Consider the following 52,990-nt stretch of genomic DNA (forward strand, 5'->3'; position numbering starts at 1 on the left):
TCCGCGGCTACCACCGGGGACGGGGCGACGAGGGTCGCAACGTCTGTCTGATCCCGTCGTCGGCCCACGGCACCAACGCCGCCTCGGCCGTGATGGCCGGGATGAAGGTGGTGGTCGTCAAGGCCGCCGACGACGGCACCGTCGACCTCGACGACCTGCGCGCGCAGTGCGACGCGCACGCCGATGACCTGGCCGCGATCATGGTCACCTACCCGTCGACGCACGGCGCCTACGAGGACACCATCAGCGAGCTCTGCGAGATCGTGCACGGCCACGGGGGCCAGGTCTACGTCGACGGCGCCAACCTCAACGCGCTGCTCGGCCACGCCAAGCCGGGGGAGTTCGGCGGCGACGTCTCGCACCTCAACCTGCACAAGACCTTCTGCATCCCCCACGGTGGTGGCGGCCCGGGCGTCGGGCCAGTGGCCGTGCGCGAGCACCTCGCGCCGTACCTCCCCTCCCACCCGATGCACCCGGAGGAGGCCAAGCGGTCCGGGATCGGCGCGATCAGCGCGGCGCCCTACGGCTCCGCCGGGATCCTGCCGATCTCGTGGGCCTACATCCGGCTCATGGGCGGCCCCGGCCTCACCCGCGCGACGGCCGCCGCGGTGCTCAGCGCCAACTACGTCGCGCACCGCCTCGGCGAGCACTACCCGGTGCTCTACCGCGGCCACGGCGGGCTGGTCGCCCACGAGTGCATCCTCGACGTGCGCGGGCTGACCAAGGAGTCGGGCGTGAGCGTCGACGACGTCGCCAAGCGTCTCGTCGACCACGGGTTCCACGCCCCGACGATGTCGTTCCCGGTGGCCGGCACCCTGATGGTCGAGCCGACCGAGTCCGAGGACCTCGCCGAGATCGACCGGTTCTGTGACGCGATGATCGCCATCCGCGAGGAGATCGCGCAGGTGGAGGCCGGCACCTGGAGCCCGGAGGACTCGCCGCTGCGGCACGCCCCGCACACCGCGCGCGCCCTCGTCGGCGACTGGGACCGCGCCTACTCCCGCGAGGTCGGGGTCTTCCCGGCCGGGGTCGACCCGGACAAGTACTGGCCGCCGGTGGCACGGATCGACCAGGCCTACGGCGACCGCAACCTGGTCTGCGCGTGCCCGCCGCCCGAGGCGTTCGCCGAATGAGCGCACCCGTCGACCGGGTCACCGACCACACCGCCCGGCGACTTCGCTGGCGGCTGGCCACGGCCCAGGCCGATGGGCAGGTGCCCTCGCTCGTCGCCGGCATCGTGCGCGACGGCGGCCTGGCCTGGGCGGACGGCATCGGCGACGTCCCCGGGTCGGTGACCGACACGCAGTACAAGGTCGGCTCGATCACCAAGACCTTCACCGCGGTGCTGGTCCTCCAGCTCGTCGAGGAGGGCCTGCTGTCGCTGGACGCACCGGCCTCCGAGGTGCTGGGGGACGTCGGGTACGCCGACCGGTCGGTGCGGCAGCTGCTCGCGCACACCGGCGGTCTCCAGGCGGAGCCGGCCGGGTCGTGGTGGGAGCGCACCGAGGGCGGGAGCTTCGACGAGCTGGTCGCGGCCAACGACGGGTCGACCCCCGCGTTCGACCCCGACCGGCGGTTCCACTACTCCAACCTCGCCTACGGTCTGCTCGGCGAGGTCGTCGCGCGGCTGCGCGGGCAGACGTGGTGGGAGGCGGTGGAGCAGCGGATCCTGGTCCCGCTCGGGATGACCCGCACGTCCTACCAGGCGTCCGGCACGCACGCGCTCGGCTGGTCGGTGCACCCCTACGCGCAGACGCTCATCCCCGAGCCGCTGCCCGACACGGCTGCCATGGCCCCGGCCGGCCAGGTGTGGAGCACGGTCGCCGACCTCGCGACCTACTGCTCCTTCCTGCTCGAGGGGCACGAGGACGTGCTGACCGCTGACGTGCTCGCGCGGGCCTTCACGCCGCAGTCGGGGGAGGAGGCAACCGGGCTGCGGTACGCCCACGGCCTCGGTTTCCAGGTGTTCCCCGGTGGCGCCGGCACGCTGGTCGGGCACAGCGGCTCGATGCCCGGCTTCCACGCGATCTGCCTGGTCGACCGCACCCGGCGCACCGGCGTCGTGGGCCTCGTCAACGCCACGGCGGGCATCGCCGTCGCGGCGCTCGGGGCGACCCTGCTCGACGAGCTCGAGGCGTGCGAGCCGACGCTGCCACGGGTGTGGCGGCCCAACGACGCGGTCCCGGACGCGTTCGTCGACGTGCTCGGGGTCTGGCACTGGGGGGCGACGCCCTACGTCCTGGCCTGCGAGGCCGGCGACCTGGTGGCGCGGCGGCGGGGCGTGGAGATGTGGCGCTTCACGGCCGACGACTGGCGCATCATCGGCACGAAGGGATACCACGCGGGGGAGGAGCTGCACGTCGTACGCCGTGACGACGGCTCGGTCTCGCACCTCGACGTGGGCACGTTCGTCCTCACGCGTGAACCCTACGAGCCAGGGGCGCCGATCCCCGGCGGGCACCCGACCGCCTGACCGGCCTCAGTCCTCGAGGGCGCGCAAGCGGAGTCCGTTGGCCTGCCGGAGGGGCGCGAGGCGCGCCGCGAGGTCCGTGACGTCGGCGTCGCTGTTGCTCTCGAGCTGGTGCGGGTCGGTCACGAGGTCGTAGAGCTCCCACTCGCCCGCCTCGTGGTGCTCGATGTAGGCCGTGGAGCCCTCGCGGAGCATCGACCACCCCAGGTTGGTGTTCTCGACGAGCAGCCGGCGGCGCCAGCCCGACCAGTCCCCGGTGCGCAGCGGCCGGAGCATCGAGCGCCCGGACAGCTCGCGGCCCGCGTCGGGGTCCCGGCCGGCGATGTTGAGGGTCGTGGGCATCAGGTCGACCTGGGACACCAGGGCGTCGGAGGTGCCGGGCTCGACCCCGGGACCGCGCACCACGAACGGGATCCCGGCCGACTCCTCGTAGGGCTGCTCCTTGCGCACCAGCCGGTGCTCGCCGAGGAGGTAGCCGTTGTCGGAGACGAAGAAGATCCAGGTCCGGTCGAGCTGCCCGGTCCGCCACAGCACGGTGAGCAGCCGGCCCACCTGGTCGTCGAGGTCCTGCAGCTCCTCCAGCTTGCCCTCGTACGCCGCCCGCATCCGGGCCCGGTCCTGGCGCGGCAGGTCACGCAGCCAGGTGGGCTTGTCGGACATGTCGGCCTCGTTGAACGCCGGGGGGTCCCACTCGACGCCGTCGAAGTCGTGCCGGTGCCGGTCGCTGGGACGGTAGGGGTCGTGCGGGATCGACGGCGACCACACCGCGAACCACGCGGTGTCCCGCTGCTGCTCGACGAACCTGCGCAGGCGCTCCGCCGCCGCACCGTCACCGGCCGCCTGGCCCTCGAGCTGGCGCAGGGTGCCGTCGACGTTGACCTGACCGCGCTTGCCGACGGTGGTGACCCACCGTCCCCAGCCGGGCGCGACGTACGTCGGGTCGCTGGCAAGGCCGTTCATGTACTTGCCGAAGTAGCCGGTGTCGTAGCCGGCGTCCCGCATGCGGGTCGCCACGGTGTCCTGGTCGTGCCCCTGGGCGACGAAGGGCGGGTGCGTCATGTTGGTGTGGCAGCCGTGGTCGTGGGGGTACCTGCTGGTCAGCATGGAGGCCCGGGCGGGGCCGCACCACGGCATCGCCGCGTAGCCGCGGCGGAAGCGCAGGCCCTTGCGCACCAGGCGCTCCCACGTCCGGTCCATCGACCGGAGCGTGGAGCGCATCTGGTCGTCGGTGATGATCCACAGGACGTTGTCGGCCATGGCTCAGAGCGCCTGCGAGACGCTCGACATGTTGAAGTCGGGGATGCGCAGGGCCGGGGTGGCGGTGCGGGAGAAGTAGTCGTCGCCCCACTCCCGGCTGAAGCTCGGCACCGTCGTGCTGGCCGCGGTGAAGCGGTTGAGCAGGTCCACGGGGCTCTCGTTCCAGCGGAAGTTGTTGACGGCGCCGGTGATCTCGCCGCCCTCGACGAGGTAGACGCCGTCGCGGGTCAGGCCGGTGAGCAGCATGGTCTGCGGGTCGACCTCGCGGATGTACCACAGGCACGTGACGAGGAGGCCGCGCTCGGTGCCGGCGACGAGGTCCTCGATCGATCCGCGGGCGTCGTCGACCTCGAGCACGAGGTTGTCGATCATCGGGGTCACGGGCTGGCCGGTCATGGCCGCCGAGTGCCGGGTCTGGATCAGCGACGTCAGCTCGCCGTCGCGGATCCAGTCGGTGCGGCCGAGCGGCAACCCGTTGTCGAAGACCGACTCGGTGTTGTCCGACGCGCTGGCGACGTTGAACGGCGCGCAGGCCAGGGCGGCGTACGCGGGGTCGGAGTAGAGGCCGACCCCCGGGCGGGCGATCCGCTCGCCGATCCGGGTGCCGCCGCCACGACGGCTGTAGACGGACTCGCCCTCGTGGGCGACGCGGGCGCCCGCGCCCCAGTAGGCGTCGACCATCAGGTCGGCGACCGAGCTGGGCGGCAGGATCGTGTCGTAGCGGCCGGCCGGGAGGTCGGTACGCCGTCGGGCCCAGCCGAGGCGGGTGGCGACCTGGTCGGCCATGGCCAGGGCGTCGACGTCGGTGAAGTCGCGGGTGGCGCCACCGACCCAGGCGCTGCTGCGCAGGTCGGCGGTCTTGGCGGTGCAGGCGTAGTGCCCGGTGGGCTGGGTGTGCCGCAGTCGCAGGCCGCGTGACGACCCGAGGTAGGTGGTGACCACCTCGTGGTCGACGAAGCCGTAGAGCACCCGCCCGGCCGCGGTGGCCTGGCCGAAGGCCTCACCGAGGGCGGGCGCGAACGCGTCGTACACATGGATGTCGGTCGGCTGGGGAGCCTCGTCCCAGTCGGGGCTGGTGCGCCCGGCGACCAGGTCGGCGGCGTCCTCGGCCGGCCCGGCGGCGCGGGCCGCGGCGTCGGCCGCCTCGACGAGCGCGGTCACCTGCTCGGTCGTGCTGGCCGAGCCCGACACGGAGCCGGTGGCGACGCCGTCGCCACGCCCGACGAAGGAGACGACGACCACCTCGCTGGAGACCATGACCCCGTTGGTGGTCAGGGTGTTGTTGGCCCAGCGGAGGTTGGCGCTGCTGGAGGCCCGGACGATGACGACGCAGTCGTCGGCGGTCGAGGTGGCGAGCGCGTGCTCGACGAGCTGCTGGGGCGTCACGGTGGTCGACATCAGTGGCCTGCCTCGTCGGTCGTGTTGAGGATCCGCACGTCGCGGAAGAGGGCGGTCGGGCAGCCGTGGCTCACCGCGGCGACCTGACCGGGCTGGGCCTTGCCACAGTTGAAGGCCCCTCCCAGCACCCAGGTCTCCGGGCCGCCGACGGCCTCCATGGAGCCCCAGAAGTCGGTGGTGGTCGCTTGGTAGGCCACGTCACGGAGCTGGCCGCCCAGCCGGCCGTCGCGGATCTCGTAGAAGCGCTGTCCGGTGAACTGGAAGTTGAACCGCTGCATGTCGATGGACCAGGACCGGTCGCCGACGACGTAGATGCCGCGCTCCACGCGCCCGATGAGCTCATCGGTGCTCGGGCCATCGGGGTCCGGTCGGAGCGAGACGTTGGCCATCCGCTGGATGGGGATGTGGCCGGGGGAGTCGGCGTAGGCGCAGCCGTTGGACCTGCCGTCGTTGAGCTCCGGCTTCATGTGGCCCATCGACCGGTCGAGCTGGTAGCCCACGAGCACGCCGTCGCGCACGATGTCCCACGACTGGGCCTGCACACCCTCGTCGTCGTAGCCGACGGTCGCCAGTCCGTGCTCGATGGTGCGGTCGCCGGTGACGTTCATGACCGTCGACCCGTACTGCAGGGTGCCGAGCTGGTCGTAGGTGGCGAACGAGGTGCCGGCGTAGTTGGCCTCGTAGCCCAGCGCCCGGTCGAGCTCGGTGGCGTGGCCGATGGACTCGTGGATCGTCAGCCAGAGGTTGGAGGGGTGGATCACCAGGTCGTAGGTGCCGGCCTCCACGCTGGGTGCGGCCAGCTTGGCGGCGAGCAGCTCGGGGACCTCGGCCAGCTCGGCGTCCCAGTCCCAGCCGTCGCCGGCGACGTACTCCCATCCCCGCCCGACCGGTGGTGCCAGGGAGGCCATGGAGTCGAAGACGCCGGTCCGTTCGTCGGAGCCCATCGCCTCGAACGCGGGCTGGACCCGCACGCGCTGCTGCGTGGTCCGGGTGCCCGACAGGTCGGCGTAGTACTTGTTCTCCTGGACCTGCTGGAGCGACGACGTGGCGTGCGCGACGCTGGCGTGGGAGCGCAGCCGGTTGGTCCAGTCGACCAGCACGGCCGCCTTGTCGGCGGTGGGCACCTCGAGCGGGTTGACGTCGTACGCCGAGATCCAGGTGACGTCGTCGTGCACGGGCTCCGGTGCCAGCTCGACCGGCGTCGTGGTCATGCCGGCCGCCACCTCGGCGACCGCGATCGCGGTCTCGGCGATCCGCCGCGCCTCCTCGGGCGTCAGCACCACGCCGGAGGCGAAGCCCCAGGCACCGCGGTGGACCACCCGGACCGCGAAGCCGAGGTCCTCGGTGTCCATCGCGGTCTGCAGCACGCCGTCGCGGGCCCCGAGGTACTGGTAGCGGACCCGCTCGAGGCGGAAGTCGGCGTGGGTCGCCCCGAGCTCGCGCGCGCGTCCCAGCGCGACGTCACCGAGGTCGCGGAAGGGCAGGGCGGCGAAGGTCGGGTCGAGGGCGGGAGCACTCATGGGGGCGAACCTAGCGGAGCCGTTAGGGTGCTCGGCATGACGACACCGGCGTGGCTCGGGATCGGTGCCCAGCGGTCGGGGACGACGTGGTTCACCGACCTGCTGACCCAGCACCCCGAGGTCGGTCTCGGCACCAACGACAAGAAGGAGCAGCACCTGCTCCACAAGGTCGGCGACGGCCTCGTCCCCGCGTCGGACTACCTCGGCCTCTTCCCCGACGACGGCGTACGACGGGGGGAGTGGACCCCGCAGTACCTCCGGCACGCGTCGGCGCCGGCCACCGCGGCGCGGCTGCTCGGGCCGGACGTCCCGGTCCTGGTGCTGCTGCGGGACCCCGTCGAGCGCTTCCTCTCCGCCATGCGGCTCGCTGCCACGCGCGCGAAGTCCCCGTGGCCCTACCCGGTACCCATCACCGTGCAGGGCTTCAGCGGCTTCTACGCCGACCAGCTGGCGATGTGGGCCCACCACGTGGGACGCGAGCGGATGGTGGTGATGGTCTATGAGTCCGTACGCCGCACGCCCCAGGCCGCCGTCGACGCCGTGTGGGCCCGGCTCGGTCTGGACCCGGTCCCCCTGACCGACGTCGACCGTCCCTCGCGCTCGAGCAGCCACGCGGCGTGGGAGCCGCCCGAGGGCCTCGTCGAGTCCCTCCGGGTGCTCTACCGCCCGCAGGTCGGCCGGCTCGCCGACGACTGGGGCCTCGACCTCTCGGGTTGGTCGCTGGACCGCTGACTCAGGCGAGCACCGACTCCACGCTGGAGCCGCGGGTGCGGTGCTTGTGCACCCTCAGCTGGGTAGGGATGCGGTCACGCATCTCGGCGACGTGGCTGACCACTCCCACGACCCGGCCGCCGTCGCGAAGTCCGTCGAGGGTGTCCATGACGTCGTCGAGGGTCTCGGCGTCCAGCGAGCCGAACCCCTCGTCGACGAAGAGGGTGTCGAGGTCGGCTCCGCCGGCCTCCTGGGTGATGACGTCGGCGAGCCCGAGGGCGAGCGCGAGGGAGACCACGAACGTCTCACCGCCCGACAGGGTGGCCGGGTCGCGGGCCTCGCCCGACCAGTCGTCGCGCACCCGCAGGCTCAGGCCGCCGCGGGTCTCGCCCGCACCGCGCAGCCCGGTGTGCTCCAGGGAGTAGCGCTGGTCACTCATCGTGACGAGGCGCTCGTTGGCGGCCGCGACGACCTGGCTGAGCCGGTGGGCCAGCACGTAGGCGGAGAGCCGCATCTGGAGGGTGTTGTCGGCGGCCTTGCCCTCGACGAACGCGGACAGGTGCGTCGCCAGCTCGAGGTCGCTGCGCACCGGCTCCCAGGCGTCGAGCGCGGCCGTCAGGTCCACGGCGAGGTCGTCGACCCGGGCGACGCGCCGCGTGGCCACGGCCAGCTGCGCGTGGGCGGCCCGCGCGCTGGTCTCGGTCGCCTCACGGTCGGCCCGCGCGACGGCGAGGTCCGGCACCGGCCGACGGGCTGCTTCCTCGTGGACGGGGTCCTGCAGGACCCCGCGGGCACGCGTCACGCGTGCCTCGGCGGCGTCGAGCCCCGCGGCGACGCGGTGTGCCTCGTCGGGGTCGAGGAGGGCGCCGCGGTAGTCGTCGAGATCGGTGAAGCCGCTCCGCGCCGCCGCCTGGTGCAGCGCCTGCCGGGCGGCGTCGAGGTCGCGCTCGGCAGCGCGCCGACGCTCGTCCGCCGCGCAGGCGCGGGCGAGCAGCTCGTGGGAGCGGGACCAGTGCGAGACGAGCGCCGCGAGGGTCGCGTGGCCGGTGCCGTCGAGGACCGCGTCGAGCCGTGTCCCGAGGCGGTCGCGCTCGGCTGTGTGCAGCTCGAGTCGCGAGGCCAGCCCAGCCAACCGCTGCTCGTGGCCTTCCAGCTCGGCGCGCAGGGCGTGGGCCTGCTCCTCGGCCGTGGCGACCCGGTCACGGAGGTCGTCGGCGCGGGCGGCGGACGCCGTCACCTCGGCGTGCCTGTCGACCGCCTCGGCGAGCTCCTCGTCGAGGGAGCACGTCCGGTCGGTGCCGGCGAGCGCCACCAGGGCCGAGTGCTGTGTCTCGAGATGACGCGCCTGGTCGTCGAGGGCCACCACGACGGTCTCGGAGTCGTCGACGGCCTTGCGCGCGGCGCGCTCGGCGGGGGCGTCGGGCGCACCGTGGGTGGCGACGGCGAGGGCGGGGTGCTCGCAGGACCCGCACACCGGGCAGCTCGCGCCCACGGCGACCTGCCCGGCCAGCTCCGCGGCCATGCCATCGAGACGGGCCTCGCGGATCTCGAGCCAGGTCTCCTTGAGCGCGGTGAGCTCGGCCCGGGCGGCGTCGCGGTCGGCCACCGCGCGTCCCAGGGCGGGAGCGACCACGTCGCGGTCGCGTGCGGCGTCGCGCCGGGCGCGGAGCTGGTCGACCTGCGTCGTGATCCCGGGGACCAGGGCCACTGCCTCCTCGGCGGCGCGGAGCTTGGTGCGCAGCGCGGTCAGCCGCTCGGGGAGGGCTGCGACGGCCAGTGTCGCAGCGGCCCGGTCGGCCTCGGCCTGCTCGATGTCGGACAGCACCTCGTCGCGGAGGCGGCCCACCTCGACCAGCCGGTCGGCGTCGGGGCGCAGCGCCTCGGCGGCCTGGAGCGAGGCGGCCGACTCGGCCAGGACCCGCGGCAGGTCCACGTCGTCGAGGCGACGCGTGCTGCCGGGGCCGGCCACGGCCGCCCATCCGGCCAGGGTGCTGGCGGCCTCGCGATGCGCGGACGCGCACACGGCCTCGCGGTCGTCGAGGGCGGCATCGAGGCCGGTCAGCGCCGTGGCGCGCTCGGCACGCGCGAGGCGCAGGCGCGCCGCCCGGTGGGCCTCGTCGTCGTGGTCGGCCACGACGGCGGCGGCCTCCGCGTGGGTGCTCTGCAGGCCCAGGATCCGCTCGGCCTCGGCGAGGCCCCGGACCGCGCGCGCGCTCGCGTCGTCGGCGGCGGCCGCGGAGGACGCGGTCACGTGGGCCCGGGCCCGGGAGTCGGCACGGACCAGGTCGAGCCAGGTCCGCAGGCCGTCGGGCGGGGTGCCCTCGTCGGGGACGGGGCGGTCGGAGGTCTCGGAGATGCGGCTGACCAGCGTGGACACCGTCGCCGCGTGCTGGTCGGCCACGCGGCGCACGGACGTGCGGTGGTCGCGCAGCCACCGCTCCACCTGGTCGAAGCGGCCGGTCCGGAACACCTGCTGCAGCAGGGCGTGGCGCTCCTCGGAGCGAGCGCGCAGGAAGGCCTGGAAGCGACCCTGGGGGAGGAGGGCGACCTGGCAGAACTGGGGGAGGTTCATCCCCGCGAGGCGGGTCATCAGGTGCCCGGCCTCGTCGAGCCGGGTGGATCGCGTCACCCAGGCGCCGTCGACGCGCTCGGCGAGGTGGACCGAGGCCTGCTCGGTGGTGATGCCGGTGCCGCGCTTCTTGGGCCGCTGCCACGCCGGGGACCGCTCGATGCGCCAGCGGCGCCCGGACAGCGTGACCTCCAGGGTGACCGCGGGCGCCACTCCCGGCGCGGCCTGGTCGCAGCGCAGGCGCTTGGCGACCGATCGGTCGCCGGGGACGTCGCCGTAGAGCCCGAAGCACACGGCGTCGAGGATGCTGGACTTGCCGGCCCCGGTGGCCCCGCTGAGCAGGAAGAGCCCGGACGCCGACAGGACGTCGAAGTCGATCGAGACCGTGTCGGCGAACGGGCCGAACGCGGTGGCCCGGAGGGAGTGCAGGCGCATCAGGCCTCACCCACGAGCACGTCGAGGTCGGTGTCCTCGCAGCAGGCGTCCACGGCGTCGCGGAGCAGCGCGGACTCGGCCGGGGTCGCGGGAGCCCCTCGCAGGGCGCTGACGAAGTCGAGGGTCACCTCGTGGTCGGAGCGCCCGGCGGTGCGGGCCGCCGGCGTCGTGGCCCTGTCGCCGCCGACGGGCTGGAACGAGAGCACCAGGGTGTGCGGGAACCGGGCGCGGAGCCGGTCCATCGCGTGGAGCGGGCGGACGCGATCGGTCAGCGTCGCCTGCACCCACGCATCCTCGTGGACCGCGAGGCGGGGGTCGGTCAGCAGCGTCTCGATCTCCCCGGTGATCCGGGCTAGCCGCCGGGGGACCGGAGCGGGGACGTGCTCGGCGCGGGCCAGCCCGGGGGCGTCGAGGTCGACCAGCCACGAGCCCTTCTGGTGGTCGGCCTCGGAGAAGGAGTAGGCCAGCGGCGAGCCGCTGTAGCGGATCGACCCGGTGAGCGTGTGCTGCCCGTGCAGGTGGCCGAGGGCCACGTAGTCGATGCCGTCGAAGGAGGACGTGGCCACCCGGGAGACGCCGCCGACGCTGATGTCACGCTCGGAGTCCGACGGCTCGGCGCCGGCGACGAACGCGTGCGCCATGACGACGGACCGCGTGCGGGCGCTGCGACCCGCGAGGTCGGCCCGCACCCGCGACATGGCAGCGTCCATCACTGCCTGGTGGGACCGGGCCGGCAGCTGCCAGGGCTCGACGAGCGAGCGGGGGTCGAGGTAGGGCAGGCCGTGCACGGCCACCGGACCGTGGTCGTCCTCGAGGAGGACGGGGGTGCCCACGCTCGCGGCCGACGTCCGGATGAAGACTCCCGCGGCGTCGATCAGGCGCGAGCCGAAGCCGAGGCGCTGCGCCGAGTCGTGGTTGCCGCTGGTGACCACCACGCGGGCTCGCGACGCGGCGAGCCTGGCGAACGCCTCGTCGGCCAGGTGCACCGCGTCGACGTGGGGGAGTGCCCGGTCGTAGACGTCACCGGAGACGAGCACGACGTCGACGCGCTCGGTGTCGACCACCTCGAGCAGGTGGTCGACGAACGCACCCTGGTGGCCGAGCAGGTCCTCCCGGTGGAAGGACCTCCCCAGGTGCCAGTCGGAGGTGTGCAGGATGCGCATGGGACGAACCTAATTTCGACCACCGACAGCGGCCGGCATCCCACGCCGTCGTGCGTCGGTCGAGGCGTGGTTCAGGCGTACTGGACGCAGCGGCCCGGCGAGGTGAACCCGTGCAGCGTCAGGCCCGCCTGCCGGGCCAGGTCGACCGACAGGCTGGTCGGTGCACCCACGGCGACGAGACTCCCGATGCCCGCCGTGACGGCCTTCTGGACGAGCTCGAAGCCGGCCCGGCCGCTGACCACCAGGCAGGCGGCGCCGGAGGACTCGCCGGCGAGCACGCGCGCGCCGATCACCTTGTCGACGGCGTTGTGCCGACCCACGTCTTCGCGCACCAGCTCGATCTCTCCGTCGGCGGAGGCCAGGGCCGCCGCGTGCACGCCCCCCGTGCGCTCGAAGATGCGTTGGCCGGTGCGCAACCGTTCGGGGAGGAGGCGGACGACCGCGGGGGGAGGGACGTCGCCGGTCCACGCGGAGCCGCGCACGACGTCGAGCACCTCCAGCACGCTGTCCTTGCCGCACACCCCGCAGGCCGACGACCCCGCGCTGCGCACCTCGTGCCGGTGCACGGCGTCGATGTCGGTGCCCGCTGCGAGGGTGATCGTCACGACGTTGAACTCCTCCTCCGGGAGGAGGTCGGCGTCGGTGCAGTAGGCCACCTGCCGGATCGCCGAAGGGGGGAAGAGTGACTCGCTCACCGCGAAGCCCGCCGCCAGCTCGAAGTCGTGCCCCGGGGTGCGCATCGTCACCCACACCCGGCGCGCGGGCTGCCCCGGCGCGGCGAGCCGGATCTCGAGGGGTTCCTCGGTCACCAGCCGGTCCTCGTGCGTGCGGGTCCCCTCGGCGAGGTGCTCGGTCACGCGGGTGCGGACCGAGGGACCGGGCCGGCGGGGGCGGGCGCTGGTGGTCATGCCGGCACCGAGCGTGCGTCGAGGCGTCGCCGGAGCTCGTCGGACATCACGCGCAGCTGACGGCGCAGGGACAGGTCCAGGGTCTCGTCGCCGGCGAGCCGGTCGGCCAGGCGCACGGTCGCGGGGTCGGTCGAGGTGATGGGGAAGAACCAGCACGCAGCGTCGGCGAGCACCCAGCCCGACCGGTGGGTCGTGGTCGCCGGCAGCTCGGCGAAGAACCTCTCGACGTACGGCGCGGTGAGGTGCTCCTGGCCCGGGAGCCACATCCCCTGGCCGGTCGCCTGGAGCTCGTAGTTGGGGACGTCCTCGGCCCCGGTGAAGCGGCCCCACGCCCACGCCTTCGCTGCGTCGTCCGGCAGCGAGGCGACGGCGCGCGCGTGGTCGACGCGCGAGGTCGCGGTGGGCTCGTCGGCGAGGAACCGGTCCAGGGTGGCGCGGTCGGTGCCCCCCAGCGCGGCCAGCTGCACGAGCAACCGCCAGCGCAGGCCGAGGTCGACGTCGACCCCGGCCGGGACATCGCCGTCCAACCACCGCGACACCTCGTCGGTGCTGCTGCAGGACGCGATCGCGCCCTGGAAGGCCGCGAGCTGGACGGTGCTCCCCGGCTCCGCGGTGGTCGCCCGGGCCAGGCACGCCTGGTGCAGGGCCTCCAGCGCGGCACGCGGGTCCTCGGCCAGGGGTGCCACCTTGGTGAGCAGCCACTCCATCAGCAGCATCTTGCTCGGCGAGGAGGCCCAGCCGTTGAAGGCCAGCGGCTCGTCGCTGGTCTCGTCGGGGATGGCCACGACGGCGACGGCTAGCACGTCCTCGGGGGTGGCGGCGCCGAGCTCGAAGGCGCTGCGGAGGTTGTTCCACACGGCCGACCGCTCCATCAGGTCGGTGCTGGTCCGCATCACCGAGGGCAGCAGCGAGAGCGTGGTGGCGTCCGGGCGGGCCAGCAGCCACGACGTCTCGTCGACGTCGATGACGACGGCGTCGTCCGCGCCCACGTCCAGGGGAGTGGCGTCGGCGTCCAGGACGACCGGCACCCGCCGGGTGGTGCCGTCGGCGGGGGTGACGGCCAGGGTGAGGCTGTGCGTGCGCTCGACCGGGTCGACGGCCGGGGGAGTGCGCAGCAGCGCGCCGGCCTCGCGGTCGTGGGCGACGGTGTCGACGCCGCGGGTGCGCAGCCAGCCGTCGGTGACGTCGGAGAGGTCGCCCGCGCCGGCCCGCTCCCAGCTGGCGAAGAGGTCGTGCATGGTGGCATTGCCGAAGCGATGGGTCTCGAAGTGGTCGACGACGCCCCGGAAGAACACGTCGTCGCCGAGGCGCCCGTTGAGCTGCTTGAGCACCGTGGAGCCCTTGACGTAGGAGATGCCGTCGAAGTCCTGGAGGGCGGCGGTGGCGTCCGCGGCGCCGTTGCCTGCGACGGGGTGGGTGGCCGGGCCGGCGTCGGCGACCAGCCCCCACTGGCGGCGCAGGTAGGAGTTGTGCACCCACGCGTCGTCGTACTGAGTGACGTCGGCGGTGACCCGGTTGCCCATGTACTCGGCGAAGGACTCGTTGAGCCAGAGGTCGTCCCACCAGGCCGGGGTCGTGAGGTTGCCGAACCACTGGTGCGCCATCTCGTGCATCACCGTCGTGGCGCGCACGATGCGGGCGCCGCGCGTGACCTTGGTGGTGAAGACCAGCGGGTCGCGGAAGGTGACGCAGCCGGGGTTCTCCATGGCGCCGGCGTTGAACTCGGGGACGAAGGCCTGGTGGTAGCTGCCGAAGGGGTAGCGGATGCCGAAGAGGCGGTGCATCTCGTCGAAGCCCTGCCGGGTGAGCGTGAACAGCTCGTCCGCGTCCGCGTCGAGCTCGCGGGCCAGGCTCGCGCGGGCCGAGAGGCCCAGCGGGATGCCGTCGTGCTCGTCGGTGACCAGGTGGTAGGGGCCGGCGACCAGGGTGACGAAGTAGGTGGACAGCGGCGGGGTCTCCTCGAAGACCCAGGAGCCGGGCTCGACCTGGCTGCCCGGCCCGTTGGCGACCACGACCCAGTCCTCCGGAGCACGGACGGCCAGCCGGTAGGGCGCCTTGAGGTCGGGCTGGTCGAAGCAGGCGAAGATGCTGGGGGCGGCGTCCATGAAGGACATCCCGTAGACGTAGTGCCGGCCGTCGGCGGGGTCGGTGCTGCGGTGCAGGCCCTCGCCGTCGTTGCGGAACCGCATGACGGCGTCGACCACGAGCTCGTTGTCGCCCGCAGCGGTGTCGAGCGGGACCCGCCCCTGGCGGAGCAGGTCGGGGTCGATCCGGTCTCCGTTGAGCGTGATCGACCGCACCGAGACGGGCTTGAGGTCCACGAACGTCGGCCCGCCCCGGCTCCGGAACCGGATCGTGGTGTGCGACGCGAAGGTCGCCTCGTCCGAGGCGAGGTCCAGCGACACGTCGTACGACGTGATGTCGAGCAGCTCGCGGCGCTCGACGGCCTCGGTGCGCTGCAGGCTCAGGAAGGGGGATCCGCTCACTACGTCACCCTAGCCACCGACGTGTGCGCGAGTTCCTAGGCTGGGCCCATGACAGACACCACGCAGGGCCAGGCAGCCACGCCCCCACCGGGTCCGGACACGCTGCGCAGCATCGGACTGACCAAGATCGGCCCGCACCGCTTCAAGGCCACCAACGCCCGGGGCGGCGAGACGTTCATGGGCCGCGGGGGAGACGACCCCGACTTCACGCCCGTCGAGCTGCTGCTCGCGGCGATCGCCGGCTGCAGCGCCATCGACGTCGACATGATCACCGGCAAGCGGGCGCACGCCACGGGGTTCGAGCTGACCGCGGAGGGCCACAAGGTGCGCGACGAGCAAGGCAACCACCTGACCGGGCTGCGCCTGAGCTTCGACGTGCAGTTCGCCGAGGGCCCCGAGGGCGACGCCGCCCGCGAGGTCCTGCCGCGGGCCATCGCCCAGTCCCGCGACCGGCTCTGCACGGTCAGCCGGACCGTGCAGCTCGGCGAGGAGATCACCTACGAGCAGGCCTGACGCCTGACCCGGCGCCCGGTGGTCAGTCCAGGGTGACGCCGGAGATGGAGACGGTCTCCTTGGGGGCGCCGTCAGGGCCGCCCTCGGCGGTGCCCTTGGCGGCGACCTCCTCGAGCAGCTTGACGCCGGCCTCGTCGATGGTGCCGAACTCGGTGTAGACGGGGTCGAGCACCCCGGAGTCGGCGTACACCAGGAAGAACTGGGAGCCGCCCGAGTCGGGCATGCTCGTCTTGGCCATCGCCAGCACGCCCGGCCCGTACTTCTCCGAGCCGTCGACCTCGTCGGGGATGGTGTAGCCGGGACCGCCCATGCCGGAGGCGGTCGGGTCGCCGCACTGGAGCACGTAGATGCCCTCGGTCGTCAGGCGGTGGCACTCGGTGTCGTCGAAGTAGCCCTGCTCGGCGAGGGAGACGAAGTTGTTGACGTTGCACGGGGCGCCGTCGGCGTCGAGCTCGACGGCGATGTCGCCGACGTTGGTGCTGATGGTGGCGTCGACGGTGCCCGACACGGTGGCCTCGGCCGGGGGAGGCTCGACCTCCTTGGCCGGCTCGGAGCCGTCCTCGGGGTAGTCGCACGTCGTCCCGCCGGCAGCGGGCTCCTCGCCTGCGGCCTCGGACTCGCTCGACGCGCCGGTCGAGGGGTCGACGGCCTCGTCGTTGTCGGCCTCGTTGCCGCAGGCGGCGAGCAGGGACAGCGTCAGGAGGGCTGCGGTGGCGGGCAGGAGTCGCTTCAGCATGCGGGGGATCCTACGCAGGCGCTGGTCGGTCGGAGCCTGCGCCTAGGATGGCCGCCGTGAACCGGGAAAGGATCTTCGAGGCTGACAACGCCGCCGTGCTGGTCACCGTCGGGACGTTCCTGCTGCTCCTCGCGTGCCTGCCGCTGGCCATGGGGATGGACGAGCGGATCGATCGGGACCGCCCCATGTACGTCGACCTGTCCCGGATGGAGGCCCTCCAGACCGCCAGCGTGGCCACCACGGGGGCGATCGTGCCCCTCGAGCTCACGGGTGGCGAGTCGGCGGAGGTCGCCGGCCAGGAGTTCGTCGCCTCCGAGGGGGTCAGCGTCGTCGTGCGCGACGGGGAGGGCGACGAGACCTACTGCATCTCGGTCAGCAACCAGCACGACGCAGAGGCCGAGCACTGCGGCTGAGCGATCACCCGCCGATCATCTCGGCGAACATCTCGGCGTACTGGATGAGATGACGGTCGCCGAGGAACCGGTCCAGCACCCGTTCGTGAGCGGCGTGGCCGAGCCGCCGGGCCCTCTCGGGGTCCCGCAGCAGCGAGTCGACGGCGATCGCGAAGGCCTCGAGGTCGAGCGGGTCGGGGAGGAGCAGCCCGCTGACCCCGTCCTCGACCTGGTCCAGGATGCCGCCGACCGCGGAGGCGACGACGGGCCGAGACTTCCACATCGGCTCGGTGACCGTGAGGCCGAAGCCCTCCACCAGGCTCTTCTGGACGACGACCGAGGCGTGGCGCTGGAGCGCGTTCACGAGGTGGGCGTTCTCGTCGACGTCGTCCATCGGCAGGGCCGTGAGGTGGACCCGCTCCCGCATCCGGTCGGGCAGCGCCGCCCGGAGGTCGCGGCACTGGGCGAGGACCGCGGCGCCCTCGGGGTCGTCGGCCACGCCGGCGACGTCGGGTCCGGCCAGCACCAGGTGCGCGTCCTCGGGCAGCCGGCCCAGGTGGTCGGTGAAGCCGCGGAGCACGCCGGGCATGTCCTTGAGCCGGTCCCACCTGCTGACCTGGAGCACCACCCGTGCGCCCTCGGGCACGGGCGGGCCGTCCAGCATCAGGCTGGCGCGGGGGCGCACCCGTCCCGGCTCGCCCCGGCGACGCTCGAACGCCGGGCCAGCTCCGTCGGAGCCGTCGGCCATGAGCCCGGCGACCAGGAGGGAGGACCGCACGTCGCGGCCGCTGATCTCGGCGTTCTTGGCGCTGAACGGGTCGAGGGACGGGGGCACCACGCGGAGCCGCTCGGGCGGGACCCACGCCGGTGCGTACTGGCGCCGGGAGAAGACGAACTCCTGGGCGCCCTCGACGTACGGGCGCAGGAAGCTCCAGCCGATCTCGGACAGCTCGTGCGGCTCGTCACGGCCGATGTGGCACCGCCACGCGACGAGGGCGCCGTGGGCGGTGAGGCCGTCCACGAGGCCTGCGGCCTGCGGGTCGTGGAGCAGCACGATGTCCCCGGGACGCACGCGGTCGAGCGCGTCGCGCAGGTTGTGGGCGAGCACCTCCTCGTAGTGGGCCCGGGCCTCGGCGTCCAGGTCCCCGCCGTCGCCGAAGGAGCCGTGGAGGAAGTTGTGCAGGCGCTTGGTGACGGTGAAGAACCCGGGGTCGCCGTCGAGGACGAGCCAGCGGGTGTCGACGCCCGCCCCGCGTCCGTAGGCCAGCAACACCTGCAGCAGCTCGGCCACCCCGCCGCCCTGTGCCGTCGCGTTGATGTTCCACACCACACGGCCGCTCAGCTGCTGGGCCGCCTCGACCGCGCGGCAGCGGAGCGCCTCGGCGCGGTCGGGAGGGAGGATCCCGGCCAGCCGCTCGAGGTCCAGGGCGTCGATCCGTACCTCGTGCACGTCAGATCTTCTCCGGGACCATGGAGATGGCCCCCGACGGGCACTCGGCCACGCAGAGGCCGCATCCCTTGCAGTAGTCCAGGTCGATCAGGTAGGCGGCCCGTCCGGGCCGGTCCAGCTTGATGACCGCGTTGTCGGGGCAGACGCCGTAGCAGTTGTCGCAGCCGAAGCAGCTGCCGCACGACATGCACCGCCGAGCCTCCAGGAGGGCCGTCGACTCGTCGTGCCCGAGCACCACCTCGTCGAACGTGGACTCCCGCCTGGCCCGCTCGAGCAGCGGCCGGTGGGCGCGCGGGGCGTCCGAGTAGTACCAGGTGTTGAGCGTGTCGAACGTCGCGAGCTCCGGTCGTACGACGGGTTCGGGGGCCGCGCCCGACAGCCAGGCGTCGATGTGGCGCGCCGCCCGCTTGCCGTGCCCGATCGCCACGGTGACCGACCGTTCGTGGGGGACCATGTCGCCGCCGGCGAAGACTCCGGGGCAGCCGGTCATCAGGTCCGGACCGACCGCGACCACGCCGTCCTCGACGACCAGGCCGGGCACCCCGTCGAGCAGCGACAGGTCGGTGTCCTGGCCGAGCGCCAGCACGAGGGAGTCCGCCTCGAGCTCGTCGAGCTCGCCGGTGGGTCGGGGGAAGCCGTCGTCGTCGAGCTCCATCCGCTCCACGACCAGGCGCCCGGAGTCGACCTGCTTGATGGTGGTGAGCCAGCTGAACAGCACGCCCTCGTCCTCGGCCTCCGCGACCTCGGAGGGGTGTGCAGGCATCCGGTCGCGAGTGCGGCGGTAGACCACGACGGCCTCGGAGGCGCCCAGCCGTCGCGCGCTGCGGGCCGCGTCCATCGCGGTGTTGCCCCCGCCGTAGACCGCGACCCGCCGGCCGAGCAGCGGCTTCTCCCCGGCCTCGAGGTCGCGGAGCATCTCGACCGCGTCGAGCACGTGGGCCGCCGAGCCGGCAGGGATGTAGGCCCGCTTGCCCAGCTGGGCGCCGACGGCGAGGAAGACCGCGTCGTAATCGCCCCGCACGGCGTCGAGGTCGGTGACCTTGGTGTCGAGCTCGAGGGTGACGCCGAGGTCGAGGATGCGCTGGACCTCGGCGTCGAGGACGTCGCGGGGGAGGCGGTAGCGGGGGATGCCGAAGCGCATCATGCCGCCGGCCATCGGGCCGGCCTCCTTGATGGTGACCGCGTGGCCGCGGAGCGCGAGGTGGTAGGCCGCGGAGAGCCCCGAGGGCCCGGCACCGACGACCAGCACCCGCGTGCCGGAGGACGGCACGGGCACCGACACCTGCCAGCCGCGGCGGATGGCCTCGTCGCCGACGAACCGCTCGACCGAGTTGATGCCGACCGCCTCGTCGAGCTGGGCGCGGTTGCACGCGGTCTCGCACGGGTGGTAGCAGACGCGGCCCATGACGGCGGGGAACGGGTTGTCCTCCATGATCCTGCGCCACGCCCGCTCGTAGCCATCGCCGCCCTCCTCGGCCTCGTAGAGCCAGCCCTGGACGTCCTCCCCGGCCGGGCAGCCGTCGCTGCAGGGGGACAGGCGGTCGATGTAGACGGCCCGCTCGGTGCGCCACGACCCGGTCTTGTTGGCGCGGCTCGAGCCGACGTCCAGGGTGATCGCGAAGGGCTTGTCCATCACGCGTCTCCTTCCGGGAGCAGCCCGAAGCGGGCGATGTTGCGGTCAGCCCCCGCCTGGATCCGGGCGACGACGTCCGGCCGGGGGTTGTCCCCGAAGAGGTGGGCGTACCTGCGCTGGGGGCGCAGGTAGTCCTCGACCGGCACCTGCCGCCGGATCCGTGACACCTCGGTCACCTGCCCGCCCTCGGCCTCGAACACCGGGAAGATCCCGGTCTCCTTGGCCAGCCTGGCGAGCTTGATCGTGTCCGCCGACGCCGCCCCCCAACCCAGCGGACAGGGCACGAAGACGTGCAGGTAACGGGCTCCGCGGAAAGTCATCGCCTTCTCGACCTTGTGCTCGAGGTCGCGCAGCTCCGCGACGGTCGCGGTGGCGACGTACGGGATCTCGTGCGCCATGGCGATGAGCGGCACGGACTTGCCCTGCCCGAAGGCGTTGCCGGGATGGTGCCCCAGCACCTTGGTGGTGTTGGTGGCGGCCCCCGGTGGCGTCGCCCCGGAGCGCTGGACGCCGGTGTTCATGTAGCCCTCGTTGTCGTAGCAGACGAAGAGCACGTCGTCGTTGCGCTCGAACATCCCCGACAGCGTGCCGAAGCCGATGTCCACCGTGCCGCCGTCGCCGGCCTGCCCGATGACGCGGATGTCGTCGCGGCCGCTCGCCCGCAGCGCCGCGGCGACCCCGGACGCGACCGCCGGGCCGTTGCCGAACAGCGAGTGCAGCCAGGGGAGCTGCCACGACGACTCGGGGTAGGGGGTGGAGAAGACCTCGAGGCAGCCCGTCGAGTTGACTGCGACCAGCCGGCCGTCGGTGGCCCGCATGGCGGCGTCGAGCACGTAGCGGGCCCCGAGCGCCTCCCCGCAGCCCTGGCAGGCGCGGTGCCCCGACGTCAACGAGTTGGACCGGCCAGTGCGGGCCTGCACCGAGCGCTGCTGGGGGTCCAGCAGCCGGTTGCCGACGACGAACGTGCCGGTCTGGTAGAGCTTGATCTCCTGGAAGGTCACGTCGGGCTCCTAGTCGTATGCGCCGGAGGCCACGGTGCCGATCTCCCGCAGCATGCTCTCGGCGTGCGGCCCGGGCCTCCGGCCGCCGCGCGCGCGGGTCAGCTCGCGCTCGACCAGCGCGATGTCGAGGTCGAGGAAGTGGAGGCGTGCCGGGTCCAGCCGGTCGGCGACCACGTCCTCGAGCAGGCGGTGCAGCGAGGCCCGGGTGACGGCACGTCCGCCGAGGCCGGCCACCACGTCGTGCACGACGAGGGGGAGTCCCCGGGTGGCGTCGCGGACGTTCTGCCCCACGATGCCGCCGGCACCCACGGCGAACGCGCGCTCCACCACCACGACGCGGGCCGCCCGGTGCAGGGCGTCTCGGACCTCCGCAGCCGGCCAGGGGCGGAAGCAGGTGATGCCGAGGGCCCCGATGGCCACCCCGAGCTCGCGCATCTCGTCGACCACGTCCTCGATCGTGCCGAGCACCGAGCCCAGGGCCACCACGACGGTCTCGGCGTCCTCGAGGCGGTAGGGCCGCACGAGGCCCCCGGAGTCCCGCCCGAACCGGCTGCGGAACTCGGCCGCGATCACGGGGATCTCGTCCAGCGCGGCCAGCTGCTTGGCGTGCATCAGGTACTTGACCTCGGTGAACGCCTCGGGGCCGACCATCGCGCCGATGGTCACCGGCTCCTCCGGGTCGAGCTGCTGCTGGGGGAGGAAGCGGGGGAGGAACGCGTCGACCTCGTCCTGCGTGGGGAGGTCGACCTCCTCGACGGCGTGCGTGAGCACGAAGCCGTCCATGCAGACCATGACGGGCACGGACAGGGACTCGGCGAGCCGGAAGGCCTGGAGGTGCAGGTCGACCGCGCGCTGGTTGGACTCGGCGAAGAGCTGGACCCAGCCGCAGTCGCGCATCGCCATGGTGTCGGAGTGGTCGTTCCAGATGTTGATCGGTGCCCCGATCGCCCGGTTGGCGACGGTCATCACAACCGGCAGTCCCAGTCCGGAGGCGTTGAACAGCGCCTCGGCCATGAACAGCAGCCCCTGGCTGGACGTGGCCGTGTAGGAGCGGACGCCCGCGGCGGACGCACCGATGCAGGCGGACATCGCGCCGAACTCGGACTCGACGAGGAGGTACTCGCAGTCGGCCAGCTCGCCGGTGCGGACGCGGTCGGAGAGGGACTCCACGATGTGGGTCTGCGGGGAGATCGGGTACGCCGCGACGACCTGCGGGCGGCACAGGGTCACCGCCCGGGCGACGGCCTGCGAGCCCTCGACCTGGCTACGCATCGGTCAGCCTCCGCATCGTGGTCAGGACGTGCTCGTACGCCGCCTCGGCGGCGTGGGCGTTGCCCTCGCCGACCTGGCCCGGGAACCGGTCCCGGATGGCGTCGGTGACCGAGGACAACGACACCTGGCCGGTCAGCGCCGCGAGGGCGCCGAGCAGGGGAGCGTTGGGCAGGGGCCGACCGAGGTGCTCGCGGGCGATGTCGGTCGCAGGCACGGCCACGACGTGCTCGGGGGTGAGCGTCTCCACGAGCTCGGCGAGGCCCAGCTGGTCGAGGGTGGCTGAGGTGTTGACCACCAGGAAGCCGTCGGGCTTCAGGCCGGCGAAGACGTCGACCTGGTGCAGCAGGGTCGGGTCCTGCACGACCAGCGCATCGGGCTCGGCGACCGGCTCGTGCGAGCGGATGGGCCGCGTGTCGATGCGGCAGAAGGACACGACCGGCGCTCCGGTGCGCTCGGAGCCGAACGTGGGGAAGGCCTGCGCGTGGAGGCCCTCGTCGAAGGCGGCCACGGACAACAGCTCGGCCGCGGTGACCGCTCCCTGGCCGCCCCGGCCGTGGATGCGTACGGCGAACACGGCGCTCCTTCCCCTCAGCGCGCCAGTGCCTGGAAGGCCTCGTAGACCATCCAGGCGGGCCAGAAGAGTCCCTGCACGATCGAGAGCGCGTGCTCCCAGAAGCCGTCGGCCTCCTGCCAGAACCAGACCAGCGCTCCGAAGATGCCCAGGCCGTAGATCGCGCCGCCGCCGGCGGCGGCCCCCGCGTTGTTGTCAGCCATCTGGTCCCTCCCCGTCCGCCTCTGGGCTCCAGCGTCGTCCCGCCGCGCGTCGGCGCGCACGGGGCGAAGGTCCCGAGATGTGGGACGGGGGACCGCCTCGCCGCCGGTCAGCCGGCGCGACGCAGCAGCAGCTCGGCGACGCGGCGTTCTGCGGGGGAGACGCTCTCGGCGGCGTGGGGCTGGTCGGGTGCGCGGGAGTGGTGCACCTGACCGGTGGGGGTGGTGACGACGATGTCGGTGACCGCGAGCGGGTCCGGGACTGGCTCGTGCCGCCAGCCGGGGGACTCCTTGGCGTAGTTGCAGGCCTTGCAGAGCCCCTGCGCATTGGCGAGGGTGGTGCTGCCTCCGGCGGCGCGGGCGGTGACGTGGTCGCGGTGGCGGATCCGGGCGTTGCAGTAGGGCGTGCGGCAGCGGCGGTCGCGGAGGTCGATGATGTCGGCCAGCCCGTTGCGGAAGTGGCTGGAGGTGGTCTCGGTGGCGAGGAGCGCTCCGGAACCGGGCATCGCGAACAGGCGCTGCACGGTGGAGCGCAGGTGCTCTGCGCCGGCGGCGACCAGGCGACGAGCGACGGAGGCGGGCACGTAGCCGGCGCCGGCGACGTAGCCCGGGTCGTCGTTGCATCCGAGCAGCGTCCCGGCGCCCAGCACGACCTTCAGGGCGACCGGCGTCGGGGCGGTCGCGCTCGGGCCGCCGAGGCGCTGGACGAGGACGTCGGCGACGACCTGCGCGCGGGTGCGGTCGTCACCGGCGGTCCGGGCCTTGTCGGCGGTGGCGTCCAGGGCGGTCATGATCGCGGAGACGTCGGTCGCGGGCAGGACTGCCGTGAGCTGCCCCATGCCGTCGCCGAGGACGCGGCCACTGACGCGACGTCTGGCGCGGGCACGAGCCTGGCGGGCGAGCCAGTCCTCCTCGTCCCGGCGCAGCACCTCGCGTCGTACGACGTCGCGGAGGTCGGCGTCCCCGAGGCCGTCCACCAAGGGCGCGACGGTGGCGTCGACTCCGCGGCGCTGGTCGCGCGTGAGGTCGGAGGTCTCGGCGGCGATGATCTCCGCGCGGCGCTCGTTGAGGTCGCCCCGCTCGAGCGCCGCCATGGTGTGGGGGAGGTCGGTCAACAGGGCTCGGGCGAGGCGGAGCTTGAGACGTCCCTGATGGGGGGACTCGCGGCGGGCGAGCGCGATCTCGGTGCCCACGCCGGCGTCCGGGTTGGGACGTCGTCGCTGCGGGTCGAGGAGACGGCGGGCCTCCGCCTGTGCCCGCCGGTGCTGGTCGAGGTCGTGGGCGAGGCGCGCCTGTGCCGCGCAGACGGCGGACTTCAACCGCTCGAGCTCGTCCATCTGCTCGATGCCGCCCCGAGGGTCGCCGGCCAGGGGGAGGGCCGCCAGCTGGTCGCGCACGGCGCGGACGGCCCCTCCAGGAGCCGTGGAGGCATCCGGGTGTTGTGGCGACGACGGTGGTTCGAACATGTGTTCGAGTGTACTTGTCGCAGCGGCCCGCGGCAAGGGGGAGTGGGAAGTCCTGTGGAAGGCCGCGCGGGTGTCAGGGGACTGGCTGCTGATCGAGACTTCTGGGTGGCACGGGGAGGATGGGTGAGTGTTCCATCGCCATCCCTTCCTGAGCCTGCTCACCTTCGCCTACCTGGGTTTCGTGGCACTGGTGACGCTGACCCCGGCGTCGACGCAACCTGACTACTCGGCGCTGGCCGAACGGGTGCTGGCGCGGCTGGAGAGGTACCCCGACCTCGAGCCGGTCACGGCACGGCTGAGCGTGGAGCGGGTGGAGTTCCTGGCGAACATCGGGCTGTTCGTGCCGGTGGGTGTGTTCGTGCTCCTGCTGTTCGGCTCCGGGCTGTGGTGGCTGGCGGTCGCGGGTGGTGTCGCCCTCACGTCGGTCATCGAGACCGCCCAGCAGTCGATCCCGGGACGGGTCTCGGACCCGCGCGACGTCGTCGCCAACTCGGTCGGCGCCGTCATCGGCGTCGCGCTCGCGCTGGTCCTGACCCTGCCGGGCACGCTGCGCCGGCGGCGCCGGCGCCGGGCTCGGTCGACGTACTGACGTCACTGTCCCGACCGCGGGCGGCCATTGTGGACGCCCTACTGCGGCGCGTGCAGGTCGGCGCCGAAGACCAGGGCAGGGCCGCCGTTCTTGTGGACCTCACGCTCGAGCGCCAGGCCGATCCGCCTCGCCACCCCCTGGGACGCGAGGTTCGTCGGCCGGATGATGGCGATCAGGTGCTCGACGCCAGCGGTGGCGGCCGCGCGCCGGACCGACTCGGCCGCCTCCGCGGCGTACCCCTGACGACGAAGGTCGGGGCGCACGTGCCAGCCGGCCTCGACGAACCACTCGCCCTCGACCTCCTGCATGGTCAGGCCGCAGTCGCCGACGAACTCGCCCGCGTGCGTCTCGACCACCCACAGCCCGAAGCCGTGCTCCTCGTAGTTGCGGAGTGTCCAGTCGATCCAACCGGCGGGGCCGCGGGAGCCACCGATGTCCAGTGTCTCGATGTGGGCGAGGTCGGCCTCGGTCATCTCGCGGAACCGGAGCCGGGTCGTCGCGGCTGGGAGCATCGGCACACCCTAGGGCGAGTACGCCGCCGCGATGGCTCGATGGCTCCGCCGGTGCGCCACCGACCGGACGCGGTGTGCCGGCAGTACGTTGACCGTCGGGCGGATCATCAGATGCCGACCAGCTGTTCACCAGGGGGACTCGGGAGTGACCACCGACTACGACACCTTTGCGGAGGCCTACTCGCGCCAGAACGAGTCCAGCCTCCTCAACGCCCACTACGAGCGACCGGCGATGATCGGCCTGGCCGGGGACGTCGACGGTCGACGGGTGCTGGACGCCGGCTGCGGCTCGGGTCCGCTGAGCGCGGCGCTGCGCGACAGGGGAGCGGTGGTGACGGGGTTCGACGTGAGCGCGGGGATGGTCCACCTGGCCCGGCAGCGGCTGGGGGCCGACGCGGACCTGCGCGTCGCCGACCTCGGTGGACCTCTGCCGTACGACGGCGCTTCCTTCGACGTCGTCGTCGCGTCGCTGTGCCTGCACTACCTGGAGGACTGGGCGGGACCCCTGGCGGAGCTGCGTCGGGTGCTGCGACCCGGCGGACGACTCGTCCTGTCGGTGCCGCACCCGAGTGCCTACCTGGTCAACTACCCGGACAGCGACTACTTCGCCGTGACGCGGTACTCGGAGACCTTCACGTTCTCGGGGCAGGAAGGGACGCTGACCTACTGGCACCGGCCGCTGCACGCGATGACCGACGCGTTCACCGGCGCGGGGTTCGAGATCCGCCAGGTCAGCGAGCCGCCGTACGCCGCCGACACGCCACCCGAGCTGCTGCCGGCCGGCATCGGCGACCGGACGGCATTCGTGTGCTTCCTCTTCTTCGTCCTCGAGGCGCCTGGGGCGGGGTAGAGGAGCCAGCCCGGAACTACACCGGTGTCATGCGCCGGATGTGCGCATATTGACATAATGTCAGTTATCGGCGAACTGTGGTGAGGTGCGCCGGCCTTGGTAGAGGCCCTCCTCAGCCCGTGAGGTCGGCACCGAAGACCAGCGCAGGCCCGCCGTTCTTGTGCACCTCGGTACGGCAGGCGCAGGGAGTCGATGCCCGATCTCGGGACGAACCGCGGGGGACGTCGGGCCCATCGGCCGTGGCGACGCCGCGCCCTCGCCAGCACCATCGGACCAGGACCGGGCGTCGGGTCCGGCGCGCACAAGGAGGAACGATGACGATCTCACCACCGAGCCTGCACGAGCTCCTGGACCTGCGTGGCCGGACGGCCATCGTCACCGGCGGAGCCATGGGCATCGGCCGCGGCGTGGTCGAGCGGCTCGCCGAGGCGGGTGCGTCGGTCGTCGTCGCCGACGCCGACCTCGAGGCCGCCGAGGCCACCTGCGCGGAGCTCACCGAGCACGGTCGCTCGGTGATGGCGATGTACGCCGACGTCGGTGACCCTGATGACGTCCACCGGCTGGTGGCCGACACCGTCGGGTGGCGCGGCGGTGTCGACGTCCTCGTCAACAACGCAGGCATCTTCCCCAACGTGCCCGTCCTCGAGATGGGGCCCGACGACTTCGACCGGGTGCTCCGGGTCAACCTGCGCGGCGTCTTCCTGTGCTGCCGCGAGGTGGCGCTGCGGATGCGCGACCGCGGTGCCGGAGGCCGCATCGTCAACATCACCTCGGTCGACGCGCTGCACCCGTCCGGGATCGGGCTGGCGCACTACGACGCCTCCAAGCACGGCGTCTGGGGGTTCACCAAGAACCTGGCCCTCGAGCTCGCTCCGCACCACATCTGGGTCAACGCCGTCGCCCCCGGGGCCATCGCGACGCCGGGGGTGGCGGCCACGATGCACAGCGACGAGCCCGGCCATGACGACGGCGGCATGCTCGAGCAGTTTCTCGCCCAGGTGCCGATGGCACGCATCGGCGCGCCCGACGACATCGCCCGGGTGGTGCTGTTCCTGGCCAGCGACCTGGCCAGCTACGTCACCGGCACCCAGGTCGTCGTGGACGGAGGGCGACTCCTCCGCTGAGGGGACCCGACGTCGCGGGTCGCACTCCCCTCTGTTCCAACGTATAGCCGAGCCGGGGGCTTGCCGCAAGGCCCCGGTGGTGCCGCAGAATCCCGGCTCCCAGCCGTCCGCGCGCCACCCCGGAGCCTCCTTGTCAGTGACCGTCCCCTCCTCCGACGCCTTCCTCCTCACCGACCACCCGGCCAAGGCCGACCCCGCCCTGATCGCGACCGACCAGCGACACTTCACCGCCATGGCCTCCGGCCTCGAGCACTCGGTCGCCGAGCTGACCCGCCGCCTCGACGAGGCACGCCGCTCGCCGGGCGGGACCGGCCAGGCGGCGATGGACCGCGACCTCGAGGTCCATCGGTTGACCTCGCGCCTGCGCCTGCTGCGGCGGTTCAGCCTCGACCTGTGCCTGGGCCGGATGGTGCCCGCCGACGGCGGCGAGCCGGTGTACGTCGGACGCCTCGGCCTCTCCGACCCTTCCGGGCGCCGGCTGCTCGTCGACTGGCGCTCCCCCGCGGCCGAGCCGTTCTTCGCCGCCACCCATGCCCGTCCGCTCGGTCTGGCCAGCCGCCGGCGCTACCGCTGGAACCGCGGCCGCATCACGGACTTCTGGGACGAGGTCTTCACGCCCGAGGGGCTCGAGGGGCACGCAGCGCTCGATGACCAGTCGGCCTTCGTCGCCAGCCTGGGCGGCAGCCGGTCACCCCGGATGCGTGACGTCCTGGGCACGATCCAGGCCGACCAGGACGCCATCATCCGGGCTTCGTCCCGTGGCGCCCTCGTCGTGGACGGAGGCCCGGGCACTGGCAAGACGGTCGTGGCGTTGCACCGCGCGGCGTACCTCCTGCACGCCGACCCACGGCTGGGCACCGGACGCGGCGGCGTCCTGTTCGTGGGTCCCCACCAGCCGTACCTCGCCTACGTCGCGGACGTCCTGCCCAGCCTGGGCGAGGACGGCGTGCGAACCTGCACGGTGCGCGACCTCGTCCCCGAGGGTGCCGCCGCCGGTGAGGAGCCCGACCCCGAGGTGGCGAGGCTCAAGGCAACCGCCGGGATGGTCGCGGCGATCGAGCCCGCCGTGCGGCTGTACGAGGAGCCGCCCACCGAGGGCGTGGAGGTCGAGACCCCGTGGGCGGACATCTGGGTCAGCGCCTCGGACTGGGCCGAGGCGTTCGGGTCCCCCGACCCCGGTACGCCGCACAACGAGGCGCGCGACCGGGTCTGGGAGACGCTCGTGGAGATCCTCCTCGACAAGGTCGATGACAGTGAGGTGTCCGAGCCCGAGCTGCGGCGGGCACTCGCGCAGCACGAGGAGCTCACCGACACCTTCCACCGCGCCTGGCCGCTCATCGACCCGGCCGACCTGGTGGGCGACCTGTGGTCGGTGCCCGCCTACCTGCGCATGTGCGCCCCGTGGCTGGAGCCCGACCAGGTGCGGCGCCTGCGACGGGACGACCCCCAGGCATGGACCGTGTCGGACCTGCCGCTCCTCGACGCGGCGCGACTCCGGCTCGGGGACCCGCAGGAGTCGCGCCGCCGGCGACGCCGGGAGGCGGCGGTCGCGGCCGAGCGCGCGCGGATGGCGGACGTGGTGGATCACCTGGTGGCCACCGACGGCTCGGAGATGCAGGTGATGTCGATGCTGCGGGTCTCCGACGCACAGAGCGTGATCGTGGACGAGGCCGCGCACGCCGGGCCCGACCCCGACTCGCTCGCCGGTCCGTTCGCCCACGTCGTGGTCGACGAGGCCCAGGAGCTGACGGACGCGGAGTGGCAGATGCTGCTGCGCCGGTGTCCTTCGCGCAGCCTCACCGTGGTCGGCGACCGCGCGCAGGCCCGGCACGGGTTCGCCGAGGCCTGGGAGGAGCGGCTGCGACGCATCGGGCTCCGTGATGCCCGGGTGGCCACGCTGACGGTCAACTACCGCACGCCGCGGGAGGTGATGGTCGAGGCCGAGCCGGTCATCCGCGCGGCGCTGCCCGACGCCAACGTGCCGGCCTCCGTCCGCGACAGCGGCGTGCCCGTCGCCCACGGGTCCGTGTCGGACCTGCCGCAGATCCTGGACCGGTGGCTCGCCGAGCACGCCGAGGGGCTCGCGTGCGTCATCGGCCTCCCGTCGTACGAGCCGGGACCGCGGGTGCGCTCCCTGTCCCCCGCGCTCGCCAAGGGTCTGGAGTTCGACCTCGTCGTGCTGGTGGAGCCGGATTCGTTCGGCACCGGCGTCGAGGGCGCGGTCGACCGGTACGTCGCGATGACCCGCGCGACGCAGCAGCTGGTCGTGCTCACGTCCTGATGCCCGGCTGGTCCTTGGTCAGGTGCAGCAACCACTGGTCGCCGCCGGTGTGGATCAGTGCGTACCGGCGCGGTCCCCGGCGGCCGTGCAGGGAGAAGAGCAGGCGTCGCTCGGTGCGGTCGTGCTCCTCCCACGTGCCGTCGTCGGCGATCGACTTGTGCTCGTCCTCGACGTCGACGTGGTCGAGGTCGTGGTCCTCGACCGCGACGGCGAGGCGGTCGTGCGCCGGGTCGTCGGGCAGGCCCCTGGGGACAGCCCAGCTGCGCAGCACGCCGTCCTCCTCGAGACGCAGGTCGAAGTGCGGGCGCGGCTTGCGGTGGTCGTGGAGCACGAACCGCCTCTCCCCCGTCATGCCCTCACCCTCGCACGGGCAGGATGGAGTGCGTGCCCGAGGGAGACAGCGTCTGGAAGCTCGCCCGCCGGCTGGACCGCCAGCTGACCGGCCGCACCGTCGTGCGCTCCGACTTCCGTGTGCCGCGGCTCGCCGCGCGCGACGTCGCCGGCCGGGTGGTGGTGGGGCACGACACCCACGGGAAGCACCTGCTGACCAGGCTGACCGCCCTGGACGACTCCCCCGCCGTCACCCTGCACAGCCACCTGCGCATGGACGGGTCGTGGACCACCACCGCCCCGGGGAAGCGGGTGCCGGCGCGCGTCATGCCCGACGTCCGGCTGGTGCTGGCCATCGACGACGGACGGACCGCGCACGGCATCAAGCTGCACGACCTCGACCTGGTGCCCACCGACGACGAGCACCGCCTCGTCGGGCACCTCGGACCGGACCCCCTCCGGGACGACTGGGACGCCGAGGAGGCCGTACGCCGGCTGTCCGCCGACCCCACCCTCCCCCTCGTCACCGCGCTCCTCGACCAGCGACTCATGGCGGGCCTGGGCAACCTGTGGGCCAACGAGCTCGCCTTCCTCACCGGCGTCAGCCCATGGACCCCGGTGGGCGAGGTCGAGGTCGAGCGACTGGTCGGGCGCGCCGCGACGATGCTGCACCACTCGGCGACCGTGCCGCAGGCCTACCAGGTCACCACGGGCTCGATGTGGCCCGGCACCGACCACTGGGTCACCGGCCGCCAGCGCCGTGGCTGCCTGCGGTGCGGTACCGCGGTGAGGGTGGCCGCCGAGGTCCCGGGCGACGCCGGCAACCGGCGGACGTGGTGGTGCCCACGCTGCCAGCCCGGTCCCGGCCCCGAGGCTCGACGGGTCGCCGGCCGCGTCGCGTGACCGATGTCAGGCGAACTTTCCGTACTTCTTGTGCATCGCCTGCTTGCTGACTCCCAGCATCGTCCCGATCTCGGCCCAGCTGAAACCGTGGAGGCGCGCACGGCGCACCGCCTCGGCCTCCGCGTCCGCCAGCTCGTGCTTGGCACGCGCGATGCGCATGAGCTCCTCCAGCGGGCTCTCCTCCCCCGGTTCGTCGGTGTCGACTGCGGTCCTCATGCCGTCAACTCTGGTTGACAAACCCGGCGTTCGTCAACCCGTGTTGACGAAACCGTTCAGCGGGCGACGTACTCCGCGAGGTGCTTGCCGGTCAGCGTCGAGGCCTCGGCGACCAGGTCGGCCGGCGTGCCCTCGAAGACGACCCGGCCCCCGTCGTGGCCGGCCCCCGGACCGAGGTCGATGATCCAGTCGGCATGCGCCATCACGGCCTGGTGGTGCTCGATCACGATGACCGAGCGCCCCGACTCGACGAGCCGGTCGAGCAGCCCGAGGAGGTTGGCCACGTCGGCGAGGTGCAGGCCGGTGGTGGGCTCGTCGAGGACGTAGACGTCGCCCTTCTCGGCCATCTGGGCCGCCAGCTTGAGCCGCTGCCGTTCGCCGCCGGACAGGGTGGTCAGCGGCTGCCCGAGACTGAGGTAGCCCAGTCCGACGTCGCGGAGCCGGTCGAGGACCTTGTGGGCGGCCGGGGTCCTCGCCTCGCCGGCGGAGAAGAACTCCTCGGCCTCGGTGACCGACATGGCCAGCACCTCGGCGATGTTCTTCCCTCCGAGGGTGTGCTCCAGGACGGCGGCCTGGAAACGGCGGCCCTCGCACTCCTCGCACGGTGACTCGACCGTCGCCATCACGCCGAGCTCGGTGAAGATCACGCCCGCGCCGTTGCAGGTGGGGCAGGCGCCCTCGGAGTTGGAGCTGAAGAGCGCCGGCTTGACGCCGTTGGCCTTGGCGAAGGCCTTGCGGATCGGCTCGAGGAGGCCGGTGTAGGTCGCGGGGTTGCTGCGCCGCGATCCCTTGATGGCGCCCTGGTCGACCACGACGACGCCGTCGCGGCCCGCGACCGAGCCGTGGATCAGCGACGACTTGCCCGAGCCGGCGACCCCGGTGACGACGCAGAGCACCCCGAGGGGGATGTCGACGCTGACGTCCTGGAGGTTGTGCGTCGACGCCCCCTCGACGGACAGCTGGCCGGTGGGCAAGCGGTGCTCGTCCTTGAGGGTCGCCCGGTCGTCGAGGTGGTGGCCGGTGACGGTGTCGCTCGCCCGCAGCCCCTCGACCGGCCCCTCGAAGCAGATGGTGCCGCCGCTGCTCCCCGCCCCCGGACCCAGGTCGACGACGTGGTCGGCGATGGCGATCGACTCCGGCTTGTGCTCGACCACGAGCACGGTGTTGCCCTTGTCGCGCAGCTGGAGGAGCAGCTGGTTCATCCGCTCGATGTCGTGCGGGTGCAGGCCGATCGTGGGCTCGTCGAAGACGTAGGTGACGTCGGTGAGCGACGACCCGAGGTGGCGGATCATCTTGGTGCGCTGGGCCTCTCCCCCGGAGAGCGTGCCGGCGGGGCGGTCGAGCGAGAGGTAGCCGAGCCCGATCTCGGTGAACGAGTCGAGCAGGTGCTGCAGGCCCTTGAGCAGCGGCGCCACCGACGGCTCGTCGAGCGCCCGCACCCACTCGGCGAGGTCGCTGATCTGCATCTGGCACAGCTCTGCGATGTTCTTGCCCTCGACCTTCGACGAGAGGGCCTCGCGGGTCAGCCGGGTCCCGTCGCACTCGGGGCACCGCTGGAAGGTCACCGCGCGCTCGACGAAGCGGCGTACGTGCGGCTGCATCGCCTCGGGGTCCTTGGACAGCATCGACTTCTGGATCTTGGGGATGATGCCCTCGAAGGTCAGGTTGACCCCCTCCACCTTGATCTTGGTGGGCTCGGCGAAGAGCATCGTGTCGAGCTGCTTGGCGGTGAACGTCTCGATAGGCTTGTCCATGGGCAGGCCGACGCCCTCGAAGAGCCGGCCGTACCACCCGTCCATCGAGTAGCCGGGCACGGTCAGGGCGCCGTCGGCGAGCGACTTGCTCGCGTCGTACAGCGCGGTGCGGTCGATGTCGCTGACGTTGCCCATGCCCTCGCAGCGTGGGCACATGCCGCCGAGGTAGACCGCGTCCTTGACCACGCTCTTCGCGACGTGGCCGCCCTTGTCGGTCGACATCACGCCACTGGCCTTGCGGGTGGGGACGTTGAAGGAGTACGCCGTCGGCGGACCGACGTGGGGCGTCCCCAGGCGGCTGAACAGGATGCGCAGCATCGCGTTGGCGTCGGTGGCGGTGCCGACGGTCGAGCGCGGGTTGGCCCCCATGCGCTCCTGGTCGACGATGATCGCCGTGGTGAGCCCCTCGAGGAAGTCGACCTCGGGTCGCGCGAGGCTCGGCATGAAGCCCTGCACGAAGGCGCTGTAGGTCTCGTTGATCATCCGCTGGGACTCCGCCGCAATGGTGGCGAAGACCAGCGAGCTCTTGCCGGAGCCCGAGACGCCGGTGAAGACCGTGAGCCGGCGCTTGGGCAGCTCGACGCTGACGTCCTTGAGGTTGTTCTCCCGCGCGCCCTGCACGCGGATCAGGTCGTGGCGGTCGGCCGCGTGCACCTCGGTGGATCCCATCTCGTCCCTCGTCCCCTCACCGGCGACCGTCCCCCCGGTCACCCCTGCGTGTGGGTCCGATCCAACCAGAAACCGCGGACAGCCGCTGTCCTCGACGAGCGAGCGGCGGGCGAGCAGACCGGGACCGGGTCAGCGCCAGCCCAGCCCCGGCGCCACGTGCTGCAGGACCGACTCGAGGAGGTGGGCGTTGTAGTCCACCCCGAGCTGGTTGGGCACCGTCAGCAGGATCGTGTCCGCGGTCGCGACCGCCTCGTCCTGCGCGAGCTGCTCCACCAGCACGTCCGGCTCGGCGGCGTACGTGCGACCGAAGATCGCCCGCATCTGCGGCTCGATCTGGCCGACCTGGTCGGTGCTCTCGCCCTGGTGGCCGAAGTAGGCCCGGTCCGTGTCGGTGGTGATGGGCATGATCGAGCGGCTGACCGAGACGCGCGGCTGACCCGGGTGGCCGGCCTCCGCCCACGCGTCGCGGAACGCCTCGACCTGCTTGCGCTGCTGCACGTGGAACGGCTCGCCGGTCTCGTCCTGCTTGAGCGTCGAGCTCATCAGGTGCATGCCCATCCGTCCCGCCCACCGGGCGGTCGAGTCCGAGCCCGCGCCCCACCAGATGCGGTCGCGCAGCCCCTCGGAGTACGGCTCCAGGGGCAGCAGGCCGGGCGGGTTGGGAAACATCGGACGAGGGTTGGGCCGGGCGAAGCCCGCGCCCGAGAGCACCCGCAGGAAGACCTCGGTGTGCCGTCGTGCCATGTCGGCGTCGGTCTCGCCCTCCAGGGGCTCGTAGCCGAAGAGGCGCCATCCGTCGATCACCTGCTCGGGTGACCCACGGCTGATCCCCAGCTGGAGCCGGCCGCCGGAGATCAGGTCCGCGGCGCCCGCGTCCTCAGCCATGTACATCGGGTTCTCGTAGCGCATGTCGATGACCCCGGTGCCGATCTCGATCCGGCTGGTCCGCGCCCCGACGGCCGCCAGCAGCGGGAACGGGCTGGCCAGCTGGCGGGCGAAGTGGTGCACCCGGAAGTAGGCGCCGTCGACCCCGAGCTCCTCCGCGGCGACGGCGAGGTCGATGGACTGCAGCAGGGTGTCGGCGGCGGTGCGCACCTGCGAGTGCGGCGTCTCGGACCAGTGCCCGAAGTTCAGGAACCCGATCTTCTTCATGCTGGGTCGAACAAGATCACGCCGGGGTTGTTCCCGGCACCCGGACCGGCGCGCCCCGGAGAGGCGCCGAGCCCTAGCCTCGGCGTCCATGAGCAGGTCCACGACCGGTACGACGACCGCGAGCGGCACGTCGCACGCCGTCGTCGCCGGCGTCGTGACCGCCCTCGTCGGCTTCACCTCGTCGTTCGCGGTGGTGCTCACCGGCCTCACCGCCGTGGGGGCGACTCCGCAGCAGGCGGCCTCGGGGCTCGCCGTCGTCTCGGTGACCATGGGGCTGGGGTGCGTGCTGCTCTCGCTGCGCCACCGGGTCCCGGTCACCATGGCCTGGTCGACCCCCGGCGCGGCGCTCCTCGCGGGGGCCGCCGTACCCGCCGCCGGGTGGGCCGCGGCCGTCGGTGCGTTCGGCGTCGCCGGGCTCCTCTACCTCCTCACCGCGGTCGTGAGGCCGCTCGCCACGTGGGTCAGCCGGATCCCGGTCGCGGTCGCGAGCGGGATGCTCGCGGGAGTGCTGCTGACCCTGTGCGTGGCACCCTTCCGCGCGCTCGCCGAGGCCCCGGCGGCGATCGGCCCGGTGCTCCTGACCTGGCTGGTGCTCCTGCGCGTGGCCCGCCGCTGGGCCGTGCCCGGGGCACTCGTGGCGGCAGGCGTCGTGATCGCCGTCGCGGGGCAGCCGCTGCCCGACGACTCGCTCCTCCCGGCCCTCACCTGGACGGCGCCGGTCCTCGACTGGGGCGCGGTGGTCGCGCTCGGGGTGCCGCTCTACCTCGTCACGATGACCGGCCAGAACATCCCGGGTGTGGCCGTGCTTGAGTCCTTCGGCTACCGCGCTCCCCTGCGTCCCGCTCTGGGCTGGGCCGGGGTCGCCACGGTGGCGACGGCCCCGGCCGGCGGCTACAGCATCAACCTGGCGGCGATCTCGGCCGCGCTGGCCGCCGGCCCGGAGGCCGGACCCGACCGCGACCAACGCTGGGTCGCGGGCGTGACGTGCGGGGCGTCGTACGTCTGCCTCGCTCCCCTGTCGGTGCTCGTCACCTCGCTGGCGGCGGCCGCCCCGGCGGGCATCCTGGCGGCGGTCGCGGGGGTAGCACTGATCGGGACCTTCGCCTCCTCGGCGACCGCCGCGCTCGCCGAGCCGCAGCACCGCGAGGCCGGTGCCGTGACCTTCCTGGTCGCCGCCTCGGGGCTCTCCTTCGCCGGCGTCAGCCCGGCGTTCTGGGCGCTGGTCGCCGGGGGTGCGGTGCTGCTGGTGACCGGACGCGCCGTACGACGCCCCGGCATCGCTGCCTCGCAGGGGTGAGGCGGCGCACCCACCCCGCTGGCAGGGTCGGGACATGACCCACGACCAGCACGCGGACCACACCGACCAGCTCGAGACCGTCACCGAGATCATGCGCGAGACCCGGATCGCCGTCCTGACCTATCACTCGGCGGAGGGACAGCTCGTCTCGACGCCGATGGGCACGCAGGACTTCGAGACCCCCTCCACGGTCTGGTTCATCACCGAGAAGGACACCGACAAGGTCCGCGCCATCGCCGCCGACCCGCGCGTCAACGTCGCCTACTCCAGCAAGGCCGGGTGGGTGTCCCTGTCCGGCACCGCGCGGCTCAACGAGGACCGCGCCAAGCTCGCGGAGCTGTGGGACGCCTCGGCCGGCACCTTCATGTCCGGCGGCCCGGAGGACGACGAGAACGCCCTGATCGAGGTGTCCGGCCTGACCGCGGAGTACTGGGAGTCGCCCGGCAAGGTCACCGCCGCGATCCAGATGGCCAAGGGACTGGTGAGCGACGCCGAGCCCGACCTCGGCGACAACGACACGGTCGCCCTGTGACGCGCTGACCCGGCCCGCGCGGGGGTGGGCTAGCACCGGGATGACCAGGGCGGCATGGCCCGAACGGGTCATTTCCGTACCGCATACGGCGTGTTTGCGGCGGTAACGCGTCAGGACCCCGGAGGTCGCGTGTCACCGTGGTGTCAGCCCAGCAACGACGCTCAGGAGCAGGACCATGTGGGACACCGTGGACACCAACGGAACGCACCTCTCGCACGACATGCCGTGTCCCGGCTGCGGCCACGCGACGCACAGCTACCTGCCCTGCTCCGACTCGTGCTCCTGCGTCCGCGGACGCGTGCTGACCGGCGCCACCCGCTGAGCGGAGGGGGCGCCGTCAGCGCGTCCGGTCGCCGAGCTCGTAGTCGGCGACCTTGGTCAGCCGGGGCGCGTCGTGGTCGCCGCCGACGACCTTGCCGCTGACCCACCACATCCGCAGGGACCCGGGCGCCAGCTCCAGGAACGCCAGGTTGTTGTCGAACCACGGACCCTTGGCGTACTTCCAGGTGATCGGGCTGGTGGGCACCTTCGTCGACTTCGACGCGAGTCGCCCCAGCGGCCCCGCCACGCCGTAGCTGAGCACGGCGGTCGCGAAGCGCATGTTGCGCGAGAGCGGGTTGCGGATGGGCGAGCAGACGGCCTGGATGAGCCGGCTCTGCATCACCTCGCCGCTGCGCGTCGTACGCCGTGACAGTCGCGCCTCGCTGACGTAGCTGTGGTGGACGTCCCCGGAGAGGAACGTGACGCTGACCGGCGCGCGACCCCGGCGTCCCTCCGCGACCGCGATGGCCATGTCGGCGACCTTGGCGAAGCTGTCCTGGAAGGCCGCCCAGTGCTCGAGGTCGACGAGCTGGCGCGCCCACTCCCCCACGCGTGCCCCGCGCCTGCCCCAGGCGCCGCCGGCCATCGCCTCACCGGCGGCCTCGAGGTGGTGCAGGCCGCGGGCCAGCATGAAGGGCAGCGAGGTGCCGATGAGCAGGTGGTCGACGTCGCCGCGCATGTGCTCGTCGAGCCAGGTGAGCTCGTCGGGGTCGAGCAGCGCGCGGTGGTCGGGGTCGAGGACCCGCGCCGCCCGCGAGTCGACCACCACGAGGCGCGCCTGGTCGTCGAACTCCCGCGCATAGCTCCACCGGTAGGTCTGCGGCTCCTGGTCGACCCGCTCGGCGAACGCGTCGAGCACCTCGGTGAGGTCGGGCTCGTCGTCGCCCTCGTGCTCCAGCACCCGCCGCCAGATCTCGTCCTCGCGGCGCTCGGCCGGGGAGAGGTTGCCCAGGTGCTGGTAGACCCAGTAGGACGCGAGCCCGGCCACGATCCGGCCGTGCCACCAGGAGGTGGCCTCCATCTCCTCCCGCCAGGACTGGGAGGTGTTCCAGTCGTCGCGGATGTCGTGGTCGTCGAAGATCATCGCGCTCGGCAGGGTGGAGAGCAGCCAGCGGTTGGTCTCCTCCGTCCAGGCCAGGGAGTAGAGGTGGGCGTACTCCTGGTAGTCCTTCAGCTCGTTCCACGGGGGCTGCTCGATGTCGCGCCGGGCGCTGATGAACGCCCGCATCTGCTCGGTCGTCTCGTCGGCGTAGACCTGGTCGCCGAGGAACAGCACCAGGTCGGGCCAGCCGGGCTCGAGCAGGTCGCGGTCGCCGTCGGCGTCGTAGGCGTCGGCGCGTCCCGCCATCCGCAGGGCGTAGGTCCGCAGGGCGTCGACGCCGTGGGTCTTGTTGCCCTCCTCGTCGTGGGAGACCGAGGTGCGGCAGGAGCCGAAGGCCAGCCGCAGGGGCTTGCCCGGCACGAGCGTGGCGATGACGGGCTCGGGCAGCCGGGAGTCCTCGGGCGGCCACACGACGTGGTCGTCGACGGCCACGGTGTACGGCGCCCGTGACCCCGGCTCGAGGCCGTCGACCTCGACGAGGGCGTAGTGGTGACCGTGCACGACGAAGGTGCCGGCCGACCAGGAGCGGCCCTCCCGGGTCACGGTCACGCGTGCCTTGTCGCGGGTCTCCACCCAGACGGAGGCGGAGGTCTCGTCGACGTACCGCAGCAGGGGGCCGACGAGCAGGTCGGGGACGGAGGCCATCTCAGGGCTCCAGCAGGACCTTGGTCGCGCGACGCTCGTCCATCGCGCGGTAGCCCTCCGGGGACTGCTCCAACGGCAGGGTCAGGTCGAAGACCAGGCCCGGGTCGATGGCGCCGCTCAGCGTGAGCTCGAGGAGCTCGGGGAGGTACTTGCGCACCGGCGCCATGCCACCCGCGAGGCCGATGTTGCGCTGGAACATCCGGCGGACCGGCAGCTCGACGCCGTGGGGCACGCCGACGAAGCCGACGGTCGAGCCCGGCCGGGCGATGGCGAAGGCCTGCTTGATCGACTCGTCGGTGCCCACGCACTCCAGGACGGCGTCCGCGCCGACGCCGCCGGTCAGCTCGGCGATCCTCTCGGCGCCCTCCTTGCCGCGCTCGGCGACGACGTCGGTCGCGCCGAAGCGCTTGGCGATCGCCTGGCGGGACTCGTGGCGCGACATGGCGACCACGCGGTCGGCGCCGAGCTGCGCCGCCGCGAGCACCCCGCACAGGCCCACGGCGCCGTCGCCCACGACGACCGCGGTGCTGCCCTTGGTCACCCCGGCCGACACCGCCGCGTGCCAGCCGGTGGCCATCACGTCGGACAGGGTCAGCAGCGAGGGGTAGAGCGACCGGTCGGGCATCCCGTCGGTCTTCACCAGGGAGCCGTCGGCCTGGGTGACGCGGGCGTACTCCGCCTGGCCGCTCGAGGTGAAGCCGAGGTTGACGCACCCGGAGTGGGCGCCCGCCCTGCAGTGGACGCACGTGTTGTCGCAGTGGTCGAACGGCACGATGACGAAGTCGCCGGGCGAGAACGCGGACACCTCGCCGCCGACCTCCTCCACGACACCGATGCACTCGTGGCCGATGGTGTCGCCCGGCGTGATGTCGTTGTGGCCGCGGTAGGGCCACAGGTCGGAGCCGCAGATGCAGCCGGCGGCCACCTTGACGATGGCGTCGGTGGGGGCCTCGATGGTCGGGTCGGGGACGTCCTCGACGCGGATGTCACCGGGGGCGTGGATGGTCGTTGCGCGCATGTCGGCGATCCTCGCACGGCGTCGATGGCGCCGCGCGACACGGCGGCCGGGGAATATTGTCCTATCTCATATCTGAGATAGCGTGATCGGCATGCAGACCGACTACAAGGGCCGCATCGGCAACCTCATCCGGGACGCTCGCAAGCACCGTGGGCTCACCCAGCACCAGCTCGCCGAGCTGCTGGCCACCAGTCAGAGTGCCATCAACCGCATCGAGAAGGGCCACCAGAACCTGTCGCTCGAGATGCTGGCGCGCATCGGCGCCGCCCTCGACTCCGAGATCGTCGCCCTCGGTGCTGGTCCCACCCACCTGCGTGTCGTCGGCCCGACCACCCTGTCGGGCTCGATCGAGGTCAAGACCTCCAAGAACGCCGGCGTCGCGCTGCTCTGCGCCTCGCTGCTCAACCGGGGCCGTACGACGCTGCGCAAGGTCGCCCGGATCGAGGAGGTCAACCGCCTCCTCGAGGTGCTCGGGTCGCTGGGCGTGCAGACCCGCTGGCTCAACGACCAGAACGACCTCGAGATCATCCCGCCGGCCGAGCTCGACCTCGCCCACATCGACGAGGACGCCGCGCGGCGTACCCGCTCGGTCATCATGTTCCTCGGTCCCCTGCTGCACCGCGCGGACACCTTCGACCTCCCCTACGCCGGTGGCTGCAACCTCGGCACGCGCACCGTCGAGCCGCACATGTCGGCACTGCGGCCGTTCGGCCTCGAGGTCAAGGCGACCGACGGCTCCTACCACGCCACGGTCAACCGTGCGGTCGAGCCCGAGCGTGCGATCGTGCTGACCGAGCGGGGCGACTCGGTGACCGAGAACGCCCTGATGGCGGCCGCGCTGAACCCCGGCACGACGGTGATCCGCAACGCCTCGTCCAACTACATGGTCCAGGACCTCTGCTTCTACCTGCAGAAGCTGGGTGTGCAGGTCGAGGGCGTCGGCAGCACCACGCTGCGTGTCACCGGTTGCGAGCAGATCGACGTCGACGTCGACTACTCCCCCTCCGAGGACCCCATCGAGGCGATGTCGCTGCTGGCGGCCGCCATCGTGACCCGCTCCGAGATCACCATCAAGCGCGTCCCGATCGAGTTCCTCGAGCTCGAGCTCGCGATCCTCGAGGGGATGGGCTTCCGCTACTCGCGCACCGAGGAGTACGTCGCCGCCAACGGCGCCACCCGGCTGATCGACATCACCACCTACCCCAGCGACCTCGTCGCGCCGCTGGACAAGATCCACCCGATGCCGTTCCCGGGCCTCAACATCGACAACCTGCCGTTCTTCGCGGTCATCGCGGCCGTGGCCGAGGGGCAGACCCTGCTGCACGACTGGGTCTACGAGAACCGCGCGATCTACCTCACCGAGCTCAACAAGCTCGGCGCCCAGGTCAAGCTGCTCGACCCGCACCGCGTGCTGGTGGAGGGTCCGACCCACTGGTCGGGCGCGGAGATCGTGTGCCCGCCGGCCCTGCGCCCGGCGGTGGTGATCCTGCTGGCCATGCTGGCGTCCAAGGGCACCTCGGTGCTGCGGTCGACCTACGTCATCCACCGCGGCTACGAGGACCTCGCCGAGCGCCTCAACCTGCTCGGCGCCAACATCGAGACCTTCCGCGACATTTGAGCCGCGTCGGCCCGCTCAGCCGAACAACGTCTCCACCCACGCCCTCGACCGCTTCGCCGCGGCCGGGGGCGCGGTCATGTCAGGTGTGATGCGCGGCAGCGGGGCGGTACGGGTGCCCGAGCCGGCGTGCCAGTCGTTCTCGGCCTCGATGAGCGTGCCGAGCTCGGCACGGTCGAGGAAGACGCCGTGCCCCTCGGGGCACTGGCTGACGGTGGCGACGCCCAGCGAGCGCTCGCGCATCTCGGTCCCGCAACGCGGGCAGGTGAGGGGCTCCATTTCCCAGACGGTACTCCCGGTGGGGCCCATACTGCTCGCGTGACACGGCCCGACTCGCCCGACCGGCCCACGGTGCTGGCCTTCGCGCACCGCGGCGGCGCCTACCACCCGGAGATCGAGGGCCTCGAGAACACCATGGCGGCGTTCCGGCACGCCGTGTCGCTCGGCTACCGCCACCTCGAGACCGACGTCCACGTCACCCGCGACGGCGTCCTGCTCGCCTTCCACGACACCGTGCTGGACCGCGTCACCGACCGTGTCGGCCCGATCGCGGAGACGTCGTACGCCGAGGTGCAGCAGGCCCTGATCGGCGGCCGCGAGCGGGTGCCCACCCTCGCCGAGCTCTTCGACGCCTTCCCCGCCGCGCGCTTCAACATCGACCTCAAGTCCCACGGCGCCGTGGAGGCGCTGGCCGGCTTCCTCGACGAGCGCGCGGCCTGGGACCGCGTCGTCGTGGGGTCGTTCTCGGTCCGTCGGATGCGTGCCTTCCGCGCGCGCACGGCCGGTCGGGTCGCCACGTCCGCGCACCCGCTCGAGGTGGCGGCGTACGTCGTCCTGCCGAGCGCGCGCCTCGCCCGGCGCCTGACCCGCGACCGGCCGCGGGTCCTGCAGGTGCCGCACCGGCGCGGGCGCCTGGTCGTCGCCTCGTCCGGGCTGGTGCGCCGCGCGCACGCCAACGGCCTCGACGTCCACGTGTGGACCATCGACGACCCCGACGAGATGCACCTGCTGCTCGACCGTGGTGTCGACGGCCTGATGACCGACCGCACCGACATACTCAGGGACGTGCTGCGCAGCCGTGGCCTGTGGGAGGAACCATCGTGAAGGACGCTGACGTGCCCGCCGGGGTCGCCGACCTGACCCCGCTCGCGCAGGCCCGGGAGCAGAAGGCCTGGTACTGGTACGACTGGGCCAACAGCGCCTACGTCACCACGATCGCCACGGTCCTGCTGGCGCCCTACCTGATCGCGATCGCCGAGGAGGCCGCGGTCGACGACCGCGTCAGCGTGCTCGGGCTCTCGGTCGCCCCCGGCTCGCTGCCGTCCTACCTCGTCACGTTCTCCACCATCCTCTCCGCCCTGGTGCTGCCCCCGCTCGGGGCGATGATGGACCGCACGGAGAAGAAGAAGCAGTGGCTGGCCGGCTTCGCGTGGACCGGTGCGGCCTTCGCGTCGCTGCTGTGGTTCTGCCGGGGGGACAACTGGGAGATCGGCGCGGTGGCGGTGATCGGGGCCAACCTGTGCCTCGCGGCCTCGATGGTCGTCAACGACTCGATCCTGCCGCTCATCTCCGACGAGGCCAACCGGGACCGCGTCTCCTCGCGCGGCTGGGCGTGGGGCTACCTCGGCGGCGGCATGCTCCTGGCCGTCAACCTCGCGGTCGTCACGATCCTGCCGTTCGGGCTCTCCACCGGCGAGGCCGCCCGCATCTGCATGCTGTCGGCGGCGATCTGGTGGGCGGGCTTCACGATCATCCCGTTCGTGCGGCTCCGCAACCACCCGCCGGTCGACGTGGAGCCCGCCGAGGGCAACGCGGTGGCGCGCAGCTTCGGCCAGCTCGCGGCGACCCTCAAGGACATGCGCAACTACCCGATGGCGCTGACGTTCCTGGTCGCCTACCTGTTCTTCAACGACGGCATCCAGACCGTCATCGCCAGCTCCTCGACGTACGGCTCCGAGCAGCTCGGCCACGGCCAGTCGGTGCTCATCGGCACCATCCTGCTGGTGCAGTTCGTCGCGTTCTTCGGCGCGCTCCTCTTCGGCCGGCTCGCCGCGCGCCAGGGCGCCAAGCGGACCATCCTGATGGGCCTGGCGATCTGGATGGCGATCGTCACCGCGGCGCTGTTCCTGCCCGCCGGCAACGTGGCGCTGTTCATGGCGTTCGGGGTGGCGGTCGGCATCGTGCTCGGCGGCACCCAGGCGCTGGCCCGGTCCTACTTCTCGCTGCTCATCCCCCGCGGCAAGGAGGCGGAGTACTTCAGCTTCTACCACGCGATGGACCGCGGAACCTCGTGGTTCGGCACCCTGGTCTTCGGCCTCGTCTACCAGTTCACCGGCTCCTACCGACCGGCGATCTTCGCGCTGATCGCGTTCTTCGTCATCGGCGGGCTCCTGCTCTCCCGCGTCGACACCGAGCGCGGGATCCGGGACGCCGGCAACGCGCTGCCCGTCGTGGTCTGAGGTCCTCCGGGGCCGGCCCGGTCCTCCGGCGGGACCTACCACCCGATGGGGTGGCTTGTGTCCACGGGATTGGTTGAACCTTGGCGCTCCCCGCTACCTTGGAGGGAGCACCAGGACGAGAGACGCCCCAGGAACGGCGTCACGGACTCATGTTCCGATCGTCCCTCTCCCGACTCACTCGGGGTCAGCACACATCATCTGGAGGTGGCTCAATGGCGGAGCGCACGCTACGTGGCGCAAGGCTCGGCGGCCAGAGTTTCGAGGACGAGCGCGGGATCGAGTTCGCGGCCCGACAGCAGGTCGGCTACCGCTGCGAGCACGGTCACGAGTTCGAGATCACCATGTCGGTCGAGGCGGAGATCCCCGCCATCTGGGAGTGCCCGCGTTGTGGGGCGCAGGCACTCAGCACCGCGGGCATCAAGCCCGAGGAGAAGGCCGAGAAGCCCGCCCGCACGCACTGGGACATGCTCCTGGAGCGTCGCTCGGAGAAGGAGCTCGAGGACATCCTCAAGGAGCGTCTCGAGCTGCTCCGCGGCGGTGAGATCGGTCCGGCGCACCTGCACCGGGCCAACGCCAAGAAGCGCAAGGCCACTGCCTGACGGCAGCCGAGCCGACGACTCACTCGTCGTCGACTACCTCGCCCCGGACCACCGGCCCCTCAGGGTCGGGTCCGGGGCGTCGTGCGTCCCGGGGACCCTGCGGGCCACTGCCGAACGGACCACCGAACGACCCGCCGAGCGGACCGGCGGCGGGCCCGACCAGCCGGGCGGCCACCAGCCTGGTGAGCAGGCGTCGGGCCACGGGGCGGGTGACGGGCAGGATGAGCAGGATCCCCACGACGTCGCTGACGAAGCCGGGCGTGAGCATCAGCGTGCCGCCGATCAGGATCAGCCCCGCGTCCGCGAGCTCCCGGGCCGGCATCCGTCCGGTCTCCAGCGCCTCGCGGAGCGCGGCCCACGCGCGCGAGCCCTCGCGCTTGACGAGCCAGGCGCCCAGGGCGCTGGCCGCGATCAGCAGCAGGATCGTCCACCACGCGCCGATCACCTGGCCCACCTGGACGAGCACGAAGATCTCGACCAGCGGCACCACGACGAAGGCGACCAGCAGCAGCCACCCGGGGATCCTCAGGACCTTCATCGCGTCCGCCGTCCCCGCCGTGCCTGGGCGAGCTGGACGCGACGCTCCCGCAGTCCCCACGTCGTGATGCGCCGCAGCGACTCACCGGCCACCGCACCGCTCATCTTGGAGTCCCCGCGCACCCGCTCGACGAACTCGATCGGCACCTCGACGACCCGCAGCCCGGCCTGCACGGCGCGGTAGGCCAGGTCGGTCTGGAAGACGTAGCCGGTGCTCTGCACGCCGGCGAGGTCGATCTTCTCCAGCGCCTCGCGACGGAAGAGCCGGAAGCCCGCGGTCGCGTCCCGGACGTGGATCCCGAGCAGCAGCCGGACGTAGAGGTTGCCGCCGCGCGAGAGGAGCAGGCGGGTGAGCGGCCAGTTGACCACCGCTCCGCCGGGCACGTAGCGCGAGCCGATGACGAGGTCGGCCGTGGCCAGCGCCGTGAGCAGCCGGTGCAGCTGCTCGGGCTGGTGCGACCCGTCGGCGTCCATCTCGCCGATCACGTCGTACCCGCGCTCGAGGGCGACGGCGAAGCCGTGCAGGTACGCCGCGCCGAGCCCGGCCTTCTCGGTCCGGTGCACGACGGTGACCTGCGGGTCGGCCGCGGCCAGCCGGTCGGCGACCGCACCCGTGCCGTCGGGCGAGTCGTCGTCGACGACGAGGAGGTCGACGGTGGGCTCGGCAGCGCGCATCCGGCCGACGATCCACTCCAGGTTGTCGACCTCGTTGTAGGTGGGCACGACCATCACGACCCGTCCGAGTCCCTCGGTGCCCGTCCCGAGTCCCTCGGTGCTCATGCGGAGACCCGCGCCATCGTCCGTGCCCTCCCGGTCGGTCCACCGCGGTCGCGGTGTGCAGGACGACGATACGGAACCAGGATGAACGCCAGGCACAGAATCGTGATCGCCACGCTGGCGCGTCCTGGCCAGGCGCCCATCCACACGCCCGGGGTCAGTCCGTCGACGAGCGAGACCTCCGCCAGCAGGACGTCCTGGGTGCGCGGCGCGGCACTGTCGACGACGGAGCCGTCGGGGGCGACGACACCGGAGACGCCGTTGATGGCGGCCACCACGACGTACCGCCCGGTCTCGACGGCGCGCAGCCGGCTGATCTCGAACTGCTGGTCGATCTGGGCGGTGTTGATGAACATCGCGTTGCTCGTCTGGACCGTGACGAGCTCGCCCCCGCGGGCCACCTGGCCGTGGACCACGTCGTCGTAGGCGACGTCGAAGCAGATGGCGTCGGCCACCCGTGCCTCCCCCACCCGCAGCGGCTCCAGGCTGGTCCCGCGGGCCATGTCGCGCGGGATGAGGGCGAGCTGGCCGTAGGTGTCGGGCAGGATCGAGCCGCGGAACGGGATGTACTCGCCGTAGGGCACGGGGTGGCGCTTGGTGTAGCGGTCTCCCCCGCCCAGCCCGGGCTGCCAGACGATGCCCTGGTTGAGCACCTCGTCGGTGCGTGGCGAGTCGACCATGCCGCCGACCAGGATGGGCACGCCGATGGCGTCCGACGCGGCGACGACGCCGGCGTTGACCTCGGTGTCGGTGAAGGGGTCGACGGCGGTGGAGTTCTCGGGCCACACGACGAGGTCGGGACGCGGCACCTCGCCGGCCTCGACGTCGGCGGCGAGGTCCTGGGTGAGTGCCACGTGGTTGGCCGTGATCTCGCGGTGGACGGCGGGGACGTCGGTGCCGTCACCGGGGACGTCGCCCTGCACGGCCGCGACGGTGAGCTCGCCGGCCGCGTCGACGCCGGGGACGGCGTCGTACGACCCGGCGAGCGGGAGCAGCGTGACGACGGCGAGACCGCCGGCCGCCGCGAGCGCGGCGGCCCGACGTCGCAGCCGGCTGGTGACCAGCCAGGCGAGGAAGGTGCCGGTGAGGGCGACCACGAGGCTGACGCCGGTCATGCCCAGCCACGGGATCGCGGGCTGCCACCACGTGTCGGCGGTCGCGTAGGCGAGCCGTCCCCACGGCAGCCCGCCGAAGGGCCACGCGCCCCGCCAGGTCTCGACCGCGACCCACGCGCAGGCGGCCCAGACCGGCCAGGCACGCAGCCGGGTCACCAGCGCCAGGGCCATGCCCAGCGGGCCGAAGTAGAGGGCTTGGAACAGCGAGAGCGCGAGCCAGGCGTCGGTGCCGACCGCTCGCATCCACCACAGCAGGGTCGTCGTGAAGCCGATGCCGAAGAGCCATCCGACTACGGCTCCCCAGCGGACCGGCAGGCCGCGCACCGCGAGCACCAGCACGGCCAGGGCCACCGGCATCAGCACGGCGAGCCCGACCGGCTCGAAGGCCAGGGAGAGCACGACGCCGCCCAGCAGGGCGGCGAGGCAGCGGAGCATCACGACGCCACGCTATCCGGCCGGGCCACGACTCGTGGCTGCAGCGGGAACGGGGGGCGCGCTGACCCTTCGGACCAACCCGAGACCGACCGGCTGCCGAACAGCGGGAAGTTGTCTACGGAGCCACCGGGCCCCCCGTATCCACCCTCGTGGTGCGAGACCGACCTCCGCGGACAAGTCGGCTCAGATGCTGGCTTCACACCTTCCGACCGGCCACTCGGACGTCGGTCCGCTGGCCACGATCTGCACAGGCGGACCGTGGAACCCTGTCTCGCCCGGCGGTGGGTGTCAACCTGGTCCTGACCAGCACAAACGCGCGAATCCGCAGGTCATCGAGGGGGCACTTACCCAGAATCGAGGAGGAATTTTGCGAAGGCCCCGGCGTGTCGCGTGGGGACACGCCGAGGATCAGCCTCGGGACGGTGGTACGACGACGGTCCCGGTCGCTGTGGTGGCCACCACCGGGGGGTCGAGGAGCGCCGCGGCGCCGGGTGCGTCCTCGGTGGCGGCGCCCCGGGCGACGACCATCACCACGAAGTCCATGACCCTGCTGCGGGTGCCCTCACGGGCCAGGGTCGCGGTCACCTCGAGCACGTCGCCGGCGCGCACCGGAGCCACGAACTGCACGTCGGAGTACGACGCGAAGAGGCCCTCGTCACCGTCGAGCAGGATGCACATCTCGGTCGCCACGTCGCCGAAGAGGCCCAGGGAGTAGGCCCCGTCGACGAGGTTGCCGGCGTAGTGCGCGTGGCTGTAGGGCACGTAGCGGCGGTGGGTGACGGTGGTCCCCACCCGGTCGTGGCCCTGCTGGTCGTGCTGGTCGGTCATGACGCCTTCCGGGTCGTGAGGCGGTGGACGAGGTAGGAGGCGACCTCCCCGGGCGTCGTACCCCGGCTGAAGACGCGGTCGACGCCGAGCTCCTCGGCCATGGTCTCGTCGAAGCGCGGGCCCCCGACGACCAGGAGCGGCCGCTTGGCCGGCGGGTAGGACTCCCGGAACGCCGCGGACATCTCGCGGGTGTTGAGCAGGTGCGCGTCTCGCTGGGTGACGACCTGGGAGACCAGCACCGCGTCGGCCTTCTCGGCGATGGCGGCCTCGACGAGCTGCGGGACCCCGACCTGGGCGCCGAGGTTGACCACCTTGACCTCGCGGTAGTACTCCAGCCCCTTCTCCCCCGCGAACCCCTTGATGTTGAGGATCGCGTCGATCCCCACCGTGTGGGCGTCGGTGCCGATGCACCCACCGACCACGACCATCCGCCGGCGCAGGGAGCGCTTGATGGCGGCGTTGGCCTCCTTGGGGGTGAGCAGCGGGTAGTCCCGCTCGACGACCTCGACCTGGTCGGTGTCGACGAGGTGGTTGACCCGGCCGTAGACGACGAAGAACGTGAAGTCGTCGCCCATCGGCTTGGCGTGCACCACCAGGGCGGGGTCCATGCCCATCTTGTTGGCGAGCTGCGCGGCCGCACCCTCGGCGACCTTGGAGTGCTTGATCGGCAGGGTGAAGGACAGCTGCACCATGCCGTCGCCGGTGGTGTCGCCGTAGGGGCGGACGATCGTCACTTGTCGCCCTCCAGGATCTCGGTGGCGGGGTTGTAGTGGTCGGGCGCCTTGCGGGCCACGCCGTCGAGGCCGCGGCCCTTGTCGGCGGGGCGCTTCATCAGGCCGAAGGTGCCGTCGGCGATCGCGTCGAGGAGGCCCGCGCCGTAGTTGGTGCCCGGGTGCGCCTTGATGTCCTCCAGCAGCTGGATGGACTCCCCCAGCACCTGCTTGGCGCGGGTGTTGATGAAGCCGTCGGGCGTGGGGTGGAAGTCCTCGTGCAGGTTGCCGGCGGCGTCCATGACGTAGCGGACGTTCTGCAGGGCCAGGTCGCGGTCGGAGAGCCACGGGGTGACGACGGCCTCGGTCATCATGCCCACGAGCAGGATGCCCTGGTCGGTGAGCGCGCCGACCAGGTTGAAGAAGCCGTCCAGCAGGTAGCCGCGGAACACGTCGCCGGTCATGTGCCGGGTCGGCGGCATCCACTTGAGCGGCGCCTTGGGGAACAGCTCGCGGGCCAGCAGCGCGTGCGCGAGCTCCATGCGGAACGAGTCGGGGACCGCTGGGTCGATCTCGAAGGCGTGCCCGAGGCCGAGCTGCCAGTCCTCGAGGCCGGCCTCCTTGGCGAAGTACTCGTTGAGCAGCTGGCTGGTGGTCACCGTGTGTGCGGCCTCGACCGCGTCGGCCGTGGTGAGGTAGTTGTCCTCGCCGGTGTTGATGATGATCCCCGCGCGGGCGTGGACCTGGCGGCTGAACCGCTGGTCGACGAAGGTGCGGATCGGGTTGATGTCGCGGAAGAGGATCCCGTACATCGAGTCGTTGAGCATCATGTCGAGCCGCTCGAGGCCCGCCAGCGCCGCGATCTCGGGCATGCACAGCCCCGACGCGTAGTTGGTCAGCCGGACGTAGCGCCCGAGCTCCCTGCTGGTCTCGTCGAGCGCGGCCCGCATCAGCCGGAAGTTCTCCTGCGTGGCGTAGGTGCCGGCGAAGCCCTCGCGCGTGGCCCCCTCCGGCACGAAGTCCAGCAGCGACTGGCCCGTGCTGCGGATGACCGCGATGACGTCGGCGCCCTCGCGGGCCGCCGCCTGCGCCTGGGGGATGTCCTCGTGGATGTCGCCGGTGGCGACGATGAGGTAGATCCACGGCTTGCGGGGGGCGTCGCCCACCTTGGCGATGATCCGCTCGCGCTCGACGCGCCGGCGGTCGATCTGCTTGATGCCCGCCCCGACGGCCTTGCGGGAGGCGGTGCGTGCCCTCGTCAGGTCGCGTCCCTCGGGGATGCGGAAGGTGACCGACCCGGCGCCGGCCTTCTGGGCGAGCACGAGCAGGTCCTCGGCCTCCCCGCGGAGCAGGGCGTCCCACACGGGCAGCGCGACTCCGTGCTCGAGGCCCACGTCCGCGCGCACCGCGTCCGCCAGCCGGTTGACCCAGGGGGTCCCCTCGGCGTCCGCGCCGCCGAGGCCGGCCAGGCGCAGCGTCGCGCGCTCGACGCTCACGGTCGTGTGCTGCTGGGCGGTCTTCACGATGGGGCGGCCGACCTGGCGCGCGAGGGTGCGCGCGCGTCGTACGTCGGCGGCGTCGAGGGTGAGCTTGCCCATCAGAGCCTCCGCTCGAAGAGGCCGCGCACGCCGGCGTGGCCGCGCAGCAGGTCCAGGGCGTACGCCGCGTGGCCGGGGACGTAGCCGTTGCCGACGAGCATGCGGACGTCGGCGGCGAGCCCCTCCGCACCCAGCGCGGCGGCGCTGAAGGAGGTGGCCATCGAGAAGAAGATCACCGTGCCGCCGTCGGCGGTGGCCAGGACGGCGCCGCCCTCGCAGCCGGGCACGTCGACGCACACGACGGTGACGTCGGCCGGACCCCCCGCCGCGGTGACCGCGTCACGCAGGGCGATCGGGTCGCGGGCGTCGGCGACGGCCACGGCGTCGGCCAGGTCGGCGCCGCGCAGCAGGTCGGCCTCGGCCTCGTGGGGCACGACCCCGATCGTGCGGGTGGCGCCGGCGTCGCGGGCGGCGGCGAGACTCAGGGAGCCGGACTTGCCCGCTCCCCCGACCACGGCGACGGTCACCCCGCGGCCGCGGGCGGCGTGCTCCTCCACCACGCGGCGGGTGAGCGCGGGTGCCCCGCACACGTCCATGACGCTGAGGCTGAGCTCGGGGGCGAGGTCGTCGGGGAGCACCGCCGCGATGGAGCGGCCGAAGAGGATCGCGTAGCCGTCGCACGGCACCTGCTCGCTCGTGCCGTCCCAGTCCGCGAGGCCGTCCTCGATGACGAGCGGGGTGAGCGTGAGGCTGACCAGCGTGGCCACCCGGTCGCCGACGGCGAGGCCGAGGGGCGACTCGGGGCCGACCTCCTCCACGGTGCCCACGAGCATCCCGCCGGACCCGGTCTCGGGGTTCTGCATCTTGCCGCGTCCGGCGACGATCTCCAGCACCGCGCGGCGTACGCCGTCGCCGTCCCCGTGGGTGCGCTCGAGCTGGCGGAACGACGCGGCGTCGAGGTTGAGCCGCTCCACCCGGATGCGCACCTCGTCGGGCCACAGCTCGCGCCGGGTGTCGAGGCGCTCGGCGGCCTGCGGCAGCACCGTCCGCTCGTCGAGGACCCGGTGGAGACCCGTGGGATCGCTGGTGGAGATGGTCGGCGAGGTCGACATGACCGCTTGGTTCCTTCGCTGCTGACTGCGTATGACGGGAAATATTGCGGCGCGTCATTGGACTCGCCGAAGGATCTCCGCCTACTCTGGCAGACGAGTCGCGCGTCACACAACCGACGCGCCGTTGCCGCCTGCCGGCCCCTCGCAGGGCCTGCCCGCACCCCAGGAGCACCCACGCCATGAGCATCGAGACCGCGATCGGCCTGACCACCGGGCAGCCGTACCCGTACGAGCGCGTCGAGCTCGTCGAGCCGGACTGGACGCGCTTCCCCGGGTGGGCGTCGGTGACCGCCGAGGAGTGGGCCTCGGTCCAGTGGCAGCGGGCGCACTGCATCAAGAACGTGAAGCAGCTGCGCGAGCTGATGGGCGACCTGCTCGACGAACGCTTCTACGCCGACCTCGAGCGCGACCAGGCCGAGCGGGCGACCATGTCCATGCTCGTGCCGCCGCAGATGATGAACACGATGGTGCCGACCTTCTCCCCCGGTGCCGCCGGCTCGATGACCGAGGCGTTCTACGCCGACCCGGTCCGCCACTACATGATCCCGGTCTTCAGCGACCGGCGCACCGACTGGTCCTCGCACCCGCACGCCACCCGCGACTCGCTGCACGAGCACGACATGTGGGTCGCGGAGGGCCTGACCCACCGCTACCCCACCAAGGTGCTGGCCGAGCTGCTGCCCACCTGCCCGCAGTACTGCGGCCACTGCACCCGCATGGACCTCGTCGGCAACTCGACCCCGGTGATCGACAAGCTGAAGTTCACCGGCAAGCCCGCGGACCGGCTCGGCGACATGATGGACTACCTGCGTCGTACGCCCCAGGTGCGCGACGTCGTCGTCTCCGGCGGCGACGTGGCCAACATGCCGTGGCCCCGGCTCGAGGCGTTCCTGATGTCGCTGCTCGAGATCGAGAACATCCGCGACATCCGACTGGCCACCAAGGCGCTCATCGGCCTCCCCCAGCACTGGCTGCAGCCCGACGTCGTCGACGGCGTCGGCCGGGTCGCCTCGGTCGCCCGCTCGCGCGGGGTCTCGCTGGCGATGCACACGCACGCCAACCACGCGAACTCGATCACCCCGCTCGTGGCCGAGGCGGCGGGCGCGATGCTCGATGCCGGCCTGCGCGACGTACGCAACCAGGGCGTGCTCCTCAACGGCGTCAACGCCGACCCGCACGCGCTGCTCGACCTGTGCTTCCGCCTCCTCGACGGCGCGCGGATCATGCCCTACTACTTCTACATGTGCGACATGATCCCGTTCTCGGAGCACTGGCGGGTCTCGGTCGCCGACGCGCAGAAGCTGCAGCACCACATCATGGGCTACCTGCCCGGCTTCGCGACCCCGCGCATCGTGTGCGACGTGCCGTTCGTGGGCAAGCGCTGGGTGCACCAGCTCGCCGACTACGACACCGAGCGCGGCATCTCCTACTGGACCAAGAACTACCGCACCTCCATCGAGGCCACCTCCGAGGACGCGCTCTCGCGCACCTACGAGTACTACGACCCGATCCACACGCTCCCCGAGTCCGGCCAGCAGTGGTGGGCCGAGCACGGCGGCCTCGAGGAGTCGGCGCTCAAGGCGGCCGAGGTCGCCGAGGCCTCGCGTCGTACGGCTGCCCTCCAGGCCTGGTGAGGCGCGGTCGGATTCACCGCTGAGGCGGTGATTCCTACGGTTGCTGGCCGTTGAATCGGGGCGTAGTCGATCGGTCGAAGCAACGCTGATTTTTGAGGAGCGTTGCGGATGCCGAAGTGGATCTCGTTTGAGACCGAGGAGGAGTTCTTCAACCTGGTGTGTAGTGGTGCGCCGATCGCACACGC

General features: G+C 72.4%; 48 protein-coding genes (1 of these 48 running past the window's edge). 18 read left to right on the forward strand and 30 right to left on the reverse strand.

What is annotated here, in order from left to right; genetic code table 11:
* Positions 1 to 1,133, forward strand: partial view of an aminomethyl-transferring glycine dehydrogenase gene (gene gcvP, locus DAI17_RS18695; protein ID WP_107774748.1) — the 3' portion only. 1,717 nt of this gene lie to the left of the window's left edge; only the last 1,133 of its 2,850 coding nucleotides appear in the window; its start codon lies off the left edge, out of view; its stop codon occupies positions 1,131 to 1,133.
* Entirely contained in the window at positions 1,130 to 2,473 is a 1,344-nt protein-coding gene (locus tag DAI17_RS18700) for a serine hydrolase domain-containing protein (protein WP_107774749.1), read from the forward strand. Before gcvP ends, DAI17_RS18700 begins: the two co-directional genes overlap by 4 nt.
* A 6-nt stretch (positions 2,474 to 2,479) precedes the next feature.
* On the opposite strand, the gene DAI17_RS18705 is transcribed toward DAI17_RS18700, so the two are convergent.
* From DAI17_RS18705 to DAI17_RS18715, 3 genes are read right to left on the reverse strand one after another with little or no spacing between them, the layout of a single operon-like run.
* On the reverse strand, positions 2,480 to 3,727 hold the full coding sequence (locus tag DAI17_RS18705; protein WP_107774750.1) for a sulfatase-like hydrolase/transferase: 1,248 nt from the start codon (positions 3,725 to 3,727) through the stop codon (positions 2,480 to 2,482).
* Between the two features lie 3 nt (positions 3,728 to 3,730).
* On the reverse strand, positions 3,731 to 5,125 hold the full coding sequence (locus tag DAI17_RS18710) for a metallopeptidase TldD-related protein (protein WP_107774751.1): 1,395 nt from the start codon (positions 5,123 to 5,125) through the stop codon (positions 3,731 to 3,733).
* Positions 5,125 to 6,645 (reverse strand): TldD/PmbA family protein, encoded by a 1,521-nt coding sequence (locus DAI17_RS18715; protein WP_107774752.1) that lies wholly within the window; start codon positions 6,643 to 6,645, stop codon positions 5,125 to 5,127. The genes DAI17_RS18710 and DAI17_RS18715 overlap by 1 nt, the downstream gene beginning before the upstream one ends.
* A gap of 36 nt (positions 6,646 to 6,681) precedes the next feature.
* On the opposite strand from DAI17_RS18715, the gene DAI17_RS18720 reads away from it, so the two are divergent.
* A complete protein-coding gene (locus DAI17_RS18720) occupies positions 6,682 to 7,377 on the forward strand; it encodes a sulfotransferase domain-containing protein (protein ID WP_159081639.1) in 696 nt (231 codons plus the stop codon).
* A gap of 1 nt (position 7,378) precedes the next feature.
* On the opposite strand, the gene DAI17_RS18725 is transcribed toward DAI17_RS18720, so the two are convergent.
* The 4 genes from DAI17_RS18725 to pepN all read right to left on the reverse strand — a co-directional run bounded on the left by DAI17_RS18725 (position 7,379) and on the right by pepN (position 14,917).
* Positions 7,379 to 10,360, reverse strand: a complete 2,982-nt coding sequence (locus DAI17_RS18725) for an AAA family ATPase (RefSeq protein WP_107774754.1) — start codon at positions 10,358 to 10,360, stop codon at positions 7,379 to 7,381.
* Complete coding sequence (locus DAI17_RS18730) at positions 10,360 to 11,523, reverse strand: exonuclease SbcCD subunit D (RefSeq protein ID WP_107774755.1); 1,164 nt, start codon at positions 11,521 to 11,523, stop codon at positions 10,360 to 10,362. The genes DAI17_RS18725 and DAI17_RS18730 overlap by 1 nt, the downstream gene beginning before the upstream one ends.
* 71 nt (positions 11,524 to 11,594) lie before the next feature.
* A complete protein-coding gene (locus DAI17_RS18735) occupies positions 11,595 to 12,431 on the reverse strand; it encodes a formate dehydrogenase accessory sulfurtransferase FdhD (RefSeq protein ID WP_107774756.1) in 837 nt (278 codons plus the stop codon).
* The gene (gene pepN / locus DAI17_RS18740) at positions 12,428 to 14,917 is read right to left on the reverse strand and encodes an aminopeptidase N (RefSeq protein ID WP_107774757.1); all 2,490 of its coding nucleotides are present in this window, start codon (positions 14,915 to 14,917) and stop codon (positions 12,428 to 12,430) included. The genes DAI17_RS18735 and pepN overlap by 4 nt, the downstream gene beginning before the upstream one ends.
* A gap of 48 nt (positions 14,918 to 14,965) precedes the next feature.
* On the opposite strand from pepN, the gene DAI17_RS18745 reads away from it, so the two are divergent.
* Complete coding sequence (locus tag DAI17_RS18745) at positions 14,966 to 15,430, forward strand: OsmC family protein (RefSeq protein ID WP_107774758.1); 465 nt, start codon at positions 14,966 to 14,968, stop codon at positions 15,428 to 15,430.
* Positions 15,431 to 15,452: 22 nt separating this feature from the next.
* On the opposite strand, the gene DAI17_RS18750 is transcribed toward DAI17_RS18745, so the two are convergent.
* Positions 15,453 to 16,166: a peptidylprolyl isomerase gene (locus DAI17_RS18750; protein ID WP_107774759.1), complete on the reverse strand. Its 714-nt coding sequence runs from the start codon at positions 16,164 to 16,166 to the stop codon at positions 15,453 to 15,455.
* Between the two features lie 56 nt (positions 16,167 to 16,222).
* Here DAI17_RS18750 and DAI17_RS18755 point away from each other — a divergent pair, with 56 nt between their 5' ends.
* On the forward strand, positions 16,223 to 16,579 hold the full coding sequence (locus tag DAI17_RS18755) for a hypothetical protein (protein ID WP_159081640.1): 357 nt from the start codon (positions 16,223 to 16,225) through the stop codon (positions 16,577 to 16,579).
* Between the two features lie 4 nt (positions 16,580 to 16,583).
* On the opposite strand, the gene DAI17_RS18760 is transcribed toward DAI17_RS18755, so the two are convergent.
* The 7 genes from DAI17_RS18760 to DAI17_RS18790 form a co-directional block, all read right to left on the reverse strand.
* Positions 16,584 to 18,008, reverse strand: a complete 1,425-nt coding sequence (locus tag DAI17_RS18760; RefSeq protein ID WP_107774761.1) for a glycosyltransferase — start codon at positions 18,006 to 18,008, stop codon at positions 16,584 to 16,586.
* Position 18,009: 1 nt separating this feature from the next.
* Positions 18,010 to 19,641: an NAD(P)-binding protein gene (locus DAI17_RS18765; RefSeq protein WP_199905213.1), complete on the reverse strand. Its 1,632-nt coding sequence runs from the start codon at positions 19,639 to 19,641 to the stop codon at positions 18,010 to 18,012.
* Entirely contained in the window at positions 19,641 to 20,642 is a 1,002-nt protein-coding gene (locus DAI17_RS18770) for a thiamine pyrophosphate-dependent enzyme (protein WP_107774763.1), read from the reverse strand. The genes DAI17_RS18765 and DAI17_RS18770 overlap by 1 nt, the downstream gene beginning before the upstream one ends.
* 9 nt (positions 20,643 to 20,651) lie before the next feature.
* Positions 20,652 to 21,914, reverse strand: a complete 1,263-nt coding sequence (gene porA, locus DAI17_RS18775; protein WP_107774764.1) for a pyruvate ferredoxin oxidoreductase — start codon at positions 21,912 to 21,914, stop codon at positions 20,652 to 20,654.
* A complete protein-coding gene (locus DAI17_RS18780; RefSeq protein WP_107774765.1) occupies positions 21,907 to 22,488 on the reverse strand; it encodes a 2-oxoacid:acceptor oxidoreductase family protein in 582 nt (193 codons plus the stop codon). The genes porA and DAI17_RS18780 overlap by 8 nt, the downstream gene beginning before the upstream one ends.
* Positions 22,489 to 22,502: 14 nt before the next feature.
* Positions 22,503 to 22,688 carry a hypothetical protein gene (locus DAI17_RS18785; protein ID WP_107774766.1) on the reverse strand — a complete coding sequence of 62 codons (186 nt, stop codon included), beginning with the start codon at positions 22,686 to 22,688 and terminating at the stop codon, positions 22,503 to 22,505.
* Positions 22,689 to 22,795: 107 nt separating this feature from the next.
* Positions 22,796 to 24,082 (reverse strand): HNH endonuclease, encoded by a 1,287-nt coding sequence (locus DAI17_RS18790; protein ID WP_159081641.1) that lies wholly within the window; start codon positions 24,080 to 24,082, stop codon positions 22,796 to 22,798.
* 196 nt (positions 24,083 to 24,278) lie between these two features.
* Here DAI17_RS18790 and DAI17_RS18795 point away from each other — a divergent pair, with 196 nt between their 5' ends.
* On the forward strand, positions 24,279 to 24,740 hold the full coding sequence (locus DAI17_RS18795; protein ID WP_107774768.1) for a VanZ family protein: 462 nt from the start codon (positions 24,279 to 24,281) through the stop codon (positions 24,738 to 24,740).
* A 38-nt stretch (positions 24,741 to 24,778) separates the two neighbouring features.
* Here the strand turns inward: DAI17_RS18795 and DAI17_RS18800 are convergent, their stop codons facing one another.
* The gene (locus DAI17_RS18800) at positions 24,779 to 25,252 is read right to left on the reverse strand and encodes a GNAT family N-acetyltransferase (RefSeq protein ID WP_107774797.1); all 474 of its coding nucleotides are present in this window, start codon (positions 25,250 to 25,252) and stop codon (positions 24,779 to 24,781) included.
* Between the two features lie 145 nt (positions 25,253 to 25,397).
* Here DAI17_RS18800 and DAI17_RS18805 point away from each other — a divergent pair, with 145 nt between their 5' ends.
* The 3 genes from DAI17_RS18805 to helR all read left to right on the forward strand — a co-directional run bounded on the left by DAI17_RS18805 (position 25,398) and on the right by helR (position 29,507).
* Complete coding sequence (locus tag DAI17_RS18805) at positions 25,398 to 26,102, forward strand: class I SAM-dependent methyltransferase (protein ID WP_199905214.1); 705 nt, start codon at positions 25,398 to 25,400, stop codon at positions 26,100 to 26,102.
* Positions 26,103 to 26,416: 314 nt separating this feature from the next.
* Entirely contained in the window at positions 26,417 to 27,226 is an 810-nt protein-coding gene (locus tag DAI17_RS18810) for an SDR family NAD(P)-dependent oxidoreductase (RefSeq protein ID WP_107774770.1), read from the forward strand.
* A 136-nt stretch (positions 27,227 to 27,362) separates the two neighbouring features.
* Complete coding sequence (helR, locus tag DAI17_RS18815; protein ID WP_107774771.1) at positions 27,363 to 29,507, forward strand: RNA polymerase recycling motor ATPase HelR; 2,145 nt, start codon at positions 27,363 to 27,365, stop codon at positions 29,505 to 29,507.
* On the opposite strand, the gene DAI17_RS18820 is transcribed toward helR, so the two are convergent.
* Entirely contained in the window at positions 29,497 to 29,859 is a 363-nt protein-coding gene (locus tag DAI17_RS18820) for a DNA polymerase ligase N-terminal domain-containing protein (RefSeq protein WP_107774772.1), read from the reverse strand. The two genes, helR and DAI17_RS18820, sit on opposite strands and share 11 nt — an antisense overlap.
* Positions 29,860 to 29,891: 32 nt before the next feature.
* Here DAI17_RS18820 and DAI17_RS18825 point away from each other — a divergent pair, with 32 nt between their 5' ends.
* Positions 29,892 to 30,740, forward strand: coding sequence for a DNA-formamidopyrimidine glycosylase family protein (locus DAI17_RS18825; RefSeq protein ID WP_107774773.1), 849 nt, complete (start codon positions 29,892 to 29,894; stop codon positions 30,738 to 30,740).
* Positions 30,741 to 30,746: 6 nt separating this feature from the next.
* Here DAI17_RS18825 and DAI17_RS18830 read toward each other — a convergent pair whose 3' ends face one another.
* The 3 genes from DAI17_RS18830 to DAI17_RS18840 form a co-directional block, all read right to left on the reverse strand.
* A complete protein-coding gene (locus DAI17_RS18830; RefSeq protein ID WP_107774774.1) occupies positions 30,747 to 30,956 on the reverse strand; it encodes a sigma factor-like helix-turn-helix DNA-binding protein in 210 nt (69 codons plus the stop codon).
* Between the two features lie 56 nt (positions 30,957 to 31,012).
* Positions 31,013 to 33,379 (reverse strand): ATP-binding cassette domain-containing protein, encoded by a 2,367-nt coding sequence (locus tag DAI17_RS18835; protein ID WP_107774775.1) that lies wholly within the window; start codon positions 33,377 to 33,379, stop codon positions 31,013 to 31,015.
* Between the two features lie 129 nt (positions 33,380 to 33,508).
* Positions 33,509 to 34,531, reverse strand: coding sequence for an LLM class flavin-dependent oxidoreductase (locus tag DAI17_RS18840; protein WP_107774776.1), 1,023 nt, complete (start codon positions 34,529 to 34,531; stop codon positions 33,509 to 33,511).
* A gap of 88 nt (positions 34,532 to 34,619) precedes the next feature.
* Here DAI17_RS18840 and DAI17_RS18845 point away from each other — a divergent pair, with 88 nt between their 5' ends.
* From DAI17_RS18845 to DAI17_RS21395, 3 genes are all read left to right on the forward strand, one after another.
* Entirely contained in the window at positions 34,620 to 35,828 is a 1,209-nt protein-coding gene (locus DAI17_RS18845) for a benzoate/H(+) symporter BenE family transporter (protein ID WP_107774777.1), read from the forward strand.
* A gap of 34 nt (positions 35,829 to 35,862) precedes the next feature.
* On the forward strand, positions 35,863 to 36,360 hold the full coding sequence (locus DAI17_RS18850) for a pyridoxamine 5'-phosphate oxidase family protein (RefSeq protein ID WP_107774778.1): 498 nt from the start codon (positions 35,863 to 35,865) through the stop codon (positions 36,358 to 36,360).
* Between the two features lie 175 nt (positions 36,361 to 36,535).
* Positions 36,536 to 36,682 (forward strand): hypothetical protein, encoded by a 147-nt coding sequence (locus DAI17_RS21395; RefSeq protein WP_199905215.1) that lies wholly within the window; start codon positions 36,536 to 36,538, stop codon positions 36,680 to 36,682.
* Positions 36,683 to 36,697: 15 nt separating this feature from the next.
* Here the strand turns inward: DAI17_RS21395 and DAI17_RS18855 are convergent, their stop codons facing one another.
* Both DAI17_RS18855 and DAI17_RS18860 read right to left on the reverse strand, forming a co-directional pair.
* Entirely contained in the window at positions 36,698 to 38,428 is a 1,731-nt protein-coding gene (locus DAI17_RS18855) for an alkaline phosphatase D family protein (protein ID WP_107774779.1), read from the reverse strand.
* Position 38,429: 1 nt separating this feature from the next.
* Positions 38,430 to 39,446, reverse strand: a complete 1,017-nt coding sequence (locus tag DAI17_RS18860) for a zinc-dependent alcohol dehydrogenase family protein (protein WP_107774780.1) — start codon at positions 39,444 to 39,446, stop codon at positions 38,430 to 38,432.
* Between the two features lie 91 nt (positions 39,447 to 39,537).
* Between DAI17_RS18860 and DAI17_RS18865 the strand changes: the two genes are divergently transcribed.
* Positions 39,538 to 41,064 (forward strand): helix-turn-helix domain-containing protein, encoded by a 1,527-nt coding sequence (locus tag DAI17_RS18865; RefSeq protein ID WP_107774798.1) that lies wholly within the window; start codon positions 39,538 to 39,540, stop codon positions 41,062 to 41,064.
* A gap of 15 nt (positions 41,065 to 41,079) precedes the next feature.
* Here DAI17_RS18865 and DAI17_RS18870 read toward each other — a convergent pair whose 3' ends face one another.
* Complete coding sequence (locus tag DAI17_RS18870; RefSeq protein ID WP_159081642.1) at positions 41,080 to 41,340, reverse strand: TFIIB-type zinc ribbon-containing protein; 261 nt, start codon at positions 41,338 to 41,340, stop codon at positions 41,080 to 41,082.
* Positions 41,341 to 41,379: 39 nt separating this feature from the next.
* Between DAI17_RS18870 and DAI17_RS18875 the strand changes: the two genes are divergently transcribed.
* From DAI17_RS18875 to DAI17_RS18885, 3 genes are all read left to right on the forward strand, one after another.
* Positions 41,380 to 42,165, forward strand: a complete 786-nt coding sequence (locus tag DAI17_RS18875; RefSeq protein ID WP_234412597.1) for a glycerophosphodiester phosphodiesterase — start codon at positions 41,380 to 41,382, stop codon at positions 42,163 to 42,165.
* On the forward strand, positions 42,162 to 43,520 hold the full coding sequence (locus DAI17_RS18880; RefSeq protein WP_234412598.1) for an MFS transporter: 1,359 nt from the start codon (positions 42,162 to 42,164) through the stop codon (positions 43,518 to 43,520). Before DAI17_RS18875 ends, DAI17_RS18880 begins: the two co-directional genes overlap by 4 nt.
* A gap of 212 nt (positions 43,521 to 43,732) precedes the next feature.
* A complete protein-coding gene (locus DAI17_RS18885; protein WP_107774783.1) occupies positions 43,733 to 44,119 on the forward strand; it encodes an RNA polymerase-binding protein RbpA in 387 nt (128 codons plus the stop codon).
* Positions 44,120 to 44,138: 19 nt separating this feature from the next.
* On the opposite strand, the gene DAI17_RS18890 is transcribed toward DAI17_RS18885, so the two are convergent.
* From DAI17_RS18890 to kdd, 7 genes are all read right to left on the reverse strand, one after another.
* Positions 44,139 to 44,657 carry an FxsA family protein gene (locus DAI17_RS18890; RefSeq protein WP_107774784.1) on the reverse strand — a complete coding sequence of 173 codons (519 nt, stop codon included), beginning with the start codon at positions 44,655 to 44,657 and terminating at the stop codon, positions 44,139 to 44,141.
* A complete protein-coding gene (locus DAI17_RS18895; protein WP_107774785.1) occupies positions 44,654 to 45,436 on the reverse strand; it encodes a polyprenol monophosphomannose synthase in 783 nt (260 codons plus the stop codon). Before DAI17_RS18895 ends, DAI17_RS18890 begins: the two co-directional genes overlap by 4 nt.
* Entirely contained in the window at positions 45,433 to 46,983 is a 1,551-nt protein-coding gene (lnt, locus tag DAI17_RS18900; protein ID WP_107774786.1) for an apolipoprotein N-acyltransferase, read from the reverse strand. Before lnt ends, DAI17_RS18895 begins: the two co-directional genes overlap by 4 nt.
* 408 nt (positions 46,984 to 47,391) lie before the next feature.
* The gene (gene kal / locus DAI17_RS18905; RefSeq protein WP_107774787.1) at positions 47,392 to 47,811 is read right to left on the reverse strand and encodes a 3-aminobutyryl-CoA ammonia lyase; all 420 of its coding nucleotides are present in this window, start codon (positions 47,809 to 47,811) and stop codon (positions 47,392 to 47,394) included.
* Entirely contained in the window at positions 47,808 to 48,545 is a 738-nt protein-coding gene (gene kamE, locus DAI17_RS18910; RefSeq protein WP_107774788.1) for a lysine 5,6-aminomutase subunit beta, read from the reverse strand. Before kamE ends, kal begins: the two co-directional genes overlap by 4 nt.
* Positions 48,542 to 50,119 carry a lysine 5,6-aminomutase subunit alpha gene (gene kamD / locus DAI17_RS18915; protein ID WP_107774789.1) on the reverse strand — a complete coding sequence of 526 codons (1,578 nt, stop codon included), beginning with the start codon at positions 50,117 to 50,119 and terminating at the stop codon, positions 48,542 to 48,544. Before kamD ends, kamE begins: the two co-directional genes overlap by 4 nt.
* Complete coding sequence (gene kdd, locus DAI17_RS18920; protein WP_107774790.1) at positions 50,119 to 51,171, reverse strand: L-erythro-3,5-diaminohexanoate dehydrogenase; 1,053 nt, start codon at positions 51,169 to 51,171, stop codon at positions 50,119 to 50,121. The genes kamD and kdd overlap by 1 nt, the downstream gene beginning before the upstream one ends.
* Before the next feature lie 179 nt (positions 51,172 to 51,350).
* Between kdd and DAI17_RS18925 the strand changes: the two genes are divergently transcribed.
* Positions 51,351 to 52,805, forward strand: a complete 1,455-nt coding sequence (locus DAI17_RS18925) for a KamA family radical SAM protein (protein ID WP_107774791.1) — start codon at positions 51,351 to 51,353, stop codon at positions 52,803 to 52,805.
* The last annotated feature ends 185 nt before the right edge of the window (positions 52,806 to 52,990 follow it).

Origin of the sequence: Nocardioides sediminis (genome assembly GCF_003047295.1) — a bacterium.
Lineage (GTDB): Bacteria > Actinomycetota > Actinomycetes > Propionibacteriales > Nocardioidaceae > Nocardioides > Nocardioides sediminis.

What these genes read in the sequence shown, in the direction of transcription:
- DAI17_RS18700 (WP_107774749.1), top strand. Translation starts at nt 1,130, where the DNA reads ATGAGCGCACCCGTCGACCGGGTCACCGACCACACCGCCCGGCGACTT.
- DAI17_RS18705 (WP_107774750.1), bottom strand. Translation starts at nt 3,727, where the DNA reads ATGGCCGACAACGTCCTGTGGATCATCACCGACGACCAGATGCGCTCC.
- DAI17_RS18710 (WP_107774751.1), bottom strand. Translation starts at nt 5,125, where the DNA reads ATGTCGACCACCGTGACGCCCCAGCAGCTCGTCGAGCACGCGCTCGCC.
- DAI17_RS18715 (WP_107774752.1), bottom strand. Translation starts at nt 6,645, where the DNA reads ATGAGTGCTCCCGCCCTCGACCCGACCTTCGCCGCCCTGCCCTTCCGC.
- DAI17_RS18720 (WP_159081639.1), top strand. Translation starts at nt 6,682, where the DNA reads ATGACGACACCGGCGTGGCTCGGGATCGGTGCCCAGCGGTCGGGGACG.
- DAI17_RS18725 (WP_107774754.1), bottom strand. Translation starts at nt 10,360, where the DNA reads ATGCGCCTGCACTCCCTCCGGGCCACCGCGTTCGGCCCGTTCGCCGAC.
- DAI17_RS18730 (WP_107774755.1), bottom strand. Translation starts at nt 11,523, where the DNA reads ATGCGCATCCTGCACACCTCCGACTGGCACCTGGGGAGGTCCTTCCAC.
- DAI17_RS18735 (WP_107774756.1), bottom strand. Translation starts at nt 12,431, where the DNA reads ATGACCACCAGCGCCCGCCCCCGCCGGCCCGGTCCCTCGGTCCGCACC.
- DAI17_RS18745 (WP_107774758.1), top strand. Translation starts at nt 14,966, where the DNA reads ATGACAGACACCACGCAGGGCCAGGCAGCCACGCCCCCACCGGGTCCG.
- DAI17_RS18750 (WP_107774759.1), bottom strand. Translation starts at nt 16,166, where the DNA reads ATGCTGAAGCGACTCCTGCCCGCCACCGCAGCCCTCCTGACGCTGTCC.
- DAI17_RS18765 (WP_199905213.1), bottom strand. Translation starts at nt 19,641, where the DNA reads ATGGACAAGCCCTTCGCGATCACCCTGGACGTCGGCTCGAGCCGCGCC.
- porA (WP_107774764.1), bottom strand. Translation starts at nt 21,914, where the DNA reads ATGCGTAGCCAGGTCGAGGGCTCGCAGGCCGTCGCCCGGGCGGTGACC.
- DAI17_RS18785 (WP_107774766.1), bottom strand. Translation starts at nt 22,688, where the DNA reads ATGGCTGACAACAACGCGGGGGCCGCCGCCGGCGGCGGCGCGATCTAC.
- DAI17_RS18800 (WP_107774797.1), bottom strand. Translation starts at nt 25,252, where the DNA reads ATGCTCCCAGCCGCGACGACCCGGCTCCGGTTCCGCGAGATGACCGAG.
- DAI17_RS18810 (WP_107774770.1), top strand. Translation starts at nt 26,417, where the DNA reads ATGACGATCTCACCACCGAGCCTGCACGAGCTCCTGGACCTGCGTGGC.
- DAI17_RS18820 (WP_107774772.1), bottom strand. Translation starts at nt 29,859, where the DNA reads ATGACGGGGGAGAGGCGGTTCGTGCTCCACGACCACCGCAAGCCGCGC.
- DAI17_RS18830 (WP_107774774.1), bottom strand. Translation starts at nt 30,956, where the DNA reads ATGAGGACCGCAGTCGACACCGACGAACCGGGGGAGGAGAGCCCGCTG.
- DAI17_RS18835 (WP_107774775.1), bottom strand. Translation starts at nt 33,379, where the DNA reads ATGGGATCCACCGAGGTGCACGCGGCCGACCGCCACGACCTGATCCGC.
- DAI17_RS18840 (WP_107774776.1), bottom strand. Translation starts at nt 34,531, where the DNA reads ATGAAGAAGATCGGGTTCCTGAACTTCGGGCACTGGTCCGAGACGCCG.
- DAI17_RS18845 (WP_107774777.1), top strand. Translation starts at nt 34,620, where the DNA reads ATGAGCAGGTCCACGACCGGTACGACGACCGCGAGCGGCACGTCGCAC.
- DAI17_RS18850 (WP_107774778.1), top strand. Translation starts at nt 35,863, where the DNA reads ATGACCCACGACCAGCACGCGGACCACACCGACCAGCTCGAGACCGTC.
- DAI17_RS21395 (WP_199905215.1), top strand. Translation starts at nt 36,536, where the DNA reads ATGTGGGACACCGTGGACACCAACGGAACGCACCTCTCGCACGACATG.
- DAI17_RS18855 (WP_107774779.1), bottom strand. Translation starts at nt 38,428, where the DNA reads ATGGCCTCCGTCCCCGACCTGCTCGTCGGCCCCCTGCTGCGGTACGTC.
- DAI17_RS18860 (WP_107774780.1), bottom strand. Translation starts at nt 39,446, where the DNA reads ATGCGCGCAACGACCATCCACGCCCCCGGTGACATCCGCGTCGAGGAC.
- DAI17_RS18865 (WP_107774798.1), top strand. Translation starts at nt 39,538, where the DNA reads ATGCAGACCGACTACAAGGGCCGCATCGGCAACCTCATCCGGGACGCT.
- DAI17_RS18870 (WP_159081642.1), bottom strand. Translation starts at nt 41,340, where the DNA reads ATGGAGCCCCTCACCTGCCCGCGTTGCGGGACCGAGATGCGCGAGCGC.
- DAI17_RS18885 (WP_107774783.1), top strand. Translation starts at nt 43,733, where the DNA reads ATGGCGGAGCGCACGCTACGTGGCGCAAGGCTCGGCGGCCAGAGTTTC.
- DAI17_RS18890 (WP_107774784.1), bottom strand. Translation starts at nt 44,657, where the DNA reads ATGAAGGTCCTGAGGATCCCCGGGTGGCTGCTGCTGGTCGCCTTCGTC.
- DAI17_RS18895 (WP_107774785.1), bottom strand. Translation starts at nt 45,436, where the DNA reads ATGAGCACCGAGGGACTCGGGACGGGCACCGAGGGACTCGGACGGGTC.
- lnt (WP_107774786.1), bottom strand. Translation starts at nt 46,983, where the DNA reads ATGCTCCGCTGCCTCGCCGCCCTGCTGGGCGGCGTCGTGCTCTCCCTG.
- kal (WP_107774787.1), bottom strand. Translation starts at nt 47,811, where the DNA reads ATGACCGACCAGCACGACCAGCAGGGCCACGACCGGGTGGGGACCACC.
- kamD (WP_107774789.1), bottom strand. Translation starts at nt 50,119, where the DNA reads ATGGGCAAGCTCACCCTCGACGCCGCCGACGTACGACGCGCGCGCACC.
- kdd (WP_107774790.1), bottom strand. Translation starts at nt 51,171, where the DNA reads ATGTCGACCTCGCCGACCATCTCCACCAGCGATCCCACGGGTCTCCAC.
- DAI17_RS18925 (WP_107774791.1), top strand. Translation starts at nt 51,351, where the DNA reads ATGAGCATCGAGACCGCGATCGGCCTGACCACCGGGCAGCCGTACCCG.